Annotated in this window: 49 protein-coding genes and 1 tRNA gene (1 of these 50 only partly in view); 27 read left to right on the top strand and 23 right to left on the bottom strand. The window is 67.2% G+C overall.

Annotated features, from left to right (window positions below):
* On the bottom strand, positions 1-599 hold the 5' portion of the coding sequence (locus ACVMK0_RS06865) for a D-2-hydroxyacid dehydrogenase family protein (protein ID WP_250960191.1). It extends 409 nt beyond the left edge of the window; 599 of the gene's 1,008 nt are visible here — the first part of the coding sequence; the start codon lies at positions 597-599; its stop codon lies beyond the left edge, outside the window.
* A 103-nt stretch (positions 600-702) separates the two neighbouring features.
* Between ACVMK0_RS06865 and ACVMK0_RS06860 the strand changes: the two genes are divergently transcribed.
* Positions 703-1,932, top strand: a complete 1,230-nt coding sequence (locus ACVMK0_RS06860) for an MFS transporter (protein WP_250960192.1) — start codon at positions 703-705, stop codon at positions 1,930-1,932.
* Here the strand turns inward: ACVMK0_RS06860 and miaA are convergent.
* The 8 genes from miaA to ACVMK0_RS06820 all read right to left on the bottom strand — a co-directional run bounded on the left by miaA (position 1,929) and on the right by ACVMK0_RS06820 (position 9,614).
* Positions 1,929-2,969 (bottom strand): tRNA (adenosine(37)-N6)-dimethylallyltransferase MiaA, encoded by a 1,041-nt coding sequence (gene miaA / locus ACVMK0_RS06855; protein WP_476463352.1) that lies wholly within the window; start codon positions 2,967-2,969, stop codon positions 1,929-1,931. The genes ACVMK0_RS06860 and miaA overlap by 4 nt on opposite strands.
* A complete protein-coding gene (locus tag ACVMK0_RS06850; protein ID WP_476463351.1) occupies positions 2,966-4,195 on the bottom strand; it encodes a multidrug effflux MFS transporter in 1,230 nt (409 codons plus the stop codon). Before ACVMK0_RS06850 ends, miaA begins: the two co-directional genes overlap by 4 nt.
* Before the next feature lie 29 nt (positions 4,196-4,224).
* Positions 4,225-5,568, bottom strand: coding sequence for an NADP-specific glutamate dehydrogenase (gene gdhA, locus ACVMK0_RS06845; RefSeq protein ID WP_476463350.1), 1,344 nt, complete (start codon positions 5,566-5,568; stop codon positions 4,225-4,227).
* A gap of 160 nt (positions 5,569-5,728) precedes the next feature.
* Positions 5,729-7,945: a DNA mismatch repair endonuclease MutL gene (mutL, locus tag ACVMK0_RS06840; RefSeq protein ID WP_476463349.1), complete on the bottom strand. Its 2,217-nt coding sequence runs from the start codon at positions 7,943-7,945 to the stop codon at positions 5,729-5,731.
* Between the two features lie 22 nt (positions 7,946-7,967).
* Positions 7,968-8,261: a type II toxin-antitoxin system RelE/ParE family toxin gene (locus ACVMK0_RS06835; RefSeq protein ID WP_250960197.1), complete on the bottom strand. Its 294-nt coding sequence runs from the start codon at positions 8,259-8,261 to the stop codon at positions 7,968-7,970.
* Complete coding sequence (locus ACVMK0_RS06830) at positions 8,254-8,499, bottom strand: type II toxin-antitoxin system ParD family antitoxin (protein WP_045535885.1); 246 nt, start codon at positions 8,497-8,499, stop codon at positions 8,254-8,256. Before ACVMK0_RS06830 ends, ACVMK0_RS06835 begins: the two co-directional genes overlap by 8 nt.
* Before the next feature lie 255 nt (positions 8,500-8,754).
* Complete coding sequence (locus ACVMK0_RS06825; RefSeq protein WP_250960198.1) at positions 8,755-9,210, bottom strand: methyltransferase family protein; 456 nt, start codon at positions 9,208-9,210, stop codon at positions 8,755-8,757.
* A 77-nt stretch (positions 9,211-9,287) separates the two neighbouring features.
* The gene (locus ACVMK0_RS06820; protein WP_045535883.1) at positions 9,288-9,614 is read right to left on the bottom strand and encodes a heavy metal-binding domain-containing protein; all 327 of its coding nucleotides are present in this window, start codon (positions 9,612-9,614) and stop codon (positions 9,288-9,290) included.
* Positions 9,615-9,724: 110 nt separating this feature from the next.
* Between ACVMK0_RS06820 and ACVMK0_RS06815 the strand changes: the two genes are divergently transcribed.
* The 3 genes from ACVMK0_RS06815 to ACVMK0_RS06805 all read left to right on the top strand — a co-directional run bounded on the left by ACVMK0_RS06815 (position 9,725) and on the right by ACVMK0_RS06805 (position 13,840).
* Complete coding sequence (locus ACVMK0_RS06815) at positions 9,725-10,981, top strand: ATP phosphoribosyltransferase regulatory subunit (RefSeq protein WP_476463348.1); 1,257 nt, start codon at positions 9,725-9,727, stop codon at positions 10,979-10,981.
* A 46-nt stretch (positions 10,982-11,027) separates the two neighbouring features.
* Positions 11,028-12,443: an adenylosuccinate synthase gene (locus ACVMK0_RS06810; RefSeq protein WP_250960200.1), complete on the top strand. Its 1,416-nt coding sequence runs from the start codon at positions 11,028-11,030 to the stop codon at positions 12,441-12,443.
* 71 nt (positions 12,444-12,514) lie between these two features.
* Complete coding sequence (locus ACVMK0_RS06805) at positions 12,515-13,840, top strand: PLP-dependent transferase (protein WP_045537781.1); 1,326 nt, start codon at positions 12,515-12,517, stop codon at positions 13,838-13,840.
* A 96-nt stretch (positions 13,841-13,936) separates the two neighbouring features.
* Here ACVMK0_RS06805 and ACVMK0_RS06800 read toward each other — a convergent pair whose 3' ends face one another.
* Complete coding sequence (locus ACVMK0_RS06800; protein WP_476463347.1) at positions 13,937-14,773, bottom strand: arylesterase; 837 nt, start codon at positions 14,771-14,773, stop codon at positions 13,937-13,939.
* Here ACVMK0_RS06800 and ACVMK0_RS06795 point away from each other — a divergent pair.
* Positions 14,772-15,461, top strand: coding sequence for an ABC transporter ATP-binding protein (locus tag ACVMK0_RS06795; protein ID WP_045537777.1), 690 nt, complete (start codon positions 14,772-14,774; stop codon positions 15,459-15,461). The two genes, ACVMK0_RS06800 and ACVMK0_RS06795, sit on opposite strands and share 2 nt — an antisense overlap.
* A 104-nt stretch (positions 15,462-15,565) precedes the next feature.
* A complete protein-coding gene (rlmB, locus tag ACVMK0_RS06790; protein WP_476463346.1) occupies positions 15,566-16,528 on the top strand; it encodes a 23S rRNA (guanosine(2251)-2'-O)-methyltransferase RlmB in 963 nt (320 codons plus the stop codon).
* Positions 16,529-16,634: 106 nt separating this feature from the next.
* Here rlmB and pyrD read toward each other — a convergent pair whose 3' ends face one another.
* On the bottom strand, positions 16,635-17,819 hold the full coding sequence (gene pyrD / locus ACVMK0_RS06785; protein ID WP_045535879.1) for a dihydroorotate dehydrogenase (quinone): 1,185 nt from the start codon (positions 17,817-17,819) through the stop codon (positions 16,635-16,637).
* Positions 17,820-18,008: 189 nt separating this feature from the next.
* Between pyrD and rpiA the strand changes: the two genes are divergently transcribed.
* Positions 18,009-18,683: a ribose-5-phosphate isomerase RpiA gene (gene rpiA, locus ACVMK0_RS06780; protein WP_476463345.1), complete on the top strand. Its 675-nt coding sequence runs from the start codon at positions 18,009-18,011 to the stop codon at positions 18,681-18,683.
* 4 nt (positions 18,684-18,687) lie between these two features.
* Here the strand turns inward: rpiA and ACVMK0_RS06775 are convergent, their stop codons facing one another.
* Both ACVMK0_RS06775 and ACVMK0_RS06770 read right to left on the bottom strand, forming a co-directional pair.
* On the bottom strand, positions 18,688-20,823 hold the full coding sequence (locus ACVMK0_RS06775; protein WP_476463344.1) for a M3 family metallopeptidase: 2,136 nt from the start codon (positions 20,821-20,823) through the stop codon (positions 18,688-18,690).
* Positions 20,824-20,890: 67 nt separating this feature from the next.
* Entirely contained in the window at positions 20,891-21,379 is a 489-nt protein-coding gene (locus ACVMK0_RS06770; protein ID WP_476463343.1) for a YhbY family RNA-binding protein, read from the bottom strand.
* Positions 21,380-21,396: 17 nt separating this feature from the next.
* Here ACVMK0_RS06770 and ACVMK0_RS06765 point away from each other — a divergent pair, with 17 nt between their 5' ends.
* The 6 genes from ACVMK0_RS06765 (at position 21,397) to ACVMK0_RS06740 (ending at position 29,143) form a co-directional block, all read left to right on the top strand.
* Positions 21,397-22,107 carry an RlmE family RNA methyltransferase gene (locus ACVMK0_RS06765; RefSeq protein ID WP_476463342.1) on the top strand — a complete coding sequence of 237 codons (711 nt, stop codon included), beginning with the start codon at positions 21,397-21,399 and terminating at the stop codon, positions 22,105-22,107.
* Between the two features lie 124 nt (positions 22,108-22,231).
* Positions 22,232-24,148 carry an ATP-dependent zinc metalloprotease FtsH gene (gene ftsH, locus ACVMK0_RS06760; RefSeq protein WP_476463341.1) on the top strand — a complete coding sequence of 639 codons (1,917 nt, stop codon included), beginning with the start codon at positions 22,232-22,234 and terminating at the stop codon, positions 24,146-24,148.
* A gap of 128 nt (positions 24,149-24,276) precedes the next feature.
* Positions 24,277-25,098, top strand: coding sequence for a dihydropteroate synthase (gene folP, locus ACVMK0_RS06755; protein ID WP_476464657.1), 822 nt, complete (start codon positions 24,277-24,279; stop codon positions 25,096-25,098).
* Positions 25,099-25,129: 31 nt separating this feature from the next.
* Complete coding sequence (gene glmM / locus ACVMK0_RS06750) at positions 25,130-26,476, top strand: phosphoglucosamine mutase (protein WP_476463340.1); 1,347 nt, start codon at positions 25,130-25,132, stop codon at positions 26,474-26,476.
* Positions 26,477-26,591: 115 nt separating this feature from the next.
* Entirely contained in the window at positions 26,592-28,667 is a 2,076-nt protein-coding gene (gene ppk1, locus ACVMK0_RS06745) for a polyphosphate kinase 1 (protein ID WP_476463339.1), read from the top strand.
* 2 nt (positions 28,668-28,669) lie between these two features.
* Positions 28,670-29,143 carry a SixA phosphatase family protein gene (locus tag ACVMK0_RS06740; RefSeq protein WP_476464656.1) on the top strand — a complete coding sequence of 158 codons (474 nt, stop codon included), beginning with the start codon at positions 28,670-28,672 and terminating at the stop codon, positions 29,141-29,143.
* 19 nt (positions 29,144-29,162) lie between these two features.
* Here the strand turns inward: ACVMK0_RS06740 and ACVMK0_RS06735 are convergent, their stop codons facing one another.
* Positions 29,163-30,647, bottom strand: coding sequence for a Ppx/GppA phosphatase family protein (locus ACVMK0_RS06735; RefSeq protein WP_476463338.1), 1,485 nt, complete (start codon positions 30,645-30,647; stop codon positions 29,163-29,165).
* 254 nt (positions 30,648-30,901) lie between these two features.
* Here ACVMK0_RS06735 and ACVMK0_RS06730 point away from each other — a divergent pair, with 254 nt between their 5' ends.
* Positions 30,902-31,114 carry a TA system antitoxin ParD family protein gene (locus ACVMK0_RS06730; RefSeq protein WP_045535869.1) on the top strand — a complete coding sequence of 71 codons (213 nt, stop codon included), beginning with the start codon at positions 30,902-30,904 and terminating at the stop codon, positions 31,112-31,114.
* Between the two features lie 146 nt (positions 31,115-31,260).
* Here ACVMK0_RS06730 and ACVMK0_RS06725 read toward each other — a convergent pair whose 3' ends face one another.
* Positions 31,261-31,581, bottom strand: coding sequence for a type II toxin-antitoxin system RelE/ParE family toxin (locus ACVMK0_RS06725; RefSeq protein ID WP_045535868.1), 321 nt, complete (start codon positions 31,579-31,581; stop codon positions 31,261-31,263).
* A gap of 3 nt (positions 31,582-31,584) precedes the next feature.
* Positions 31,585-31,845 carry a ribbon-helix-helix domain-containing protein gene (locus ACVMK0_RS06720; RefSeq protein WP_045535867.1) on the bottom strand — a complete coding sequence of 87 codons (261 nt, stop codon included), beginning with the start codon at positions 31,843-31,845 and terminating at the stop codon, positions 31,585-31,587.
* Positions 31,846-31,998: 153 nt separating this feature from the next.
* On the opposite strand from ACVMK0_RS06720, the gene dusA reads away from it, so the two are divergent.
* Together dusA and ACVMK0_RS06710 are read left to right on the top strand one after the other, a co-directional pair.
* Positions 31,999-33,132, top strand: a complete 1,134-nt coding sequence (gene dusA / locus ACVMK0_RS06715) for a tRNA dihydrouridine(20/20a) synthase DusA (RefSeq protein WP_476463337.1) — start codon at positions 31,999-32,001, stop codon at positions 33,130-33,132.
* 171 nt (positions 33,133-33,303) lie between these two features.
* Complete coding sequence (locus ACVMK0_RS06710) at positions 33,304-35,541, top strand: YgiQ family radical SAM protein (RefSeq protein WP_476463336.1); 2,238 nt, start codon at positions 33,304-33,306, stop codon at positions 35,539-35,541.
* 45 nt (positions 35,542-35,586) lie between these two features.
* Here ACVMK0_RS06710 and ACVMK0_RS06705 read toward each other — a convergent pair whose 3' ends face one another.
* The 5 genes from ACVMK0_RS06705 to ACVMK0_RS06685 all read right to left on the bottom strand — a co-directional run bounded on the left by ACVMK0_RS06705 (position 35,587) and on the right by ACVMK0_RS06685 (position 42,370).
* Complete coding sequence (locus ACVMK0_RS06705) at positions 35,587-38,406, bottom strand: cation-translocating P-type ATPase (RefSeq protein ID WP_476463335.1); 2,820 nt, start codon at positions 38,404-38,406, stop codon at positions 35,587-35,589.
* Between the two features lie 127 nt (positions 38,407-38,533).
* The gene (gene fabG, locus ACVMK0_RS06700) at positions 38,534-39,277 is read right to left on the bottom strand and encodes a 3-oxoacyl-ACP reductase FabG (protein WP_250960209.1); all 744 of its coding nucleotides are present in this window, start codon (positions 39,275-39,277) and stop codon (positions 38,534-38,536) included.
* Positions 39,278-39,401: 124 nt separating this feature from the next.
* On the bottom strand, positions 39,402-40,433 hold the full coding sequence (locus ACVMK0_RS06695) for a cytochrome d ubiquinol oxidase subunit II (protein ID WP_476463334.1): 1,032 nt from the start codon (positions 40,431-40,433) through the stop codon (positions 39,402-39,404).
* Positions 40,426-41,829, bottom strand: coding sequence for a cytochrome ubiquinol oxidase subunit I (locus ACVMK0_RS06690; RefSeq protein ID WP_476463333.1), 1,404 nt, complete (start codon positions 41,827-41,829; stop codon positions 40,426-40,428). Before ACVMK0_RS06690 ends, ACVMK0_RS06695 begins: the two co-directional genes overlap by 8 nt.
* A complete protein-coding gene (locus tag ACVMK0_RS06685) occupies positions 41,822-42,370 on the bottom strand; it encodes a GbsR/MarR family transcriptional regulator (protein WP_476463332.1) in 549 nt (182 codons plus the stop codon). The genes ACVMK0_RS06690 and ACVMK0_RS06685 overlap by 8 nt, the downstream gene beginning before the upstream one ends.
* A gap of 239 nt (positions 42,371-42,609) precedes the next feature.
* Between ACVMK0_RS06685 and phaR the strand changes: the two genes are divergently transcribed.
* Together phaR and rimO are read left to right on the top strand one after the other, a co-directional pair.
* Positions 42,610-43,122: a polyhydroxyalkanoate synthesis repressor PhaR gene (phaR, locus tag ACVMK0_RS06680; RefSeq protein WP_476463331.1), complete on the top strand. Its 513-nt coding sequence runs from the start codon at positions 42,610-42,612 to the stop codon at positions 43,120-43,122.
* Between the two features lie 58 nt (positions 43,123-43,180).
* Positions 43,181-44,608: a 30S ribosomal protein S12 methylthiotransferase RimO gene (gene rimO, locus ACVMK0_RS06675; protein ID WP_250960211.1), complete on the top strand. Its 1,428-nt coding sequence runs from the start codon at positions 43,181-43,183 to the stop codon at positions 44,606-44,608.
* An 87-nt stretch (positions 44,609-44,695) separates the two neighbouring features.
* Here rimO and ACVMK0_RS06670 read toward each other — a convergent pair.
* Positions 44,696-44,780: transfer RNA gene (locus ACVMK0_RS06670), tRNA-Leu, on the bottom strand.
* 50 nt (positions 44,781-44,830) lie between these two features.
* On the opposite strand from ACVMK0_RS06670, the gene rnr reads away from it, so the two are divergent.
* Together rnr and ACVMK0_RS06660 are read left to right on the top strand one after the other, a co-directional pair.
* Positions 44,831-47,098, top strand: coding sequence for a ribonuclease R (gene rnr, locus ACVMK0_RS06665; RefSeq protein ID WP_476463330.1), 2,268 nt, complete (start codon positions 44,831-44,833; stop codon positions 47,096-47,098).
* Positions 47,099-47,147: 49 nt separating this feature from the next.
* Positions 47,148-47,705: a YggT family protein gene (locus tag ACVMK0_RS06660; RefSeq protein WP_045535860.1), complete on the top strand. Its 558-nt coding sequence runs from the start codon at positions 47,148-47,150 to the stop codon at positions 47,703-47,705.
* Between the two features lie 12 nt (positions 47,706-47,717).
* Here the strand turns inward: ACVMK0_RS06660 and ACVMK0_RS06655 are convergent, their stop codons facing one another.
* Positions 47,718-49,442 (bottom strand): NAD(P)H-hydrate dehydratase, encoded by a 1,725-nt coding sequence (locus tag ACVMK0_RS06655; protein ID WP_476463329.1) that lies wholly within the window; start codon positions 49,440-49,442, stop codon positions 47,718-47,720.
* 244 nt (positions 49,443-49,686) lie between these two features.
* Here ACVMK0_RS06655 and rpsB point away from each other — a divergent pair, with 244 nt between their 5' ends.
* The 7 genes from rpsB (at position 49,687) to ACVMK0_RS06620 (ending at position 55,835) form a co-directional block, all read left to right on the top strand.
* Complete coding sequence (rpsB, locus tag ACVMK0_RS06650; RefSeq protein ID WP_045537764.1) at positions 49,687-50,436, top strand: 30S ribosomal protein S2; 750 nt, start codon at positions 49,687-49,689, stop codon at positions 50,434-50,436.
* Positions 50,437-50,545: 109 nt separating this feature from the next.
* Positions 50,546-51,469: a translation elongation factor Ts gene (gene tsf / locus ACVMK0_RS06645; protein ID WP_045535858.1), complete on the top strand. Its 924-nt coding sequence runs from the start codon at positions 50,546-50,548 to the stop codon at positions 51,467-51,469.
* Positions 51,470-51,636: 167 nt separating this feature from the next.
* The gene (gene pyrH / locus ACVMK0_RS06640; RefSeq protein ID WP_045535857.1) at positions 51,637-52,347 is read left to right on the top strand and encodes a UMP kinase; all 711 of its coding nucleotides are present in this window, start codon (positions 51,637-51,639) and stop codon (positions 52,345-52,347) included.
* A 106-nt stretch (positions 52,348-52,453) separates the two neighbouring features.
* Entirely contained in the window at positions 52,454-53,014 is a 561-nt protein-coding gene (gene frr / locus ACVMK0_RS06635) for a ribosome recycling factor (protein WP_476463328.1), read from the top strand.
* A gap of 14 nt (positions 53,015-53,028) precedes the next feature.
* Positions 53,029-53,784: a polyprenyl diphosphate synthase gene (gene uppS, locus ACVMK0_RS06630; protein ID WP_476463327.1), complete on the top strand. Its 756-nt coding sequence runs from the start codon at positions 53,029-53,031 to the stop codon at positions 53,782-53,784.
* Positions 53,785-53,793: 9 nt separating this feature from the next.
* Positions 53,794-54,621, top strand: coding sequence for a phosphatidate cytidylyltransferase (locus ACVMK0_RS06625; protein WP_250960217.1), 828 nt, complete (start codon positions 53,794-53,796; stop codon positions 54,619-54,621).
* A gap of 38 nt (positions 54,622-54,659) precedes the next feature.
* Entirely contained in the window at positions 54,660-55,835 is a 1,176-nt protein-coding gene (locus ACVMK0_RS06620; RefSeq protein ID WP_250960218.1) for a 1-deoxy-D-xylulose-5-phosphate reductoisomerase, read from the top strand.
* The last annotated feature ends 52 nt before the right edge of the window (positions 55,836-55,887 follow it).

Raw genomic sequence — 55,887 nt, 5'->3', positions numbered from 1 at the left:
GCGGCCTCGTAGCCGTCGGCGCTGGCCTGCGCGCGCGCGGCTTCGCTGCCCCAGACCAGAACCCGCATCCCAAAGGCGCGGCCGTAGCCAGCCACCATGCGCCCAATGCGGCCGTAGCTCCACACCCCCAGCGTTTTGCCGTGCAGCACCATGCCGATGCCAAAATTGGCCGGCATGGAGGCGGTTTTGAGGCCCGACTGCTGCCAGACCCCGTGCTTGAGGTGCGCCACGTAATGCGGCAGGCGGCGCATGGCGGCCAGAATCAGCGCCCAAGTGAGCTCCGCCGGGGCCACCGGCGAGCCTTTGCCTTCGGCCACCGCCACCCCGTGTTCGGTGCAGGCATCGAGGTCGATGTGCGGCCCCACGGCCCCGGTTTGGGCGATCAGGCGCAGCTTGGGCAGCTTGTCGAGCAGCTGGCGCGTGATCTGGGTGCGCTCGCGGATCAGTACCAGCACCTGGGCGTCGCGCAGCCGCACCGAGAGCTGGCCCACGCCCTTGATGGTGTTGGTGAACACCTTGGCCGGGTAGGGTTCGAGCTTGGCGGCGCAGGGCAGCTTGCGCACGGCGTCTTGGTAGTCGTCGAGGATCACGATGTTCATGGTGGCTATTGTGCCCGGCTGGCGCGGTGGCTGCGGCTGCGGCTGCGGCTGCAATAGTGGCACACGGCGCGCGGTTGGGCATTTGGGCTTAACATGGCCGCCCATGTCCAGCCTACAACTTTCTGCAGCCGCTGCCCCAGCCCTTGCCGTGCCGTGGCGCGCCGACGCGCGCGTGATGGGCTTGGTCGGGCTGGCGCACGGCAGCTCGCATTTTGGCCATCTGCTGCTGCCGCCGCTGTTTCCGCTGCTGATGCTCGAGTTTGGCCTGTCGTTCACCGACGTCGGCCTGCTGATGACGCTGTTTTTTGCCGTCTCCGGGCTCGGGCAGGCGGCCTCGGGCTTTGTGGTCGATCGCGTGGGCGCGCGTCCGGTGCTGTTTGCCTCGCTGCTGCTGTTCATGGGGGCAGCCTTACTGGCCTCGCAGGCCGATGGCTACACGACGCTTCTGCTGGTGGCCGCACTCGCCGGCTTGGGCAACGCATCCTTTCATCCGGTCGATTTTTCTATCCTCAACCAGCGCGTGTCGGCCTCTAGGCTGGGCCATGCCTACAGCGTGCACGGCATCAGCGGCAACCTGGGGTGGGCGCTGGCGCCGGTGTTTTTGGTGGGTTGGTCGATGCTGCTGGACTGGCGCAGCGCCTACCTCGCCGCCGCTGGGTTGTACCTGTTGGTGTTCTTGCTGTTGCTCTGGCAGCGCGAGCACCTGCAATCCGAGGTGCTGCGCCGCCCGGCGGGTGCAGCGGCGGGCAGCGACCTGGCTTTCATGCGCCAGAGCGTGGTCTGGTGGTGTTTTGCCTTCTTTTTGCTCACCACCCTGACGCTGGGTGTGGTGCAAAACTACTCGGCCTCGATCCTGAAGGCGCTGCACGGCGTGAGCCTGCAGGCCGCCACGCTGACGCTGAGCGCCTACATGGTGTGCGGGGCGCTGGGCATGTTGGCGGGCGGTTTTGTGGCGGCGCAGGCGCGGCGCAGCGATTGGGTGGTGGGCGCTTCGATGGCCGCTGGTGCGCTGCTGCTGCTGCTGGCCGCCACCGGCTGGCTGGGCGGCACGGGCACCATGCTGCTGCTGGCGGCCACGGGTTTTGCGGTCGGTATTGCCGCGCCCAGCCGCGACCTGCTGATCAAGCAGGTCACGCCCAAGGGAGCCACCGGGCGCGTCTATGGCACCGTGTACTCGGGGCTGGACGTGGGCTTTGCCATCGCGCCGCTGATTTTCGGCGTGTTTATGGACCGCGGCTGGTACGCCGCCACCTTGGCCGGTGCGGGGGTGGTGCTGCTGCTGTCGATTGGCGTGGCGCTGGGGGTGGGGCGGCGCAGCCCACTGCGGCGCTAACTGCCCTGCAACGCCGCGCAGGCGGCCTCGAGCAGCCCCGTGCTTTCGCACGCCAGCACCCGGCGCTGCGGCAGGCTGCGCAGCCAGGTGAGCTGGCGCTTGGCCAGTTGGCGCGTGGCGGCTGCACCTTGTTCGGCCAAGGTGGCGAGCTCGGCCGCTGTGAACTGGCTGCGCCCGCTGGCCTCGAGCGCATCCAGCGCCTGCCAGACCTGGCGGTAGCCGACGCTGCGCAGGGCCGGCAGGCCCGGGTGCAGGTCGGGGCGCTGGCGCAGGGCACGCACCTCGTCGATCAGCCCGTGCTCGAGCATGGCGGCAAAGCGCTGCCCGATGCGCTGGTGCAGCCAGGCGCGTTCGAGCGGCTCCAGCGCCAGCAGCAGGCCCGGCTGGCCATTGATGTGCAGCGGCTGCGATCCGGCCGGGTTGGGAGCGCGCTGTGCGCGGGTGTGAAACGACGACAGCGGCCGCCCGCTGGCGCGCCAGACTTCGAGCGCGCGCCCGATGCGCTGCGCGTCGTTGGGGCTCAGCCGCGCCGCCGTGGCGGCATCGACCGCCGCCAGTTGCGCGTGCAGCGCCGGCCAGCCCAGTTGCGCCGCTTGGGCCTCCAGCGCAGCGCGCAGCGCCGGGTGCGCCGCCGGCATGTCGTCGAGGCCCTCGAACAGGGCCTTGAAGTAGAGCAGGGTGCCGCCCACCAGCAGCGGCAGGTGGCCGCGCGCGGCGATCTGCGGCAGCAGGCGCTGCACATCGGCCACGCAGGCGGCGGCGCTGTAGCTCTGGCTCGGGTCGAGGATATCGATCAGGTGGTGCGGCACGGCGGCGCGCTCGGCCGCGCTGGGTTTGGCGCTGCCGATGTCGAGCCCACGATAGACCAGCGCCGAGTCGATGCTGATGATCTCGAGCGGGTACTGGCGCGCCAGCGCCAGCGCCAGCGCCAGCGCCAGCGCGGTCTTGCCGCTGGCGGTGGGGCCGGCGATGGCCAGCCAGGCTGGTGGCGCGCTGCTGGGGCTGGTGGGGCTGGGGCCTGAGGCGCTGGGGTTCATCGCGCTCGCTCGGGCTGGTGTGGGGCCGGTGCCGGGTCGCCAAAGCGCTGCACCAGCGTCCAGGCCACGGCGGCGATCAGCACGCTCCAGAACCACAGCCCGTCGGTGAGCGGGCGCACGCTGGCGCCTTCGGTGCCGGTGGGCATCTGCGCCGCCAGATAGGTGCCCATGGCAAAAGCCACCATCATCATCAAAAAGCCGCTCAGCGCCGAGGCCGTGCCGGCAGCGTGCGGAAACGGCCCCACGGCCCCGCTCTGACCGCAAGGCTGGTGCATGCCGTGCGCCAAGATGAACAAATAGTAAGGCAGCATGATCGCCCAGACGCTGTGCCAGCCCAGCCAGCCCAAGGCGCCGATCAGGCTGCCGCCGCACAGCGACAGGGCACCAGCCACGGCCACGGTGCGGCGCAGCCCCAGGCGCACGATCAGGCGCCGGCACAGCACCGTGCCCGCAATGTACACCGCCGACATTGAAAACATCAGCAAGCCGTATTCGGTTTTGCTCAAGCCCAGCGCGTTGATGAACACGAACGACGAGCTGGCCAAAAACGTGAACAAACCGGCATACGAGGCGCTAAGCAGCAGCGCCCAAGCCCAAAAAGTGGGGTGGCGCAAAATCACGCCCCAGGTGCGCAGCAGCACCGCTGGGCGCAGCGCTTGCGGGTTGGGCTGGCGCAGGCTTTCCTCGAAGCGCCACAACACCAGCGCCAGCACGGCGGCCCCAAACAGGGCCAGCACGCCCAAGGCGGCGCGCCAACCCATCCAGTCCGACAACAAACCGCCCAGCGGCGCGCTGATGCAGGCCAGCACGCCCAAGCCAGTCAGGCCCTTGGACATCATGCGTGCGCCCTCGACCGGGGCGTAGAGGTCGCGCACAATGGCGCGCGCGCCCATCACGGCCGCACCCAGCGCGGCGCCTTGCACGATGCGCCACAGCACCAGCTGCTCGACGTTGGCGGCAAACACGCTGCCCACCGAGGCCAGCGCGTACAGCGCCAAGCCCGCCAGCAAGATCGGGCGCCGGCCATAGCGGTCTGACAGTGGGCCCCAAAACAGTTGCGAGAACCCAAACGCCAGCAGCAGCGCCGACAGCGTGAGCTGCGCCTGGTGCATGGTGGCACCTAGGTCGAGCGTCAGCGCCGGCAGCGCCGGCAGGTACAGGTCGGTGGTGAGCGGCTGCAGCCCCAGCAGCAGCGCCAGCAACAGCACCACCAGCCCAGCGGGCATGGGGGCTGGTGGCGGCTGCCGGGCCGGGGTCAAATCACTCCTTGGGCCAGCATGGCGTCGGCCACCTTGACAAAGCCGGCGACGTTGGCGCCGTCGGTGTAGCTCACCGAGCCGTCGGCGCGCTTGCCGTGGCGCACGCAAGCCTCGTGGATGCCGACCATGATGCCGTGCAGGCGCGCATCGATTTCGTCGCGGTCCCAGTTCAGGCGCATGGCGTTTTGGCTCATCTCGAGGCCCGAGGTGGCCACGCCGCCGGCGTTGCTGGCTTTGCCCGGCGCGTAGAGCACGCGTTCGGCTTCGAGCAGGCGGATGGCGTCCATGGTGGTGGGCATGTTAGCACCCTCGGCCACGCACTTGACGCCGTTTTTCAGCAGGGTGCGCGCGTCGTCGGCGTCGAGCTCGTTTTGGGTGGCGCAGGGCAGGGCGATGTCCACCGGAACCGCCCAGGGCTTGACGCCGGCCTCGAAGCGCGAGCCGGTGCGCTGCGCGTAGTCGCTGACGCGGCCGTAGAGGTGGTTTTTGACCTCCATCAGCTCGGCCAGCTTCTCGGTGTTGAAGCCGTCTTCGTCGATCACGGTGCCGCTGGAGTCGGATACGGTGACCACTTTGGCCCCCAACGCCATGGCTTTTTCGACCGCGTACTGGGCCACGTTGCCCGAGCCAGAGACGCTCACGCGCAGGCCGTCGAAGCTCATGCCCTGGCGCTTGAGCATTTCTTGGGCGAAATAGACCGTGCCGTAGCCGGTGGCCTCGGGGCGGATGAGCGAGCCGCCAAAGCTCAGGCCCTTGCCGGTAAAGACGCAGTCGGCGCGGTTGCTGAGCTTTTTCATCATCCCGGCCATGTAGCCGACTTCGCGCCCGCCCACGCCGATGTCGCCCGCGGGCACGTCGGTGTCAGAGCCGATGTGGCGAAACAACTCACTCATCAGCGCCTGGCAAAAGCGCATCACCTCGCCCGGGCTCTTGCCCTTGGGGTCGAAGTCCGAGCCGCCCTTGCCGCCGCCCATGGGCAGGGTGGTGAGGGCGTTTTTGAAGGTCTGCTCAAAGGCCAGAAACTTGAGGATCGACAGGTTGACCGAGGGGTGAAAGCGCATCCCGCCCTTGTAGGGGCCGATGGCCGAGCTGTGCTGGATGCGGTAGCCGCGGTTGACCTGCACGTCGCCGTGGTCGTTGACCCACGAGACGCGAAACATGAGCACGCGCTCGGGCTCGACCAGCCGATCGAGCAACCCCTGTTCGGCGTACTTGGAGTGTTGCTGGATGAAGGGCCACAGGCTCTCGACGACCTCGGTGACGGCTTGCAAAAACTCGGGCTGACCGGGGTTGCGCTGGCTGACTTGAGCCAGAAAATCGTGCGCGCTGGCGTATTTCATGACGGGATGGTGGTTGTATGGGGGTGGGATGGACTAGAAAAGCGCACCGATTTTGCACCAATTTTGCGCCTAATTTGGCCTCAATTTGCCCCATGGTGGTGCGAGCAGCCCAATTCGGCCTAGATACCGCCCTAGACTGCTTGAGAATGGTGCGCAACCCCTAGCGCCCGCGCAAAAACAGGGCGTCGAGTTCTTTGAGGCTTAGCTGGCGCCAGGTCGGGCGGCCGTGGTTGCACTGGTCGCTGCGCTCGGTGGCTTCCATCTGGCGCAGCAGGGCGTTCATCTCGGGCAGGCTCAGGCGCCGGTTGGCGCGCACGGCGCCGTGGCAGGCCAGGGTGGCGAGCAGATCGTCGCGGGCGCGTTGCAGCAGTTGGGTGCCGCCGTGTTGCTCGAGTTCGGCCAGCACGCCGCGCGCCAGCGCCACAGCGTCGCCTAGTGCCAAGGCAGCGGGCACGGCGCGCACCGCCAGCGTCAGGCGCGACAGAGGCTCGATCTGCAGCCCGAGCCGTTGCAGCGCCTCTTGCTGCACCTCGGCCGTGGCCAGCTCCAGCGCGGTGGCGGCAAAGGTGGCCGGAATCAGCAGCGGCTGGCTGGGCAAGGTGGCGGCGGCGGCGTTCCACTGGCGCTTCAGGCCTTCATAGACGATGCGCTCGTGCGCGGCGTGCATGTCCACCAGCACCAACCCGTGGCGGTTTTGCGCGAGGATGTACACCCCGTGCAACTGGGCCAGCGCGTGGCCTAGGGGCCAGTCGGTGTCGGGGGCGGGCTCGGGTTGCGGCTGGCCTAGATCGGGGGTTGTTGCTCCTGCTCCTGCTCCTTGCGTGGCTTGTGTTGCCTCGGTGCTGCCTTGGGCTGCGCTCTGCGGCCACGACCCGTAGGCCGGTGCGGCGGCGGGTGCCAGAGCGGACGCGGCTGGGCGCGGCCACAGCGCCGCGACATCGCTCACCTGCCGCCCAGCTAGGCCGCTTGTTGCCGCGCGCTCGGGCCACGCTTGGGCGTTGGGCCAATTGCTGGCGCTGGGCCAATTGCTGGCGCTGGGCCACGAGGCCAGCCCCAGCCCGGTTTGCGCCGCCGTCGCCAGGGCGGGTGGCGCGGCGGGGTGCAACGGGGCGCTGGCGTGCGCCGCAGGGGTTGGGGCCAGTTGCGGCGCGCGCGGGGCCGCCAGCACCTGCTCCAGCGCCTGGCGCACCGCCTGGTGCACGGCGCGGCCGTCGCGAAAGCGCACCTCGATCTTGCTCGGGTGCACGTTCACATCGACCCGCGCCGGGTCCAGCTCCAGCAGCAGCACATACACCGGCTGGCGCTGGCCGTGCAGCACGTCCTCGTAGGCGCTGCGCACGGCATGGCCGATCACCTTGTCGCGCACGAAACGGCCGTTGACGTAGCTGTACTGCTGGTCGGCGCGCGCGCGTGCCACCTGCGCCAGCCCGGCGCGGCCCCAGACGCGCAAGCCGCCGCCGCGCCAGTCAAAGGGCAGGCTGTGCGCCAAAAAATCCTCGCCCAGCACGGCCGCCATGCGCGGCGCCAGTGCCTCGGTGCTGCCGGGCAGGGGGGCGCTGGGCTGGGTGGCGCTGGGCAGGGGGGCGCTGGGCAGGGGGGCGCTGGGCTGGGTGGCGCTGGGCTGGGTGGTGCTGGGCTCGATGGTGCCGGGTTGGTAGCCGCTAGGCTCGAGGGCGCCGGGTTGGGTGGCACCGGGTTGCTGGGCATGGTGGGCGCGCCACTGCTCGATCAGCTTGCCCTCGTGCCAGATGGCAAAGCCGACGTCGGGCCGGGCCAGCGCGTGGCGGCGCACCGCCTCGACGCAGTGCGCGAGTTCGGTGGCGTCGCTCTTGAGGAACTTGCGCCGCGCCGGGGTGGCGTAAAACAGCTCGCGCACCTCGACCGTGGTGCCCACGCTGCGCGCCGCCGGCTGCAATTCGCCCGTGCGCCCGTGCAGCAGCCAGCCGTGGGCCTCGGGGGCCTCGGCGCTGCGCGAGCACAGGCTGAGTTCGGCGATCGAGTCGATGGCGGCCAGCGCCTCGCCCCTGAAACCCATGGTGGCCACGGTTTCGAGCTCAGCCAGATCGCGCACCTTGCTGGTGGCGTGGCGCTTGAGCGCCAGCGCGAGCTCGTCGCGCGCGATGCCGCTGCCGTCGTCCTCGACCACGATCAGGCGCACGCCACCGGCTTGCAGCCGCAGCGTGAGCTGGCGCGCCCCGGCGTCGAGCGCGTTGTCGATCAGCTCGCGCAGCACCGAAGCCGGGCGCTCGATCACCTCACCGGCGGCGATCTGGCTGATGAGCGCGTCGGGCAACTCGCGGATCGGCCGCTGCGGCTGGGTGCGGGCGCTGGCAGCGGGCGCTGCGGCGGCGGGGCTGTCGAAGGGGGCGGTGCTCACGCCGGGGATTGTAGGGGCGGGCTTAATTGAAGTGGCGCGGTGCGTCCATGCGGTCGTGCAGCACCCGAACGACGGCGATGCCGTAATCGGTCACACGCAAGTAGATCACGTGCCGCTCAACGAGCCAGCGGCGATGGTCTGGCCGGATGTGCGCGCAACTTGGCGCTTTTTTGGGTGATTCAGCCAGTTCGGCAAAAGCTGCCGTCATGCGCTCAATGTAGCGATGCGCCTGCTCGATTCCCCATTGTCGCGCCGTATAAGTCCAGATCGATTCCAGGTCACGCTCTGCCGCTGGGGTCAGGCGGTACTCAGCCATGGGCGGCCAGCATTCTGTGTTTGAACGCGGCCAGGTTGAAGGGGCGTGGTTCGCCGCTGGCCTCGCCCTCGTCTAGGGCGGCACGCAGCGCTTCGATCTCGGCGCTGCGCTCCTGCTCGCGCCGGATCAGGTCGCGGATGCAATCGCTGTCGTTGGAGTAGTGCCCAGCGTCGATCTGGGCTTTGACCCAGTTGTCTTGCTGATCGGTCAGGGTGATGGTTTTGCGCACAGTGCTCATGGTGGTGCCTCTAAGGGTCGAGTGTAAGCTGCGCCAGAGGGCTGATCAAGTGCAAGTTTTTAGCAATTGCACGCTGCTGTGCACAACTTTGCACTCCTGCGCCGTGTGCACTTAGCTGTTGCTCGCGCACGATGCGCCCTTCCAGCGCCAGCACCGCCGTTGCCTAGGCGCCGGCGCGCTGCTCGTTGCGACAGTTGCCGGTCTGGCTGGCCGCGCCGAAACCAAGAGCCGGGCCGGGTTGGGCGGTGGCTTGGCTTACAGCCAGCGCCTGACTGTACTCTTATAGGCCGCGTAGCGCGCGCCAAACAGCGCCGCCAGAGCGCGCTCCTCGGGTGCGATCTGAAAGCGGTTCAGATACAGCACGAACAGCGGTGCCAAAGCCAAGGCCAGCGGGTTCGACAGGTAGGCCGCCCACGCCAGCAGGCACAGCAGTTGGCACAGGTACATCGGGTTGCGCGAGAAGCGAAACACGCCCCCGGTGACCAGTGCCGTGGTGCGCATGGGGTGGCTGGGGTGGATGGTGGTGCGGGCGCGCCAGCAGGCAACCACGGCCACCAGGCCGATGGCCAGACCCAAGCCGAGCAGGGCCGCGGCCAGAGCGATGCGCCAAGCCCAAGGCAGCGGCGCCACCCACATGGGCGCGAGCCACATCAGCAGCGCCAGCAGCAGCACCAGCGCCGGGGGCGGGAGCTTGAGTTCGAGCCAGTGCATGGCGTCAAAGGGCTGCTGCGCAGCACGCCCTAGGCGTTGTTGGGCTGGATGGGCGGCGGGCTTGGCCTCTCAGCCTCTCAAGCCGCCGCAGTCACGACGGCCGTGCCGCTGGCCGACACCATGAGCATGCCGTTGCCTTGGCCCATGACCTCGTAGTCCAGATCGACGCCCACCACGGCGTTGGCCCCCAGCTCGCGGGCGCGCTGTTGCAGCTCGGCCAAGGCGATGTCGCGGGCTTTTTGCAGCTCGCGCTCGTAGGTGGCGGAGCGGCCACCCACCAAATCGCGGATGCCGGCAAACAGGTCTTTGAACACATTGGCGCCCAAGATCGCTTCGCCCGTGACCACGCCGCAGTAGCGGGTGATGCGCTGGCCTTCGATGTTGGGGGTGGTGGTGACGATCATGCAAATGCTCCTTGGGGTGCGCCCAGTCTGGGACCACGACATTATGGCCCGGTAGGTGCAAACCCGCCTTGCCGGTAAAATTCCGATCTTTGACTGTCCGAATTCCACCCATGTCCGCTTGGCTGCTGCCGGATCACATCGCCGACGTTTTGCCCTCCGAGGCCCGGCACATCGAAGAGCTGCGGCGCGCCCTGCTCGATGCGGCGCGCGCGCACGGCTACGAGCTGGTGATGCCGCCGCTGCTCGAACACCTCGACTCGCTGCTCACCGGCACCGGCGAGGCGCTCGATTTGCAGACCTTCAAGCTGGTCGATCAGCTCTCGGGGCGCACGCTGGGCCTGCGCGCCGACACCACGGCGCAGGTGGCGCGCATCGACGCGCACCTGCTCAACCGCAGCGGCCTGACGCGGCTGTGCTACTGCGGCCCGGTGCTGCACACGCGTTCCGAGCGGCCGCTGGCCAGTCGCGAGCCCTTGCAGTTTGGCGCTGAGCTCTACGGGCACGCCGGGCCCGAGGCCGACCTCGAGGTGATCGAGTTGGCGCTGGCCTGCTTGCGGGCCGCGGGCATGCGGCGCATGGTGCTCGACTGCGGCGACGTGCGCATCGTCGATGCCCTGCTCGATGGGCTGCAACTGCCCGCTGCGCTGGTGCTGCGCCTGCACGCCGCGCTGGCGGCCAAAGACGTGGCCACACTGCGCGAGGCCGGGGCCGCTCTGCCCGCTGCCACGCTGCGCGCCTTGTTGGCCCTGACCGAGCTGCATGGCGACGCCAGCGTGCTGGAGCAGGCCGAGCGCGTGCTCCCGCCGTCGGCGGCGCTGCAGCGCGCGCTAGCCGATTTGCGCCGCTTGGCGCAGTCGGTGCAGCAGGCGCTGGCCACGTCACTAGACGGGAGCCATGCCTCTGGCGGTGCTCGGGCACCGGACAGTGCAGCAACCAAGGCCGCCATTGACATCGAAATCGGCTTCGACCTAGCCGACCTGCGCGGCTATGCCTACTACACCGGTTTGCGTTTCTCGATTTTTGCTGCCGCCCACCCCGGGCAGGTGCCGCAGGAACTGGTGCGCGGCGGCCGCTACGACGAGGTGGGGGCCGTGTTTGGCCGCTGCCGCCCGGCGGCGGGCTTCAGCCTCGATTTGAAAGAGCTGGTTGCGGTGCTGCCGCGCCCGGCGCCGCAAAAAGCCATTTGCGCCCCTTGGGGCCACGACGCCGCGCTGCGCCGCGCCATCGCGGACTTGCGTGCCCAAGGCGAGGTGGTGCTGTGCGCATTGCCCGGCCACGAGCACGAAGTCGAAGAATTCGAGTGCGATCGCGCCCTCGTGCCCCATGATGGGGCTTGGGTGCTGCAAGCGCTGCCTCCCTCTCCATGAACCCGTCCACCTCCACCTCCACCTGCCAGGCTTGGAACCAAACCCTATGAGCGCATCCCCCTTTCAGGCCCGTCCCGGCCGCAACGTGGTCGTCGTCGGCACCCAGTGGGGCGACGAAGGCAAGGGCAAACTGGTTGACTGGCTCACCGAAACCGCGCGCGGCGTGGTGCGCTTTCAGGGCGGGCACAACGCCGGCCACACGCTGGTGATCAACGGCGTGAAAACGGCGCTGCACCTGATTCCCAGCGGCATCATGCGCGCCGGCGTGGTCTGCTACGTGGGCAACGGCGTGGTGCTGTCGGCGGGCAAGCTGCTCGAAGAAATCGTGGGCCTCGAGCGCGCCGGGGTCGAGGTGCGCTCGCGCCTGCGCGTGAGCGAGATCTGCCCGCTGATTCTGCCCTTTCACGCCGCGCTCGACGTGGCGCGCGAGCTGGCCAAAGAGCGCGCCGGCACGGCCAAGATCGGCACCACCGGGCGCGGCATCGGCCCGGCCTACGAAGACAAAGTGGGGCGGCGTGCGCTGCGCGTGCAAGACCTGCGCCACCCCGAGCGCTTTGCCGCCAAGCTGCGCGAGCTGTTGGCCTACTACAACCAGCAACTGGCGGTGCTGGGCAGCGCTGAGGTCGATTGGTCGGCCTATGCTTGGTTGCAAGGCCAGTCGCTGGCCGCCTTCATGCAGGGCGGGCAGATGCAGTTTGAGCCGGTGCTGGCCCAAGCGCAACAACACGCGGCGCTGCTGGCGCCCATGGTGGCCGACGTGTCGCGCGAGCTCAACGAGGCGCACCGGCGCGGCGTGAACCTGCTGTTCGAAGGCGCCCAAGGCACCTTGCTCGACGTCGATCACGGCACCTATCCGTTCGTGACTTCCAGCAACTGCGTGGCCGGCACCGCTGCGGCGGGCGCTGGCGTCGGGCCGGGGCTGTTGCACTACGTGCTGGGCATCACCAAGGCCTATTGCACCCGCGTCGGCGGTGGCCCGTTCCCGACCGAACTCGACTGGGAAACCCCCGGCACCCCGGGCTGGCACATGGCCACCGTGGGCGCCGAAAAGGGCACCACCACCGGGCGCGCGCGCCGCTGCGGCTGGTTCGACGCGGCGCTGCTCAAGCGCTCGGCCCAGGTCAACGGCCTCAGCGGCCTGTGCATCACCAAGCTCGATGTGCTCGACGGCCTGAGCGAGCTGCAGCTGTGCGTGGGCTATCGGCTCGACGGCGAACTGATCGACCTGCTGCCGCTGGGCGCCGACGAGATCGCGCGCTGCGAGCCGATCTACGAAACCCTGCCCGGCTGGAGCCAGCCCTCGGCCGGCGTCACGCGCTACGAAGACCTGCCGCCCAACGCCCAGCACTACCTCAACCGCATCGAGACCGTGACCGGGGTGCCGATCCACGTGGTGTCAACCAGCCCCGACCGCGACCACACCATCTTGCTGCACCACCCCTACCACGGCGCGGTGGCGTGAAACCAGGGCAGATTGTGGAGCAGGTGCGAGTGGAAGATCCGGCTGAGGAGCTGCCCCAAAGCGGCGTTGGTTTGCAAGCAGCGACCGCGCTCATCCACCACCCCTACCAGCCGCCGGCGGGCTTTGATGCCCTGCCACCGGGCGTGTTTAAGGCCTCGACGGTGTTTTTCCCCAACGTGGCGGCGTTGCGCGCGCGTCAGTGGAAAGACAAATCGGGCTACACCTACGGCCTGCACGGCACCCCCACCACCTTCACGCTCGAGGAGCGCCTCGCCAGCCTCGAGGGCGGCGCGCACTGCCTGCTGTGCCCCAGCGGGCTGTCGGCGCTGGCGCTGGTCAATTTGGCCTTCTTGCAAGCCGGTGACGAGGTGCTGCTGCCCGACAACGCCTACGGCCCCAGCAAAGAGCTGGCTCTGGCCGAATTGCGCGCCTATGGCATCAGCCACCGCGTCTATGACCCGATGCAGCCGGCCGATCTGGCGGCGCAGATCGGCCCGGCCACGCGCCTGGTCTGGCTCGAGGTGCCGGGATCGGTCACGCTCGAATACCCCGACCTGCCGGCGCTGATGCAGGTGCTGCAAGCCGCGAACGCTGCGCGCGCTGGGCAGGGTAGCGGGCAGGGCTGCGGGGGGAGCAGTGGGCTGGCCGGTGGGCGGGGCGGCGATCAAGCCACAGCAGCCACCCAGCACAGCCTCGCCGCCGCCCCACCGCGCCCGATCCTGAGCGCGCTCGACCACACTTGGGGCGCGGGCATCGCCTTTTGCGGCTTCGACTTTGGCGTCGATGTGGTGCTGCAGGCCCTGACCAAATACCCCAGCGGCGGCGCCGACGTGCTCATGGGCTCGGTGGTCACGCGCGCGGCGGCGCTGCACCGCCAGCTGCTGCACACCCACATGCGCCTCGGGCTGGGGGTGGGCGCCAACGACGCCGAACTGGTGCTGCGCGGCTTGCACACCCTGCACCTGCGCTATCGGGCGCAGGACGCCACCACGCGCACGCTGGCGCACTGGTTGCAGGGCCAGCGCGGCGTGGCGCAGGTGCTGCACCCGGCGCTGCCCGGATCGCCCGGCCACGCGCACTGGCAGCGCGACGCGCACGGCGCCGCCTGTTTGCTCAGCCTGCTCTGGCAGCCGCACATTCGGCCCGAGCAGATCGACGCCTTTTGCGACCGGCTGCGCCTGTTTCGCATCGGCTACAGCTGGGGCGGCCCCGTCAGCCTGTGCGTGCCCTACGACCTGCCCGCCATGCGCAGCCGCACTTGGCCGCCGCGGCCCAGCCCGGCCGGGCCGCAGCCACCCGCACACGGCCCGCGCTTGGTGCGCCTAGCCATTGGGCTCGAAGACGTGGCCGACTTGCAGGCCGACTTGGCGCAGGCGCTGGCGGCGCTGGACTGGTGAGCGCAGAGCGTCCTTGCCAGTTTTGGGCGTTTGGGCTGGCGGCATCAAGGGCCGCAATAGCCTTGCGCAGCCCACCAGCCTTTGCTCGCGCGCCGCTCAGCCCCGCGCCAGCAGCGGGCGCAAGTGCGGCCAGACCTGCTCGAGGATGATCGGCTGCGCGGCCTCGTTGGGGTGGATGCCGTCGCTCTGGAACAGCGCCAGCGGATCGGCGGCATCGGCCACGCCGGCGAGCATGAAGGGCATGAGCGCCGCCTGCTCGGCCCGCGCCACATCGGCATAGATCTGACGAAACTCCTGCCGGAAGCGGGCGCCAAAATTGGGCGGCATGTCCATGCCCAGCAGCAGCACGCGCGCCCGCACCGCACGGCTGGCGCTGGCCATGGCGCGCAGGTTGGCGCGGGTTTGCGCCATGGGCAGGCCGCGCAGGGCGTCGTTGGCGCCTAGGGCGATCACAACTAGGGCTGGCTGATGCGCTCGCAGCAGCGCCGGCAGGCGGGCACGCCCCCCGGCGGTGGTCTCGCCGCTGATGCTGGCGTTGAACACCTGCACCCCGGCTGGCCCCTGGCGCTCGAGCCGCTGTTGCAGCAGCGCCACCCAGCCGGTGCCCCGGCGCAGGCCGTATTCGGCGCTGAGCGAGTCGCCCAATATCAGCACGCGCCGGTTGCCGCTAGGGCTGGCGGGCCTTGCTGGGGCGGCTGGGGTGGCAGGGGTGGCTGGGGTGGCAGGGGTGGCAGGGGTGGCAGGGGTGGCAGGGGTGGCCGGCCTTGCCGGGCTGGGCGGGGTCGCTGGAGCGGCTGGCGTGGCCGGGGTGGCTGGGTTTGCTGGGCTGGCGCGGGCCATGCCGGTGGCCGCGCAAAGCCCCAGCAGCGCGGTGGCGGCAGCACAAGCGTTAAAGTGGCGGCGTGTGGTTCCCAAAGCAAAAGGCGGTTTCATGGCAGAGGTGGTGATAGCGGTGCGCAAGCTGCGCAAGTCGGTGGCGGATGCCGCAGGCGAGTTGGAGATTTTGCGCGACATCGAGTTCGAGCTGTTGCGCGGCCAGAGTGTGGCCATTGTGGGCGCATCGGGTTCGGGCAAAAGCACTTTGCTGGCTTTAATCGCTGGCTTGGATACTCCCAGCAGCGGCACGGTGGTGCTCGATGGGCAGGATCTGTTTGCCCTCGACGAAGACCAGCGTGCCGCCTTGCGCGCACTCAAGGTGGGGTTTGTGTTCCAGAGCTTTCAGTTGCTCGCCAACCTCACGGCGCTGGAAAACGTCATGCTGCCGCTCGAATTGGCCGGGCGCCGCGACGCGCGCGCGGCGGCCACGCACATGATGCAGCGCGTGGGCTTGGGTCAGCGCTTGGGCCACTACCCCAAGCTGCTCTCGGGTGGCGAGCAGCAGCGCGTGGCGCTGGCGCGCGCCTTTGTGGTGCGGCCGGCGGTGCTGTTGGCCGACGAGCCCACCGGTAGCCTCGACTTTGCCACCGGCGAGCGCGTGATGGAGCTGATGTTTGAGCTCAACCGCGAGCACGGCACCACGCTGGTGCTGGTGACGCACGACCGCGCCATCGCGCAACGCTGCCAGCGCCTGATCACGGTTGAGGCCGGGCGGGCGCTCGAGGTCGCTGACGCACCGGCTTGAGCGGCTGGCTCGGGCTGGCTTGGTTGGCCCCCTCGTTTGGGTTTGTCAGTGCGACAGCCAGTGCGACATCTGGCGCCGCAGGGCTGGCGGATAATCGGCCCCCTATGTCTGCAAACAAAGTGCTGTTCGGCTTCCATGCCGTCGGGGTGCGCCTGAAAATCGCTCCGGCCTCGGTGATCGAGGTTTTATACGACCCCACGCGCCGCGATGCGCGAATGAAGGCCTTTTTGGAGCGTGCGCGCGAGGCCCATGTGCGCCTGATCGAGGCCGATTCTTTGCGCATCGCCAAACTGGCGGGCAGCCACGGCCACCAAGGGGTGGCGGCACGGGTGCTGGCGGTGCCCAGCGCGCGCTCGCTCGACGAGCTGCTCGAGCGCCTAGAGGCGGCGGGTAGCGCGGGAATCGCGGGAAGCGCGGGAAGCGCGGGAAGCGCGGGAAGCGCGGTCAACCCAAGCAGCCTGAGCAACCCAAGCATCTCAAGCAGCTCAAGCAGCTCAAGCAGCTCAAGCAGTCTGTCTGCCGCACTTGCTGGTGGCGGTTCAGACCTAGCCGATCCAGCCCCAACTACGCCGCCACACCCAAGCCCAGCCCCCGAAGGCAGCAGCGCCTCTACACAGCCGCTGCTGCTGGTGCTCGACGGCGTGACCGACCCGCACAACCTCGGGGCCTGCCTGCGCGTGGCCGACGGGGCCGGGGTGCACGCCGTGATCGCGCCCAAAGACCACGCCGCCGGCATCAACGCCACCGTAGCCAAGGTGGCCAGCGGCGCCGCCGACACCGTGCCCTATTTCATGGTCACCAACCTCGCCCGCACCTTGGGCGAGCTCAAAGAGCGCAACATCTGGGTGGTGGGTGCCAGCGATCAGGCCAGCAAAACGCTCTATCAGACCGATCTGCGCGGCCCGTTGGCCTTGGTTCTGGGCGCCGAGGGGCAGGGCATGCGCCAGCTCACGAGCAAGAGCTGCGACGCGCTGGTGCGCATCCCCATGCACGGCGCGGTCGAGAGCCTCAACGTCTCGGTGGCCAGCGCGATCTGCCTCTACGAGGCGTTGCGCCAGCGCGGTTAAACTATTTTCAATGGGGCGAGCTTTTGGGGCCAGCCTTAGCCGAGCCCAGCCTGCGCTAGGCCTTGCGCCGACGACCCAAACGCTGCGCCGCTCTGGGTGAGTGCGCTCAAGGCCGGCGGCTGCGCTGCAGCGCCTGCGCCACCTCGAGCACCAGCGCCGGCCCGCGGTAGATCAGGCCGCTGTAGAGCTGCACCAGGTCGGCGCCGGCTTCGATTTTGCTGATCGCGTCGGCGCCGCTCAAGATGCCACCCACGCCGATGATCGGAAAGTGCGGCCCCAAGCGCTGGCGCAGCGCGCGCACGACGGCGTTGCTGGCGTGCAGCAGCGGCGCACCCGAGAGGCCGCCGGCCTCGTCGGCGTGCGCTTGGCCCTGCACGGCGCTGCGGCTCAGGGTGGTGTTGGTGGCGATGACGCCGTCCATGCCGTGGCGCAGCAGGGCGGCGGCGATGGCCTCGATCTGCTCGGCCTCTAGGTCGGGCGCGATCTTGATGAACAGCGGCCGGCGCACGCCGCTGGCCGCGCTGAGTTCGGCACGGCGCTGGGCCAAGGCGGCCAGCAGTTGTTCCAGCGCGGCGTCGCTTTGCAGGGCGCGCAGGTTTTGCGTGTTGGGGCTGGAGATGTTCACCGCCACGTAGTCGGCATGGGGGTAAACGGCCTCCAGCGCGGTGAGGTAGTCGTCGCTGGCGCGCTCGATCGGTGTCGCGGCGTTTTTGCCGATGTTGAGCCCCAGCACCAAGGCAGGCGCGGCGCCATTCGCGCCATTTATACCCGGCGAGTCTGGTGAGCCGGATATGGCGGATGCAGTAGAAATTGCAGAAGTAGCGGATGTGCCAGAAGTGGCGGGGCCGCCAGAAGCGCCAGCGGCGCCGCTGGAGCGCTGGGCGCGCAGGTGGCTGCGGCGCACGTTGGCCACGAAGGCCGCCAGCCCGTCGTTGTTGAAGCCGAGCCGGTTGATCAATGCTTGGCTCTGGGGCAGGCGAAAGATGCGCGGTTTGGGGTTGCCGGCTTGCGCCAGCGGCGTCACGGTGCCGACTTCGACCAAGCCAAAGCCCAGCGCCCCCCAAGCGTCGATGCAGCGCGCGTTTTTGTCCAGCCCAGCGGCCAAGCCGACGCGGTTGGGAAAGCGCAGCCCGGCCAGCGTGATCGGGTCGGCCACGCGCGGCTGCTGGAGCAAGGCGCGCAGTGGGCTGTGTTGCAGGCGCTCGAGCTGCGCCAGCGCGAGGTCGTGCGCTTTCTCGGCGTCGAGGCAGAACAAAAAGGGACGCAGGAGCGGGTAGGGCAGCAGTGACATGGGGATAATGCGGTTTTTGTAAAAGTGTGCGGGGCAGTCGGGCCGGCGCTATTGTCCCAAATGCCGGTCAGGCTTGGGCCCGGCCCCGAAGGCTCCAAGCTCGAATCCTTTTTGCCCTCCGACAGCCCTTTGCACACTCGCCCCTCCAAGCGAGCACATTCAACCCGCGACCGAGCAAACCCAAGCACCATGAACCAAGACCAACTCAAAACCCTCGTCGGCCAAGCCGCCTTGCAGTACGTGTTGCCGGGGGAATACGTGGGCGTAGGTACCGGCTCGACCGTGAACAAGTTCATCGACGCGCTGGCCAGCCTCAGGGGCCAGATCCGCGGCGCGGTTTCCAGTTCCGAGGCCTCGTCGGAGCGCCTGCGCGCGCTCGGCATCGAGGTGATCGACGCCAATGCGGTGGATTCGTTGGCGCTGTACGTCGATGGCGCCGACGAGATCGACCCCAGCGGCTGCATGATCAAGGGCGGCGGCGCAGCGCTGACGCGCGAAAAGATCGTGGCCGCGCTGGCCCAGCGCTTTGTCTGCATCGCCGACCAGAGCAAGTACGTGCCGGTGCTGGGGCGCTTTGCGCTGCCGGTCGAGGTGATCCCGATGGCGGCGCAGCAGATCGTGCGCCGCTTTGCCGCCCTGGGCGGTGTGGCCACGCTGCGCCTGCAAGCCGACGGCAGCGCGCTGCGCACCGACAACGGCCAGCACATCCTCGACGTGACCGGGCTGCGCATCCCAGACCCGCTGGCCTTCGAGAGCGCAGTGAACAACTGGCCAGGCGTGGTCTGCGTGGGCGTGTTCGCACACCAAAAGGCCAGCGTGTGCCTGCTGGGCACGCCCGAGGGCGTGAAAACGCTGACGTTTTGAACGCTTAAGCGGTTGCCGGTTCCAAGGCATCCGCAGCCAAGTCCGCATCCGCCATGCCCTGATGGCGCAGCAACGCGTCGATGCGCGGCTCGCGGCCCCTGAAGGCTTGGAACGACTCCAGCGCCGGGCGGCTGCCACCCACTTCGAGGATGGTCTGGCGCAGGTGGCGGCCGGTGGCTGGGTCGAGCACGTTGCCGCCATTGTGAGCGGCGGCTTCCTCGAAGGCGGCGTAGGCGTCGGCGCTCAGCACCTCGGCCCATTTGTAGCTGTAATAACCAGCCGCGTAGCCACCGGCAAACACGTGGCTGAAGCTGTGCGGCATGCGCTGCCACGGCGGCGCCTCGAGCACCGCCACTTCGGCGCGCACCTGTGCCAGCAGCGCCATGGTGTCGGCGCTGCCGTCGGCGGCCAGCGGCGCGCCGCCGCTGTGCAGCAGCAGGTCGAACAGGGCGAACTCGACCTGGCGCAGCGTTTGCAGCCCGCTCTGAAAGTTTTTCGCGGCCAGCATCTTGTCGTAGAGCGCGCGCGGCAGCGCGGCGCCGCTGTCCACGTGCGCGCTCAGGTGGCGCAGCACCTCCCACTCCCAGCAGAAGTTTTCCATGAACTGGCTCGGCAGCTCGACTGCGTCCCACTCCACACCGCTGATGCCGGCGACGTCGCGCTCTTGCACCTGCGTCAGCAGGTGGTGCAGGCCGTGGCCGAACTCGTGGAACAGGGTGATCACGTCGTCGTGCGTGAGCAGGGCCGGGCGGCCGTCTAGGCCCTCGGCAAAGTTGCACACCAAATGGGCCACCGGGGTTTGCAGGCCGGCGCCGTCGGGGCGCAGCCAGCGGCAGCGGGCGCCGTCCATCCAGGCGCCGCCGCGTTTGCCGTTGCGCGCGCCGGGGTCGAGGTAAAAGTGGGCGATCGGGGTGGGCGCGGCGGCGCTGCCCGCTGGTGCTGGGCGCTCGATGCAAAAAAACTGCACGCCGGGGTGCCAGCTGGGGGCGTGGTCGGGCCGGATGCGGACTTCAAACAAGGTTTCGATGAGGCCAAACAGCCCTTCGAGCACCTTGGGCGCGGTGAAGTAGGGTTTCACTTCCTGCTCGCTGTAGGCGTAGCGCGCCAGCCGCAGTTGCTCGCCGATGTAGGTCCAGTCCCAGGCTTGGGGGTCGGGCAAGTCGAGCTGTTCGGCGGCAAAGGCGCGCAGGTCGGCCAGGTCGCGTTGCGCCCAAGGGCGTGCGCGCGCCGCCAGTTGGCGCAAAAAGGCGCTCACTTGTTCGGCGCTGTCGGCCATTTTGGGCGCCAGCGACACCGCCGCGTAGTGCGGGTAGCCCAGCAGCTGCGCCTCTTCGTGGCGCAGCGCCAAGATCTGGCTGATCAGGGCGCTGTTGTCGTGCTGCGGCGTGCTGCCGAGCTCGCTGGCGCGGGTGGCGTAGGCGCGGTAGAGGCGCTGGCGCAGCTCGCGGTGGCGGGCAAACTGCATCAAGGGCAGGTAGCAGGGCAGCTTGAGCGTGAGCAGGTGGCCTTCGGCGTGGCCGGCGGCCTGTGCCGCAGCGCGGGTGGCGGCCAGCACGTCGGGCGGCACGCCGTCGAGCTCGTCGGCGCCGGCGAGGTGGTGCCAAGCGTCGGTGGCGTCGAGCAGGTTTTCGCTGAACTTTTGCTGCAGCTCGGCCAGTTGCTCTTGGATGGCGGCAAAGCGCTCTTTGGCCGCGCCTTGCAGCTCGGCGCCGCCGAGCACGAAGCCGCGCAGCGCCAGCGTGCGCGCGCGCGCCTGTTCGGGCGTCAGGCGCGCTGGGTCTAGGGCTTTGTAGCGCGCGTACAAGCGCTCGTCGCAGCCTAGGCCGGTCCAAAAGGCGGTGACGGGGGCCAGCATGGCGTTGTAGGCGGCGCGCAACTCGGGCGTGTCGGCCACGGCGTTGAGGTGGCTCACGGCGCTCCAAGCGCGCTCCAAGCGCTCGGTGGCCACGTCGAGCACCGCCGACATGCGCTGCCAGTCGGTCGGAAAGTCGGGGGTCGTGACCTGTGCCAGTGCTGCCTCGGCCTGTTGCAGCAGCTGCTCGATGGCCGGTTGCACGTGCTCGGGCCGGATGGCGTCGAAGCGCGGCAGGCCGGCGCCGTCGAGCAGCGGGTTGGGGACGGTGGGCGAAGCGTGGGGCATGTGCAGTCGAACCTCTGGCGAGGAAGTCTAATGGGTTGGGGGGTGAAAGCGCTTGCCTGTAAGCCGATTAGCGCGACTGGCTGGCTTTTTTCACGCTCACCGGCCCTGTGGGGCGCGCGCGCTTGACCAAGCCGCCGGGCGTGAGGCGCTGGTTGCCCAGCACGCGCACGGTTTTCACTTCCGGGCGCTGGCCGCCCTTTTTGCTGTATTTGAGCACCTTGTATTCGCGCGGGCCGGGTTTGCGCTCTTCGTCGGGGGCGGCGCTGGCTTTTTCCTTGGGCGGTAGCGGGCGCCAGAGCACCAGCAGCTTGCCGATGTGCTGGATGGGGGCGGCGTTGAGCTCGGCCGCCAGCGTGTGCAGGTAGGCGTCGCGCTGGTTGCGGTCGTCGTTGAACACGCGCACCTTGATCAGGCCGTGGGCTTGCAGGGCGGCCTCGACGGCTTGCGTCACGGCGGGGGTCAGGCCTTCGTGGCCGATCAGCACCACCGGTTCGAGGTGGTGCGCGTTGGCGCGGTGGATTTTTCGGGCGGCGGGGTTGAGTTCGATTTGAGGCATGGGACAATTATCCCCGCATGAAGGTCAAAACACAAAGCAAGAAGGTCAATAAGGCCTGGCTCAATCAACACGCCAACGATCCCTGGGTCAAGCTGGCCCTAAAGGAGGGCTACCGCGCGCGCGCCGCCTTCAAGCTGCAAGAGATCGATCAAACCCTGCAGCTGGTGCGCCCCGGCCAGTGCATCGTCGATCTGGGGTGCGCGCCGGGGGCTTGGTGTCAATACCTGCGCCGCCGCTTGGCGCCTAGCGGTGCTGCGTCGGGCGCGCTCAAGGGCCGCATCATCGGCATCGACCTGCTGCCCATGGAGCCGATCGAGGGCGTGCAGTTCATCCAAGGCGATTTTGGTGACGCGCCGTTGCTGACGCAGCTGCTCCAAGCGCTGGGTTTGCCGGATGCGGCTGCACTGGCGGCGGCTCCAGCGGCCGCCGCTGCGCCGCGCGTGGTCGATCTGGTGCTGTCGGACATGGCGCCCAACCTGTCGGGCATCGAGGGCGTGGATGCCGCGCGCATCGTGCATCTGGTCGAGCTGGCGCTGGATTTTGCCCAAGCCCAGCTCAAGCCCGAGGGCGCGCTGGTGGCCAAGGTCTTTCATGGCAGCGGCTACGAAGGCCTGGTGCAGGCCTTTAGGGCGGCGTTCAGGCAGGTCAAGGTGATCAAACCCAAGGCCTCGCGCGACAAATCGTCTGAAACCTTTTTGATCGGGCTTGGTCTTAAAACCACAGCATAAAGTTGTGTGCTATCCGCGTCATGCAGATGGATTTCATGCAGCGCCGTGCGCGGGGGCTTGAAAGCCCTAAAATCGTGCCCATGTGCAGCGCAGTGTCAGAGTCGGAATTAAGCAGGAGTTTGCCTTGAACAACCAGTGGTTTGCCAAAGTGGCGGTGTGGATGGTGGTGGCCATGGTGCTGTTCACCGTCTTCAACCAATTCCAGGGGGCGCCCACGGCCGGGGCTGCCGCCGTCCCTTACTCCGACTTTTTGGAGAAAGTGCGTGCCAACCGCATTCAGAGCGCCACCATCCAAGAGGGTCCGAACGGCACCGAGATCACCGCCGTGACCACCGACGGGCAGCGCGTGCGCACCCAAGCCACCTTCCTCGACCGGGGCCTGATCGGCGACCTGATCGCCCACAACGTGCGCTTCGACGTGCAGCCGCGCCAAGAGGCCTCGCTGCTCATGACCATTCTGGTCAGCTGGGGCCCGATGCTGCTGCTCATCGGCGTCTGGATCTACTTCATGCGCCAGATGCAAGGCGGCGGCCGCGGCGGCGCCTTCAGCTTTGGCAAGAGCAAGGCGCGCATGCTCGACGACAGCGCCAACACCGTCACCTTTGCCGACGTGGCCGGTTGCGACGAGGCCAAAGAGGAAGTCAAGGAAGTGGTCGATTTCCTCAAAGACCCGGCGCGCTTCCAAAAACTGGGCGGGCGCATTCCGCGTGGGCTGCTGCTGGTCGGGCCGCCGGGCACCGGCAAGACGCTGCTGGCCAAGTCCATCGCTGGCGAGGCCAAGGTGCCGTTTTTCAGCATCTCGGGCTCCGACTTCGTCGAGATGTTCGTCGGCGTGGGCGCGGCGCGGGTGCGCGACATGTTCGATCAGGCCAAGAAAAACTCGCCTTGCATCATCTTCATCGACGAGATCGATGCCGTCGGGCGCCAGCGCGGTGCCGGCTTGGGCGGTGGCAACGACGAGCGCGAGCAAACCCTGAACCAGATGCTGGTCGAGATGGACGGCTTCGAGACCAACTTGGGCGTGATCGTGATCGCCGCCACCAACCGACCTGATATTTTGGATGCCGCGCTGCTGCGCCCGGGTCGTTTTGACCGCCAAGTTTATGTCACGCTGCCCGACATTCGCGGCCGCGAGCAAATCCTGAACGTGCACATGCGCAAAGTGCCCTTGGGCCCCGACGTGAGCGCGTCTGTCATCGCCCGCGGCACCCCTGGCATGAGCGGCGCCGATCTGGCCAACCTGTGCAACGAGGCCGCCCTGATGGCGGCGCGGCGCAACGCGCGCTTGGTCGATATGCAAGATTTCGAGAAGGCCAAGGACAAAATCCTCATGGGCCCCGAGCGCAAGAGCATGGTCATGCCCGAAGAAGAGCGGCGCAACACGGCTTACCACGAGTCTGGCCACGCCCTGATCGGCAAGCTGCTGCCCAAGTGCGACCCGGTGCACAAGGTCACCATCATCCCGCGTGGCCGCGCCTTGGGCGTGACCATGAGTCTGCCCGAAAAAGACCGCTACAGCTTCGACAAGCAATACATGCTGAACCAGATCAGCATGCTGTTCGGTGGCCGCATCGCCGAAGAGGTGTTCATGAACCAGATGACCACCGGGGCCAGCAACGACTTCGAGCGCGCCACCCACATCGCGCGCGACATGGTGATGCGCTACGGCATGAGCGACGAACTCGGGCCCATGGTCTATGCCGAAAACGAGGGTGAAGTGTTCTTGGGCCGCTCGATCACCAAGACCACCCACATCAGCGAAGAGACCATGCGCCGCGTCGATACCGAGGTGCGCCGCATCATCGACGAGCAGTACGCGCTGGCGCGCAAGTTGATCGAAGAAAACGCCGACAAAATGCACGCCATGGCCAAGGCGCTGCTGGAGTGGGAAACCATCGACAGCGAGCAGATCGACGACATCATGGCCGGCAAACCGCCGCGTGCGCCAAAAGACTGGACGCCGCGCAACCCCAGCGTGGGCGGTGGCGGCGGTGGCGGCTCGACAGCGGTCAAACCCGAGGCGGCACCCACCGCAGCGTGAGCGCGCCCAGCCCGGGCTTAGCAGAAAGCGCCGTTGGCAGCGGCGGCGCTTCCGACACAGTGGCCGCGGCTGTTCGCTGCGTCTGGCAGACCAGCCGCTTTGCGCTCGACTTGGCGCAGCCGCGCGTGATGGGCATCCTCAACCTCACGCCCGATTCCTTCTCCGACGGCGGCTTGTACCTAAGCCCCAGCGCCGCCCTGCGCCACGCCGAGCGCCTGCTCTCCGATGGGGCCGATGTGCTCGACCTCGGGGCCGAATCGACCCGTCCCGGCGCCGCGCCGCTGCCGCTGGAAGCCGAGTTGCAGCGCCTGCTGCCGCTGCTGCGCGAGCTGCGCGGCTGGCAGGTGCCGCTGTCAATCGACACCTACAAACCCGAAGCCATGCAAGCCTGCCTCGACGAGGGGGCCGACATCATCAACGACGTCTGGGCGCTGCGCCGCACGGCCAGCCCCGGCCCGGCTGGAGGCCTGAGCGGCCCGAGCGCTGAGGCGGTGCTGGCGCAGCACCCCACCTGCGGCGTCTGCCTGATGCACATGCACCTCGAGCCGCAAACCATGCAAAGCGCGCCCATGAGCGGCGACGTGCTGCCCCAGGTGCGCGATTTTCTGGCCCAACGCGCGCTCGATCTGCAGGCGCGCGGGGTGGCGCGCGCGCGCATCGTGCTCGACCCTGGCATCGGCTTTGGCAAAACGGTGGCGCAAAACTTTGCCCTGCTGGCGCGCCAGAGCGAGCTGCTGGCGCTGGGCTACCCGCTGCTGCTGGGGTGGTCGCGCAAATCGTCGCTGGGCGCCGTCACGGGCTGCGCTCAAGCGGCCGAGCGTGTGCCCGCCAGCGTGGCGGCGGCGCTGCTGGCGGTGGAGCGCGGGGCGCGCATCGTGCGCGTGCACGATGTGGCGCCCACGGTGCAGGCCATCAAGGTCTGGCAGGCCATGCGCGAGCAGGCGCGATAATTCAAATCTTTTAGGGCAGGACAGCACCGGCATGAGCAGCAGACAGTACTTTGGCACCGACGGCATTCGCGGCACGGTCGGCCAGCCGCCCATCACCCCCGACTTTGTGTTGCGGCTGGCCCATGCCGTGGGGCGCGTGCTCAAGCGCAACCAGTCGCACCCCAAGGTGCTGATCGGCAAAGACACGCGCATCTCGGGCTACATGCTCGAGTCGGCGCTGGAGTCGGGGTTCAACTCGGCCGGGGTCGATGTGGTGTTGCTCGGGCCCTTGCCTACCCCGGCGGTGGCCTACCTCACGCGGGCGCAGCGCGCCAGCCTCGGCGTGGTGATTTCGGCCAGCCACAACCCCTTTGCCGACAACGGCATCAAGTTTTTTAGCGCCCAAGGCAGCAAGCTCAGCGACGAGTGGGAGCTCGAGGTCGAGGCCGCGCTCAGCCAGCCGCCGCACTGGGCCGCTTCGGCGCAACTGGGCCGCACGCAGCGCCTCAACGACGCCGCCGGGCGCTACATCGAGTTTTGCAAGAGCACCTTTGGCACCGATCTGACGCTGCGCGGGCTCAAAATCGTCGTCGATGCCGCGCACGGCGCCGCCTACCACATCGCGCCCAAGGTCTTTCACGAGCTCGGGGCCGAGGTGATCGAGATCGGCTGCCAGCCCGACGGCTTCAACATCAACCACGAGGTCGGGGCCACGCACCCGAAGGCGCTGGTGGCGGCGGTGGCGCAGCACCGCGCCGACCTCGGCATCGCCCTCGATGGCGACGCCGATCGCCTGCTGCTGGTCGATGCCCAAGGCCGGCTCTACAACGGCGACGAGCTGCTGTATCTGCTGGCCGACGACCGCCTTGGGCGCGACGAGGTGGTGCCGGGCGTGGTGGGCACGCTCATGACCAACATGGCGGTGGAGCTGGCCTTGCAAGCCAAGGGCGTGCCGCTGCGCCGCGCCGCGGTGGGCGACCGCTACGTGCTCGAAGAGCTGCAACGCCAGCGCTGGCAGCTCGGCGGCGAGGGCTCGGGGCACTTGCTGATTCTGGACAAGCAGACCACGGGCGATGGCATCGTGGCCGCCTTGCAGGTGTTGCAGGTGTGCGTGCGCAGTGGCCAGTCGCTGGCGCAACTGCTGCAGGGCCTGACGCTGTTTCCGCAAACCCTGCTCAACGTGCGCCTGCAACCCGGGCAAGACTGGCAAACCCATGCCGCCCTAGCGCGCACGCTGGCGCAGGCCGAAGCGGCGCTGCAGGGGCAGGGGCGGGTGCTGATACGCGCCAGCGGCACCGAGCCGCTGCTGCGCGTGATGGTCGAGGCGCGCGAAGCCGCGCTGGCGCAAGGCTGGGCCGAGCGCTTGGTGGCCAGCCTGAGCGAGCGCAGCGCCGCCTAAACGCTGGGGAGCGCGGCCCTGGGCATGCGGGTTTACGCGGAGTTGTCACATTTTGGGGTGCGGGCCGTTCCATAATTGAACGTTATGGCCTTTCAGGGAATCGTAAACCAGACGCATGAGCACCACACCGCCCCCTAAGCACGGTTTTCTGGACCGCGACCAAAGCATACTTGCCTTCAACGAACGCGTGCTCGACTTGGCCCGCCGGCCTGCCGTGCCCATGCTGGAGCGGCTGCGCTACCTGACCATCGTGTCATCCAACCTCGACGAGTTTTTCGAGGTTCGTTTTGCGCCGCAGCTGGCGGCTTTTATGGCCAACGAACAGCGTGGCGCCATCACGGCGCAGAGCTTTCGCGAAGTGGCGGCCAAAATCCACTCCTTGGTCGATCTGCAATACCTGATCCTCAACGAGGAATTGCACCCGATCCTGGAAAAGCGCGGCGTAAAAATCGTGCCGCACAGCGAACGCACGCCGGTGCAGCGGCGCTGGGTGAGGGAATACTTCGCCACCGAGGTGCAGCCACTGCTGCTGCCGGTGGGGCTCGACCCCTCGCACCCTTTCCCGCAGGTGGCCAACAAGTCGCTCAATTTCATCGTGCGTCTGGCTGGGCGCGACGCCTTCGGGCGCGAAAACGAAGTGGCCATCGTCAAGGTGCCGCGTTCGCTGCCGCGCTATCTGCGCATCCCCGGCATGCGCATGAGCAAAACCGCTTGCTTCATCTCGATTTCGAGCCTGATCCGCTCGCATCTGGGCGACCTGTTCCCAGGCCGCACGGTGACCGAGTTCTCGCAGTTTCGCGTCACGCGCCACTCCGATCTGGCGGTCGATGAAGAAGAGGTCAAAAACCTGCGCACGGCGATGCGGCTTGGGCTGCAGCACCGCCACTACGGTCAGGCACTGCGGCTCGAAGTCTCGGCCGGCTGCTCCGAATTTTTGTCTGATTTTCTGCTGCAGCAGTTCAACTTGCCACCCGAGTGCCTGTTTCGCGTCGCTGGGCCGGTGAATCTGGTGCGCATGACGCAGCTGATCGACCTGCTCGATTTGCCCGCCCTGCGCTTCGAGCCCTACTTGCCCGGCTGGCCCTCGCAACTGGTGCCGGGGCAGTCGTTTTTTGAGCGCCTCAAAAAGGGCGACGTGCTCATCCACCAGCCCTACGAGAGCTTCGATGCCGTGCTGGCGTTTTTGCGCGAGGCGGTCGAAGACCCGCAGGTGCTGGCGATCAAACAGACCATCTACCGCACCGGCAGCAAGGGCGAAATGGCCGATTTGCTGCGCGAAGCGGTGCGCCGCGGCAAAGAGGTCACGGCGGTGGTCGAGCTCAAGGCGCGCTTCGACGAAGAGGCCAACATCAACCACGCCGAGCGGCTCGAGTCGGTCGGGGCGCAGGTGGTGTATGGCATCGTCGGGCTCAAAACGCATGCCAAGATGCTGCTCATCACGCGGCGCGAAGAGGGGCGGCTGGTGCGCTACGCCCATCTGTCCACCGGCAACTACAACCCCGGCACGGCGCGGCTGTACACCGATTTCAGCTACCTCACGGCCGACGAGGCCCTCACCAGCGACCTCGATCAGGTGTTTTTGCATCTGGCTAGCCAGAGCCGTCTGCCCAAGCTGCACAAGGTGCTGGCGGCGCCGTTTTACCTGCACAAAGGCATGCTCGAGCGCATCGAGGCCTGTGTGGCGGCCGCCAAACAGGGGCTAGAGGCGCCGCGCATCATTCTCAAAACCAACGCCCTCACCGACGAGCCGCTGGCGCGCGCGCTGGCGCACGCTTCGCAGGCCGGGGTGCAGATCGACGCCATCGTGCGCGGGGCCTGCATTTTGCCGGCTGGGGTGCCGGGCTACACCGACAACGTGCGCATCCGCTCCGTCATCGGCCGCCTGCTCGAGCACTCGCGCGTGTTTTATTTCCGCTACGGCGAGCACGAGGAGCTGTGGCTATCCAGCGCCGACTGGATGAACCGCAACATGTTGCGCCGCGTCGAGTTGGCTTGGCCGGTGACCGACCCGGCGCTGCGCCAGCGCGTGATGGAAGAGGGCATCCACCAGTACCTGCACGACAGCCGCGACGCCTGGCTGCTGCAACCCGACGGCAGCTACGCGCGCGCTGGGGTGCACCAAGGGCGCGGCCGCAATCCGCTGCACTCGGCCCAAACCAGCCTCATGACCCGCCACGGAAGCAAAGGATGAACATGGACTTGATCCTCTGGCGCCACGCCGAAGCCGAAGATTTGGAAGAAACCGAAGAGGGCTGCGGCGCCGACCTGTCGCGGCGCCTCACGCCCAAGGGTGAGCGCCAGGCGCTGCGCATGGCGGCCTGGCTCGATCGCCAGCTGCCCGAAGGGGTGCGCGTGTATTGCAGCCCCGCCGTGCGCACCGAACAGACCGTAATCGCGCTCGGGCGCAAATACAAGGCCCGCGACGAACTGCGCCCCGATGGCACGGTCGAAGAGCTGCTGCAGCTGGTGCAGTGGCCCGACGCGCGCCAGCCTGCTTTGGTCGTTGGCCACCAGCCTACTTTGGGCCGCACCGTGGCCCGGCTGCTCGACTGGCGCGAGGAAGACTGCTCGATCCGCAAGGGTTCGGTGTGGTGGCTGCGCCAGCGCGAGCGCGACGGCTGCGCGCAAACCGTGATCGTGACCGTGCAAACGCCGGAGCTGCTCTAAACCGATAGGGCTCTGTAGATCAGCGCAAATCCAAGTCCAGCGCCCAGTGCGTTTTTTGCCAGGCCAGCGCTTCTTCCTCCAGCAGCCAGGCCGATTGCGGATAGCGCTTGGACCAACCCGGCACCGAGCTGAACTTGAAGCGGTTGGCCTTGTAGCCCAGCCGCAGGGCGCCGGTGTCGGGGTCTTTGCGGGCGTGGCACAGCAGCACCGCCAGCCGCAGGCACAGCAGCTGCTTGGCAAACAGCTCTTCTTGCAGCTCGGGTTCGACCTTGCGCAGCTTGCCGCGCTGGCCCAGCACCAAGCGGCTCATGCGGTGCAGTTCGGGCAGCGAAAAGCCCGGTGCATCGACATGGTCGAGGATGTAGGCCCCGTGGCGGTAAGATTGCTCGTGCGAGATGTGGGTGCCGATCTCGTGCAGGCGCGCTGCCCAGTCGAGCTTGCGTGAGTAGCGGCCGTTGAGCGGGTCTTCGTCGGCCACTTGCGCAAACAGCCGCACCGCCAAAGCGGCCACGCGCTCGGCTTGGGCCTGGTCCACCGTGTAGCGCGCACCCAGCCAGCGCACCGTGCGCTCACGGATGTCGGTCTGGTCGCTGCCGCGGTCGATCAGGTCAAACAGCGCGCCTTGGCGCAACGCCCCATAGGAGCGGTGCAGCGCCTGCAGATCAAAGAGCTCAAACAGCGTGTGCAGCACGCTCAAACCGCCGCACAGCACCGGGCGCCGGTCGTCGCGCAGGCCCTCGAGGCGCAGCTCGCTCACGTTGCCGGCGCGCAGTAGCCGCTCGGTGATCCAGTCCAGCCCGGGGCGGGTGATCACGTCCGGATCAAAACCGTTGAGCGCCAGTATTTCGCACACCGCGCCGGCGCTGCCCGACGAGCCATAAGCCAGCTTCCATTCGGCAGCGGGAAAGGTGTCCAGGGCTTCGTCGAGCACCGCCTTGGCCGCGATCACGGCGGTGCGCAGCATGGGGGTGGTGAACTGGCCGCGGGCAAAATAGCGCTGCGTCCACGACACCGAACCCAAGCGGTAGGATTCCAGCCGCAGCGGCTCGTAGCCTAGGCCCAGGATGATTTCGGTCGAGCGCCCACCGATGTCGATCACCAAGCGCCGCTCGTCCGACTGCGGCAGCAGGTGCGAGGCGCCCTGATAGATCAGCCGCGCCTCCTCGTGGCCAGAAATCACGTCGATCGCAAAACCCAGCACCGCCTGCGCCTTGCGCATGAAGTCGTCGCGGTTGCGGGCCTCGCGCAGGGTTTGGGTGGCCACGGCGCGCACTTGGGTTTTCTTGAAGCCTTGCAGGCGCTCGCCAAAGCGCGCCAAGCACTCCCAGCCGCGCTCCATGGCGGCCAAGCTCAGGTTTTTGTACTCGTCGAGCCCGGCCCCCAAGCGCACCGGTTCCTTGATGTAATCGACCCGGGCCACATGCCCCGAGTCGTAGCGGCCGACCTCGAGCCTGAAGCTGTTCGAGCCCAAATCCACTGCCGCTAAAAGGGTTCCGTTGTCCATAATGGTATGTACCTATTCCGGCCAAGCATACCACTGGCTGGGCGGGCTCCTGACGCTCAGGACCGACTGCACCGACTCACTTGAACGGCGGCATGCCGCAAGCGACAGCGATCCCGTGCTGCTGATAGCAGCACCCACCGCGCCCCAGCCTTGGTGCGTACTATAGAGGGTTGGCGCGTGCAGATCGGCCTTTCGCTTGATTCCAAGGTCGCGTTTTGCTACATTTGCAGCGGCATGCCACAGGAGAAGCTGTCATGAGTGTTTCGATTCGAATCGACCCTGCTTTGTACGAAAGCGCCAAGGTGCGCGCCAAGGCCGAAATGCGCTCGGTTCCGCAGCAAGTGGCTTATTGGGCCAAGGTGGGGCGGGCAGCGCTTGACAACCCATACTTGCCCATTGAGTTTGTGCGCGACACCCTGCAGGCGCTCGAAGAGGAATCAGAGCCCTTCGTCTTGCCTGAAGCATGAGCCTCGTGCTGCAGCAACGCCCCGCCTTCAAGCGGGCCTACAAAAAGCTGCACCCCAACCAACGCGATGCCGTCCACGCCGCCATGTTTGCTCAGCGCTCAGCGCGTGGCGGGCGTCAAGGCCAATGGTTCGGTCATGGGCGGGGCTCAAAATTGGCCGTAAAAGTCTTCCTTGAAGCGGCCGATTTGATGCATGCGCTCGTGCAGGATGGTTACGATGCCGATGTCACCGTTGGATAAGCGCCGCCAATACACGAAGTGCCGTTCGTGGCGGAAGAAGAAACCTTCAACCCCGAATGCAGCCGGCACTGGTCTAGAGGCCACCCCGTGCGTCTCGATGCGTTCAAACGCCTCGAACAGCCCGCAGATGTAGCGGTCGGCTTGCGCTTGGCCCCAGCGCTCACGCGTGTAACGGTAGATCTCGTCCAGCCGCCAAGACGCAGCCTCTTGAACGCGCACGGTGGGCATCGTTCAGGCACCTGCAGCATTGCGCGTGATCACATCCGCTGCCGTCAAAGGGCGGTAGGCCGACTCGGGTGCAGCAAAGGCCTGCGCCAACTCCGCCTTCAGCCGGTCAAAGGCCTGTTGTTCCTTGCGCTCCATGTCGCGCCGGATCAGATCGCGCACGTACTCGCTCACGTTCTCGTAGGCGCCGTCTTGCTGCACGTTGGTGGCTACAAACGCGCTGAGCGCGGGGTTCAGGCGCACGGTCATGGTGGTGGTTTGTGACATGGTGATCAGCGGGCATGCTAGGCTGTCTTCATTCTAATCATTATTGAAGACATTGATAGACAAGACTGCCGCTGCCGCTTTGCCTAAAATCTCGCGATGACCTCGGTTCCACACCTCGGTATCCGCGCACCCAGCACCAAACCAACCGCGCCCATGCCCGCACCCCAAGCCGATCAAGGCCAAGCCGCCCAACCCAGTCCTTCTGGCGGTTACAGCCCTTGGCGGGTGTGCGTGGCCCCGATGCTCGACTGGAGCGACCGTCACTGCCGCTACCTGCACCGCCTGCTCACGCGCCACACCCGGCTCTATACCGAGATGGTGACCACCGGCGCCTTGCTGCACGGCGATGTGGCGCGGCACTTGCGCTTCGATGCCGCCGAGCACCCGCTGGCCTTGCAGCTCGGGGGCAGCGAGCCCGACGAGCTGGCCCGGTGTGCGCGTTTGGGGCAGGAGTGGGGCTACGACGAGATCAACCTCAACTGCGGTTGCCCGAGCCCGCGGGTGCAGCGCGGCGCCTTTGGCGCTTGCCTGATGAGCGAGCCGCAGCGCGTGGCCGACTGTGTGCGCGCCATGCGCGCGGCTGTCGATGTGCCGGTGACGGTCAAGCACCGCATCGGCATCGACGAGGAGCAGAGCTATGGCTTTGTGCGCGATTTCGTGGGCACGGTGTCCGAATCGGGCTGCACGGTGTTCATCGTACATGCGCGCAACGCCTGGTTGCAGGGCCTGAGCCCCAAAGAAAACCGCGAAGTGCCGCCGCTGCGCTACGAGTGGGTACACCAGCTCAAGCGCGATTTTCCGGCCCTCACGCTGGTGCTCAATGGCGGCTTGCAAAGCGCGGCGCAGATGGCCGAGCAGCTGCAACACGTGGACGGCGTGATGGTGGGGCGCAGTGCCTACCACCAGCCGTGGCTGCTGCACGATTGGGACGCGCAGTTCTTTGGCCACAGCCACCCGGCGCCCAGCCGCGACGCGGTTGAGGCCGCCATGCTCGATTACATGGAGCGCCAAGCCGCACTCGAGGGCACGCCTTGGTACGCGGTGGCGCGCCACATGCTGGGCCTGCGCCACGGCCAGCCGGGGGCGCGGCGCTGGCGCCAAGTCTGGAGCGACCACCGGCTCAAACACCAGCCCGCGCGCCACGTGTGGCAACTGGCGCAGCAGGCTTTGCACGCGGGTGTGGGCGAGCAGGGCGCGGGCCCCGAGCCGGCCTTGTCTGGGTGCGCGCCGACCTCTGCCCCCGATCCCGCTCTCACCCCCGCTCCCGCCTACAGCACTGCCACCTAGCAGGGCATCGCCGCCGCGGCGTGCACGCCGGCGCGCCAGCGCCTATGATCGCTCACTTCAATCATGAGCATATCAAGCCCCTACGCCCCAGCCCAGGCCCCAGCCCAAGCGCCCAAGCCCCTGAGCAGCTACAAGCCCTATTAGGCCAAGCGCTTTGGCGTTGCACCTTTTTTGCCCACCAGCCGCGCCGAGATGGAGCGCTTGGGCTGGGACAGCTGCGACGTGGTGTTGGTCACGGGCGACGCCTATGTCGATCACCCCAGCTTTGGCATGGCCGTGATCGGGCGCGTGCTCGAGGCCCAAGGCTTTCGGGTGGGCATCATCGCCCAGCCCGATTGGCACAGCGCCGAGCCCTTCAAGGCGCTGGGGCAGCCCAATCTGTTTTGGGGCGTGACGGCGGGTAACATGGATTCGATGATCAACCGCTACACGGCCGATCGCAAAATCCGCTCCGACGACGCCTACACCCCCGGCAACGTGGGCGGCAAGCGCCCAGACCGCGCCGCCATCGTCTATAGCCAGCGCTGCCGCGAGGCCTACAAAGAGGTGCCCATCGTGCTGGGCGGCATCGAGGCCAGCTTGCGCCGCATCGCCCATTACGATTACTGGAGCGACCAGGTGCGGCGCTCGATCGTGGTCGATGCCAAGTGCGATGTGCTGCTCTACGGCAACGCCGAGCGCGCGCTGGTCGAGATCGCGCACCGGCTGGCGCGGCGCGAGCCGGTGGCACAGATCACCAATGTGCGCGGCACCGCCTTTGTGCGCCGCAGCAGCGCGCCGGGCTGGGTTGAGATCGATTCGACCGAGGTCGATCGGCCCGGCCGCGTCGAGGCAAACCTGAGCCCCTACCTGAGCACCAGCGAGCAGGCGCAGGCGCGCGGCGGCGCGTGCAGCCAAGCCGAAGCCGGATCAGAGCAGACTGATGCTGCCTCAGCCACCGCAGCCGCCTCAGCCACCGAATCAGCCGCAAACCCCGTTGCCGCCCAAGCCCCCACCAGCGCCGTGATCGCCTTTCATCCGCCGTTGGCCCAGCGCGCCAAGCTCTCAGCCCCCGAGCGCGCGCGCAGCGTGATCCGCCTGCCCAGCTACGAGCAGGTGCGCGCCGACCCGGTGCTCTACGCCCACGCCAGCCGCGTGCTGCACCTCGAGACCAACCCCGGCAACGCGCGCGCGCTGGTGCAGGCGCACGGCAGCGGCCCGGGACTGCGCGATGTCTGGATCAACCCGCCGCCCATTCCCTTGAGCAGCGCCGAAATGGACTGGGTCTTTGGCCTGCCCTATGCGCGCAGCCCGCACCCGAGTTATGCCGATGCGCAGGGCCGCCACGACGGGCCGACCAAAATCCCGGCTTGGGAGATGATCCGCTTCAGCGTCAACATCATGCGCGGCTGCTTTGGCGGTTGCAGCTTTTGCTCCATCACCGAGCACGAGGGCCGCATCATCCAGAGCCGCTCCGAAGACTCGATCGTGCGCGAAGTCGAGCAGATCCGCGACCAAGTGGCCGGCTTCACCGGCGTCATTTCCGACCTCGGCGGCCCCACCGCCAACATGTACCGGCTCGGCTGCAAAAGCCCCGCCATCGAGGCCGCCTGCCGCAAACCCAGCTGCGTCTATCCCGGCATCTGCCCCAACCTGCACACCGACCACCGGCCGCTGATCTCGATCTACCGGCGCACGCGCGCGCTGCCGGGCATCAAAAAAGTGCTGATCGGCTCGGGTCTGCGCTACGACCTGGCCGTGCTCAGCCCCGAATACGTGCAGGAACTGGTGCAGCACCACGTGGGCGGCTACCTGAAAATCGCGCCCGAGCACACCGAAGGCGGGCCGCTGTCGAAGATGATGAAGCCCGGCATCGGCAGCTACGAGCGCTTCAGAAAGATGTTCGAGCACTACAGCGCCGAGGCGGGCAAAAAACAGTACCTGATTCCGTACTTCATCGCCGCCCACCCCGGCACCAGCGACGCCGACATGATGCAGCTCGCCCTATGGCTCAAGCGCAACGGCTTTCGTGCCGACCAGGTGCAGACCTTCTACCCCAGCCCCATGGCCACCGCCACCGCCATGTACCACAGCGGCCTCAACCCGCTCAAGGGCATCCACCGCGACGCGCGCGCCGAACGCGTCGATGTGGTCAAGGGCGACAGACGGCGGCGCCTGCACAAAGCCTTTTTGCGCTACCACGACCCGGCCAACTGGCCGCTGCTGCGCGAGGCGCTCAAAGCCCTAGGCCGCGCCGACCTGATCGGCAACGGCCGCCAGCACCTGATCCCCAGCTTTCAACCCGCCGGCACCAGCACGTATCAGAGCCCACGGCGCAGCAACTCCACCCCCGTGCGCCCCGGCACCCTGCTGACGCAGCACACCGGGTTGCCACCGCGCGCTGGCACGGCGGGTAAGAAAAGGCCCTGAGCGGCTGGGAGGGCAGGGCGGCGTGGTGCTGGGCGTGGTGCAGGGTTAAGGGCGGTTTGAGGTCGGCGTTTCAGGCTGCACAGCCGCCGCCGGTTGCGGCGCACCGCGCCAGCGGCCCCACAGCCGCAGCAGCAGCTTGCGCGCCTCTTCGAGCACCAGCACGCTGGCGGCGGCGGCGGTGGCCAAGCCCCAGTCTTGCAGGCTCAAATCGGTGGTGTTGAAAAAGGCTTGCAGCGGCCCCCAGTGCACCACCAGAATCTTCAGCCCGATCACCGCCACCAGCGACAGCCACAGCCAACGGTTGCGAAACAGCTGCCGGTTGAAGGCGCTGCCGTGCTCGTTGCGGGCGTTGAACAGGTTGAAGAACTGGAACAGCACAAAGGTGGTGAAGGCCAGCGTGAGCGCGTAAGTCTCGCCCTTGGGCTGGGCGTACCAGAACAGCCCCAAGGTGCCGATCGTCATGCAAAAGCCAAAGAAAAACAGCTGCGCGATGCGGCTGCCGCTCAAAATGCGGGCATCGGAGCGCCGCGGCGGCTCGTCCATGACGCCGGTGCGCGGCGGCTCCACCCCTAGGCTCAGGGCTGGGGGGCCGTCCATGATGATGTTGACCCACAAAATCTGCACCGCCGTAAAGGGCGTGGGCAGGCCCAGCAGGCTGGCGCCGAGCACGGTCTGCATGGCGCCGATGTTGGTCGAAACCTGAAAGCGCACGAACTTGACGATGTTGTCGTAAATCGCGCGGCCCTCGCGCACCGCGCGCACGATGGTGGCAAAGTTGTCGTCGGTGAGCACCATCACCGCCGCCTCTTTGGTGACTTCGGTGCCGGTGATGCCCATGGCCACGCCGATGTCGGCGTTCTTGAGCGCCGGCGCGTCGTTGACGCCGTCGCCGGTCATGGCGGTGACGTGGCCGTCGGCCTTGAGCGCTTGCACGATGCGCACCTTGTGCTCGGGCGCGACGCGGGCGAACACCGCCACCCGGTCGATGCGCGCCGCCAGCGCCTCGACGCTGAGCGCATCGAGCTCGCGCCCTTCGATCACTTCGCCGTGCAGCCCGAGCTCGCGCGCGATCGCCGCCGCCGTGATGCGGTGGTCGCCGGTGATCATCTTGACCTGGATGCCGGCGTGCTGGCACAGGGCGATGGCGGCGCGCGCCTCGGGGCGCGGCGGGTCGATCAGGCCCACCAGGCCCACGAAGGTGAGCTCGTGCGTGTGCGGCATCAGCTCGCCGGCGGGGTCGAAGTCGCGCGCCGGGATGGTTTTGCTGGCCACCGCCAGCACGCGCATGGCTTGGCTGGCCAAGCGCTCATTCTCGCTTTGCCAGTAGGCGGGGTCGAGCGCGGTCTCGCCCTCGTCCTCGGCATCGAGCTGGCGGCTGGCGCGGGTGAGCAGCACGTCGGGCGCGCCCTTGACGCACAGGCGCACCCACTCGCCGTCGTGGTGAAAGGTGGCCTGAAACTTGTGCGCCGAGTCGAAGGGGATTTCGGCGATGCGCGGGTTGTGCTCGGCCAGCGCCTCGGCATCGACACCGCCCTTGGCCGCCAGCGCCAGCAGCGCGCCCTCGGTCGGGTCGCCGATCAGGCGGCCATCGCGGATGCGGCTGTCGTTGGCCAGCGCCGCCGGGTGCAGCAAGGGCTTGAAGTCGGGCAGGGTGGCGGTGTCGGCAGGGTCGGCAGCTCCGATCTGGCCCGCAGCGCCGTAGCCTTCGCCCGACACCGTGTAGCGGCGGCGCCGGTAAACCAGGCTGCGCGCGCTCATCTGGTTCATGGTCAGGGTGCCGGTTTTGTCGGAGCAGATTACGGTGGTGCAGCCCAGCGTCTCGACCGCCGTCATGCGCTTGACGATGGCGCGGTGCTGCGCCATGGCGTACATGCCCAGCGCCAGCGTGACCGTGAGCACGGCCGGCAGGCCGTCGGGGGTGGCGGCCACCGCCAGCGCCAGCGAGGTGAGCAGCATCTGCGCCCACGGGTCACCGCGCCACAGACCGAGCGCAAAGATGATCGTGACCACGATGGCGGCGATCAGCACCAGCTTGTGCGCCAGCCCGTCGATCTGCTTTTGCAGCGGGGTGGCGCCGGTTTCGGCTTGCGCCAACATGGTGGCCAGCCGCCCCATTTCGGTTTGCATGCCGGTGCCGGTGACCAGCAGCTCGGCGCGCCCGCGCGTGACGCCGGTGTTCATGAACGCCATGTTGATGCGGTCGCCCAGCGCCGCCGCCGGCGGTGCCACAAAGGCCGCATCCTTGCCCACGGCGTGCGACTCGCCGGTGAGCGCAGATTCGTCGATCTCCACGTTGTGCGCCGCCAGCAGGCGGCCATCGGCCGGCACCCGGTCGCCGGCTTCGAGCAGCACCACGTCGCCGGGCACGATCTGGCTGGCGTCGATCTCTTCCACGCGCCCGGCGCGGCGCACACGCGCCACCGGGGCCAGCATGTTCTTGAGCGCGGCCAGCGTTTTTTCGGCCCGGTACTCTTGCCAAAAACCGAGCACGGCGTTGAACATCACCACCACCAGAATCACGGTCACGCTTTTCATGTCGCCGATGAAGGCCGCGATCACCGCCGCCACCAGCAATATGAGGATCAGCATGCTCTTGAACTGATCGAGCAACCCACGCCACAGCGGCCGCGGCGGCGGCTCGGCCAAGCGGTTGGCGCCGTGGCGCTGCAGGCGCAGCGCGGCTTGTTCGCTATTCAAGCCCTGCGCTGGCTCTACCTCGAGCGTGCGGGCGCAGTCGGCGCTGCTGCAGGTGTGCCAGAGCGGCCCGTCCGCCTCGGGGGTTGGGCTGGCGGGCGCGGCGCTGCCGACTAGGTCGGGTGGCGCAGGCGGTGTGGGATGCGTGGGGCTGGCGTTGGGAGATGGCATGGGGCAGGGTCTGGTCACAAGTCGGGCGGCCGCTGCCGCCATGGCGTGCAACCATGATAGGCGACAAATCAGCGCCCCATATGACCAACCCCGCGCCGCACTCGGGTGCCCGCACCCGGTCAGCCCCTTAGATCGTCAGGCCGCCGCAGACCTCGAGCACCGCGCCGTTGACGTAGCTCGCCTCGTCGCTGGCCAAAAAGGCGTAGACGTTGGCGATTTCTTCGGGTTGCGCCAAGCGGCGCAGGGGCACGCGCTGCTCCATGTCTTTGAGCACCTTGTCGGGGATGGTGTGGAGGATCGGGGTGGCCACAAAGCCCGGCGCTATGGCGTTCACGCGCACACCCTTGGGGCCGAGCTCGCGGCTCCAGGTCTTGGTGAAGCCGATCACGCCCGCCTTGGTGGCGGCATAGTTGGTCTGGCCAAAGTTGCCGTACAGCCCGACCACGCTCGAGGCATTCAAAATCACGCCCGAACCTTGCGCCACCATGGCATCGGCCACCGCTTGGCTGCAATGGAACACGCCGCGCAGATTCACGTCGATGACGCGGTCAAACTGCTCGAGGCTCATCTTTTGCAGCCGTGCGTCTTGGGTGATGCCGGCGTTGTTGACGAGCACGTCGATGCGGCCAAAATGCTGCAACACCTCGGCCACCAGCGCATCGACTTGGGCGCGCTGCGTCACGTCGAGCACGCGCCCCAGCCCCTCGGCGCCTAGGGCTTGGCACTGCGCCAGCACCTCATCGACGGCGCTTTGGCGCAGGTCGCAGACCACCACGCGCGCGCCTTCGGCGGCGAACTTGAGCGCGGTGGCGGCCCCGATGCCTTGGGCGGCACCGGTGATGAGGCAGACTTTGTTTTGCAGGCGTTTCATGGCTGAGTGCGGATGGTAAAAAGAAACAAAGGCAGAAAAATAGCATACCGCGCTTGCGCCCAGCTGATGCCACATGCCCCAACCGCCCCAACCGCACGCTACCGATGGTGCGCCGCCTGCGCCTTCAGGTGTAGTCCATCACATGCGCCTTGCCCCCAAACACCCGGTACACAAACAGCGACGAGCCGGCGATGATCGGCAGCATCACGCAGGCGCCGATGAATATCAGCCACAAGGCGTCGGGGGACGCGGCGGCCTGCCACAGGGTCATCTGGTCCATCACCAAATATGGAAACAGGCTGTAGGCCAAGCCGTAAAAGGCGAGCAGGAAAATGCCGATCGCGCAAGCGAAGGGCACCGAGGTGCCGTATTCGTTGCCTTGTAGCAGGCGCGTGGGTAGCCGTTGCAGGCTGCGCGCAGCCAAAACGAACAACAGCGCTGTCATCAGGGGGATGGGCGCCAGCAGCACGACCCAAGGCAGGCTAAACCACTTGTCGAAAATGCGTTCCGAAGCAAAAGGCGTGGCCAGCGACACCGCCGCAATCCCCAGAGCCGTCCACCACAAGCTGGCTTTGGCCCAGCGCAGCGCTTGTTGCTGCAGTTCGCCGCTGGTCTTGAAAATCAGCCAACCGGCCCCAAGCAGGCAGTAGCCAGCCACCAAGCACACGGCAATCAGGCAGGCAAACACAAAGGCGGCCCAGCCAGAGGCAAAGCCAAGCACCATCGAGCCCAGCATGAACCCTTGGGCCAGCGTGGCGATCAGCGAGCCGGCCCAAAAAGCTTGGTTCCAGGCTGCCTTGTGTTCTGGCGCGGCCTTGGAGCGAAACTTGAAAGCCACCCCGCGCAGGCACAAGCCCAGCAGCATCAGCGCCACCGGCAGGTACAGCGCAGTCAAAATCACCCCGTGCGCCAGTGGAAACGCGGTCATCAGCAAGCCCACGCCCAGCACCAGCCATGTCTCGTTGGCGTCCCAAAAGGGGCCGATCGAGGCCACCATCACATCCTTGTGCGCATCGGGCGCCCGGCGCAGCAAGATGCCGACACCGAGGTCGTAGCCGTCAAGGATCACGTAGGCCAACATGCTCAAGCCGAGCAGGATGTAAAAGGCCAGCGGCAACCAGCCGGCGGGCGTCATCAGGTCGGGCATCTCAAGCATTTTTGGTCGCCTGTGCTGGATGGGGAAGGATCAGGTCAGGGCTGACTGGAATGGGCGTGGCGGGCGGTGCATCGGTGGGGCTCGAATCTGTCAGTCCGGCCTTCTTTGCCATCCGGAACAGCGCCGCGATGTAGGCCGTCAGCAAGACGGCGTAGAGCAGCAGATAGCCCACGAGCGTGAGGGCGATCAGCGGGCCGGGCACCGGGCCCGCGGAGTCGGCCACCAGTTTCACCCCCTGCACCATCCACGGTTGGCGCCCGATTTCGGTGGTGTACCAGCCCGCCAGCGTCGCCACCCAGCCCGAAAAGGTCATGAGTAGCAGCGCCTGTGCGAGCCGCACCGAGGGCTCCCGGCCTTTGCGCAGCTGCCACGCGGCCCAAAAGCCCACCACCAGCATCGCTACGCCTATGCCCACCATCACCCTGAAGGACCAGAACACCCAAGCGACCGGTGGATGCTTGTTTTCGAACTCGTTCAGGCCCTTGAGCTTGCCGTCCGGGTCGTGCTTGAGGATGATGGATGCCAGATAGGGGATCTCGATGGCAAAGTGGGTGGTGCGCGCTTCCTCGTCTGGAAAGCCAAACAGCACCAGCGGCACGCCACGATCGGTTTCCCAGATGGCTTCGATGGCAGCGATTTTAGCCGGCTGGTACTTGACGGCGTTCAGGCCGTGCAGGTCGCCGATGAAGATTTGCAACGGGATCAGCAGCGCCCCCAAGTAAGCGCCGGTGCGCATGGTAGCCAGCACCGCGGCACTGCGGTCGCCGCGCAGCCAGCGCCAAGCCGACACGCCGGCGATGAGGAAGGCCACAGTCAGGAACGAGGCCACTATCATGTGCCAGAAGCTGTAGGGGAAGGAGGGGTTGAAAATGATGGCCCACCAGTCGGTGGCGTGGGCCACGCCGTCGCGCATCTCAAAACCGGCCGGGGTTTGCATCCACGAGTTCAGCACCAAAATCCAGAATGCCGACACGGTGGTGGCCAGCGCCACAGTCAGCGTGGCCAGCGTGTGCACCCGGTTGCTGACGCGGTTGAAGCCAAACAGCATGATGCCAACAAAGATCGCTTCGATGAAGAAGGCCGTGAGCACCTCGAAAGCCAGCAGCGGGCCGGCGATGTTGCCAAAGGTGTTCATGAAACCCGGCCAGTTGGTGCCAAACTGGAAGCTCATGATGATGCCGCTGACCACACCGAGCGCAAAACTGAGCGCAAACACCTTCACCCACAGGGCGTAGGCGTCCATCCACTTCAGGTCGCCGCTGCGGTGGTAGCGCCACTTGAAGAACAGCAGCACCCACGTCAAACCGATGGTGATGGTGGGGAACAGGATGTGAAAACTGATGTTGGCGGCAAACTGAATGCGCGCCAGCAGCAGCGGGTCGAGGAAGTCAAGCACTTTTAGCTCCAATAAAACGGTCTCTGGCATCGAGCAGCTTGCCCACTTTGCGGCCAAGCTTCATCAGTTCCACCACGCGATCCCGATCCATATCGCGCACCTCCTCAAACCAGCTGGTAGCCAATTCGATTAAATCGTGCATTTCTCGCATTCGATCTTGGGCGTGTTTGTCCACCGGGTCGGTCACCGGTTCGAGCAGAGCGTCGCGCAGCATCGACAGGGTGGGGTCGACTTCGCGCTTGCGCCGCTGCTCGGCCAGGGTTTGAAAGATCGCCCACACGTCGTCGGGGGCCGAAAAATACTCGCGCCGGTCGCCCGACAGGTGCTGCAGCCGCACCAGACCCCAGCTTTGCAGCTCCTTGAGGCCCATACTCACGTTGGAGCGCGAAAAGCCCAGCGCCTCGGAAATGTCTTCGGCGTTGAGGGGCTGCGCCGACACAAACAACAGGGCATAAATCTGCCCCACGGTGCGGTTGATGCCCCAGCGGCTGCCCATTTCGCCAAAATGAAGCACGAAGCGTTGGGTCAGGGGTGTATTCATGGAGTCCAGTCATTTCAGAAATTTGTGAAATCTTAGGTTTTATTGATTAACCTCAAATTTGACCGGCCCATGGGGTTATCAGCCGTGGGTGGCACGCGCAGCGCAGCGTGCGGGTTGGCTGCAAGCCCGATCCATTTCAGCCCTGCCTCTACAATGGGGCATGGTGGGTGCAGCCGCACTTGCCATTTGCCCCGTGTCAGGCATTCGTCACCCTTCCCACTGCCCAGAAAGCCCGCAACGTGCAAGACCCCCAGGCTACAGAAACGAGCGCGCCCGGCCAGTCGCCGCGCGTGATCAAGAAGTACCCCAACCGCCGCCTCTACGACACCGAGGCGTCGGCCTACATCACGCTGGCCGAAGTCAAAGAGCTGGTGATGCGGGTGCAGCCCTTTGTGGTGCGCGACGCCAAGAGCGGCGCCGACCTGACGCGCAGCATCTTGTTGCAGATCATCCTAGAAGAAGAAAGCGCCGGCGCGCCGCTGTTTTCTGAAAAGCTGCTGGCCAACCTGATTCGCTTTTACGGCCACTCGATGCAGGCCAATATGGGCCACTACCTCGAAAAAAACCTGCAGATTTTTATGGATGTGCAGCAAAAAATGGCCGAGCAGGCCAAAGACCTCACGCCCGAGCTGTGGCAGCAGTTCGTCAAGGCGCAAGCGCCGCTGATGCTGGGCAACTACTTCAACCAGTCGCAGCACGCGCTGGCGCAGATGCAAGAGCAGATGCTGGCGGCTTTTGGGCTCAAGCGCTGAGCGTGCCCACGCGCACGCACAGCCCATTCAGGCGGTGCGAAGCTGAGACAATCCGGGGATGACTGCAACCCTAGATGTATCGACCCCGCCGGCCGCCCGGCCCGCGCCCAAGGTGGGCTTTGTCAGCCTCGGCTGCCCCAAGGCCTTGACGGATTCCGAACTGATCCTCACCCGCCTTCACGCCGAGGGCTACCAGACCAGCAAGAGCTACCAGGGCGCCGATCTGGTGATCGTCAACACCTGCGGCTTTATCGACGAAGCGGTGCAAGAGAGCCTAGACGCCATCGGCGAGGCGCTGGCCGCCAACGGCCGCGTGCTGGTCACCGGTTGCTTGGGCGCGCGCCAAGGCGAGGGCGGCGCCAATCTGGTGCGCCAGATGCACCCCGCGGTGCTGGCCGTGACCGGGCCACACGCCACCGACGAAGTGATGCAAGCCGTGCACCAGCACCTGCCGCCGCCGCCCCACGACCCGTTTCTGGATTTGCTGCCGGCGCGGCCCGCTGCGGCGCTGGTCGAGGGCGTAGGCGTCAAGCTCACGCCGCGCCACTACGCCTACCTCAAAATCAGCGAAGGCTGCAACCACCGCTGCACCTTTTGCATCATCCCTTCGCTGCGCGGCGATCTGCAAAGCCGCCCGGTGGGCGAAGTGCTGGGCGAGGCGCGCAAGCTGTTTGAAGCTGGGGTCAAAGAGCTGCTGGTGGTGAGCCAAGACACCTCGGCCTATGGCGTCGATGTGCAGTACCGCACCGGCTTTTGGGACGGGCGGCCGATCAAGAGCAAGCTGTTTGACTTGGTGCGCGCCCTGGGCGAACTGGCGCGGCCGCACGGGGCCTGGGTGCGCCTGCACTACGTCTATCCGTATCCGCACGTGGACGACATTTTGCCGCTGATGGCCGATGGCTTGGTGCTGCCCTACCTCGACGTGCCGCTGCAACACAGCCACCCGGATGTGCTCAAGCGCATGAAGCGCCCGGCCAGCGGCGAGCGCAACCTCGAGCGCATCCAGCGCTGGCGCGAGCTCTGCCCCGAGCTGGTGCTGCGCAGCACCTTCATCGCCGGTTTTCCGGGCGAGACCGAGGCCGAGTTCGAGCACTTGCTGGGCTTCGTGGCGCAGGCCCAGATCGACCGCGCCGGCTGCTTTGCCTACTCGCCGGTGCAAGGGGCAGCGGCCAACGAACTGCCCGGCGCGCTGCCCGACGCCGTGCGCCACGAGCGCCGGGCGCGCTTCATGGCAGCGGCCGAAGGCGTATCCACGGCGCGGCTCCAGCGCCGCGTGGGCGCCACCATGCAGGTGCTGGTGGACCAGGCGCACAGTCTAGGCAAAAAAGGCGGAGTGGGGCGCACCTATGCCGACGCGCCCGAGATCGACGGCGTGGTGCGCCTGCTGCCCACGCAAAAAGCCAGCCAGAGCTACCGGGTGGGGGAATTGGTGCGCGCGCGCATCGTGGCCGCCGAGGGCCACGATCTGGTGGGGCAGCTGGTTTGAAGTCTGTGCTGGCGCTCGCGCAAGGCGAGCAGGCGCAAAAAAACCTGCACTTGAAAAGGATTCAAAGTGCAGGTTTTATGCAATGCTTGGTGCCCAGGAGAGGACTCGAACCTCCACGCCTCTCAGCGCTAGTACCTGAAACTAGTGCGTCTACCAATTCCGCCACCTGGGCTTTCAGATAAGCCGTTAGTATAGCATGACCCAAACGAGTGTAAAAACCGAGTGAAAGAAAAAATCCAAAACCCGCTCCTGACCGAATTCGACGGCGTGGTGCATGGCCACCGCGACGGCCACGGCTTCGTGCAGCGCGACGACGGCCAGCCCGACCTCTACCTCTCGCCCAACGAGATGCGCGCCGTGCTGCACCGCGACCGCGTGAAAGTGCGCATCATCGGCTACGACCGGCGCGGCCGCCCCGAGGGGCGCGTGACCGAAATCATCGAGCGCTCCAGCGCGCCCCTGATCGGCCGCCTGCTGCATGAAAACGGGGTCTGGCTGCTGGCGCCAGAAGACAAACGCTACGGCCAAGACGTGCTCATCCCCAAGGGCGCGACCGGGGCGGCGCAGCCGGGGCAGGTGGTGGTGGTCGAGCTCACCGAGCCGCCGGCGCTGTTTGGCCAACCGGTGGGGCGCGTCAAAGAAGTGCTGGGCGAGATCGACGACCCAGGCATGGAAATCGAGATCGCGGTGCGCAAATACGGCGTGCCGCACCAGTTTAGCGAGGCCGCACTGGCTCAGGCGCGCGCCTTGCCCGAGCAGGTGCGCGCCGCCGACCGCAAGGGCCGCATCGACCTCACCGACGTGGCGCTGGTGACGATCGACGGCGAAGATGCGCGCGACTTCGATGACGCGGTGTACTGCGAACCCGCCCGAGTGGGCCGCAGCAAGGGCTGGCGGCTGCTGGTGGCGATTGCCGACGTGAGCCACTACGTGGAAAACGGCAACGCGCTCGACGCCGACGCCTACGACCGCGCGACCTCGGTCTATTTTCCGCGCCGCGTGATTCCGATGCTGCCGGAAAAGCTCTCCAACGGCCTGTGCTCGCTCAACCCGCAGGTCGAGCGCCTGTGTTTGGTGTGCGACATGCTCATCACCGCCCAAGGCGAGGTGCACGCCTACCAGTTCTACCCGGCGGTGATGTACAGCCACGCCCGGCTCACCTACACCGAAGTGGCAGCGATTTTGCAAAACACCCGCGGCCCGCAGGCGCAGCAGCGCGCCGCCTTGGTGCCGCACCTGCTGCACCTGCACGAGGTTTACCGGGCGCTGCTGAGCGCACGCCAGCGCCGGGGCGCGGTGGACTTCGAGACCGTCGAGACGCAGATCGTTTGCGACGAAAGCGGGCGCATCGAAAAAATCGTGCCCCGCGTGCGCAACGAGGCGCACAAGCTGATCGAGGAGAGCATGCTGGTGGCCAACGTCTGCGCCGCCGAGTTCATCGCCCAAGGCAAGCAGTGGGGGCTGTACCGGGTGCACGAGGGCCCCACGCCCGAGAAGCTCGAAACCCTGCGCCAGTACCTCAAGGCCTTGGGGGTGGCGCAAACGCTGTCCGACGAGCCGCAGCCCAAGGATTTTCAGCAAATCGCCGCCGCCACCCAAGAGCGCCCTGACGCCGCGCAAATCCACCAGATGCTGCTGCGCTCGATGCAGCAGGCCATCTACACGCCGCACAACAGCGGCCACTTCGGGCTGGCTTTTGAGGCCTACACCCACTTCACCAGCCCGATTCGGCGCTACCCCGACCTGCTGGTGCACCGCCTCATCAAAGCCATTTTGGCCGAGCGCAGATACCGCTTGCCGACGCTGCCCACACCCGGTGAGGCGCAGGCCAAGCTGGCCAAGCGGTTGTCGGCGCGCGAGACTGCAGTCAGCGCCGCCAACGCCGAAGCGGCCAAAGCGCGCAGCGCCGAGGCCTTGGGCTGGCAGGCTGCCGGGCTGCACTGCAGCGCCAACGAGCGCCGCGCCGACGAAGCCAGCCGCGACGTGGAGGCTTGGCTGAAGTGCAAATACATGCGCGAGCACCTAGGCGAGGTGTTCAGCGGCGTGATCAGCTCCGTCACCAGCTTTGGCTTGTTCGTCACGCTCGAAAACCTCTACGTCGAAGGGCTGGTGCACATCACCGAGCTGGGCGGCGACTACTTCCGCCACGACGAATTGCGCCAAGAGCTGCGCGGCGAACGCACCGGCATCCGCTATGCCTTGGGTTCGCGCCTGAATGTGCAGGTCAGCCGGGTCGATCTGGACGGGCGCCGGATCGATTTCAGGCTCGTCAACCCGGACGCCGACGGCACCCGATCGGTGCGCGAAAAAACCGCCGACCCGGGCACGGCGCGCAAGGGCAAGCAGGCGCGCGATGCCGCATCGGCTGAGGCACAATATGCTCCCAAGCGCACGCGCAGCAAGGCGGTGCGCGAGGTGCCCCGAGCGGCGCCTGCGCCAGCGGCGCCGGCATCCCGGGGCACGGGCAAAACAAAAAAGGGCAAACGATGAAAATCAGGCCTCCGGGTCTGCCTCTGGGCCTTTCAGGGCTGCGCTAACCATGTCCGCTTTGCTTTTTTTGCTCGACACGCTGTTCTTTTTCCTGGTCGCGGCGGCCTTGCTGCGGGCCTGGATGAACACCCGGCGCATGCGCATGGTGCAGCAGCCGGGGCCGTTCGTGATGGCGCTCACCAACTGGATCGTGCAGCCGCTGCGCAAGTCCTTGCCGCAGGTCTGGGTGCAGGCGCGCTTCGACGTCGCCAGTTTCATCGCCGCGGTGTTGCTGGCGCTGGCCTATGCGGCGGCGTGGCACGCCCTGCTCGGTGCTGGCTTGCTCGGGCCGCAGGGCGTGGGGCAGGCAGGGCAGCTCTTTAGCATCCCCTGGGTGGCGCTCAACTTCATGCTGCGCACCGTGTTGCAGGGCCTGATGGTGCTGGCGCTGGTCTATGTGGTGCTGTCGTGGGTGCAGCCGCAGGCGCCGATTCAGTACACGCTGGGGCAGCTGCTGCAGCCCCTGCTGGCACCCATCCGGCGCGTGCTGCCCACGGTGGGCGGGGTCGATTTGTCGGTGCTGCTGCTGATCGTGCTACTGCAAGTGGCCCTGATCTTGATCGGTTGAAGGCTTAAAGGCTTAAAGGCTGGTGACGATGTCGCTGGCACACAGCAGCGGTCGCTCGGCCGGCCAGCGGTCGGCGCAGCGGCCGTGGCGGTGTACGGCAGTGGCGCTGGCCTGCACCGCGCCGGCCAAGCCAGGTGCGGCGCTGGCCAGCAGGGCCCCGATCAGGCCCGCCAGCACGTCGCCGGTGCCGGCGCTGGCCAGCAGCGCGTTGCCGCTGCCGTTGAGGCGTGGGACCATGCCCGGCGCGGCCACCACGCTGCCCGATCCCTTGAGCACCACCACGCAGCGCGTGCGCTCGGCCAGTTGCTGCGCGGCGCCCAAGCGGTCTGCTTGCACCTGGGCGCTGCTGCACCCCAGCAGGCGCGCGGCTTCCAGCGGGTGCGGCGTGAGCACCGTCTGCCTGCCCCGATCCAGCCGCGCCGCGAGCTGGGCCTGCAGCGCCGGGTCGGCGGCGATGGCGTTGAGGGCGTCGGCGTCGAGCACCAGGCGCGGGCTGCTCGCCAGCAAGGGCGCGACCAAGGCCACCACGGCGCTGCCGCCACCGCAGCCGCACACCGTGACCGCCTCTTGCAACAGCAGCGGGTCGTGCAGCAGGGCGGCGGCCGGGCGCAGCATCAGCTCGGGTTGCAGTGGGTCGAAGGGCGGTGGCGCGGCCGTTGGGGTCGCTGCCGCTGTTTCTGGGTGGGAAGCACTGGGCGCGCAAGCGGTGGCCGCGGCTGCGTCGGGCGCTGCCGCCGGCCCCAGCAGGCCCAGATAGACCCGGCCAGCGCCGGCGCGCAAGGCCGCGCGTGCGGCCAGCACGGCAGCGCCGGTCATGCCGGTGCCGTGCGCGCCGGGTTGCTGGCCGCCGATCACCACCACGCTGCCGTGCGTGCCCTTGTGTGGGCTGTGCAGGCGCTGGCGGGCGGCCGTGGGGGTGGTAGCGCAGAGGGGCGCGGCCCAGCCCGTGTGCTGGGCCTGCACTTGCTCGGCGCCGCTGCACCCATGCAGCCAAGCGCTCGGCGCTGGCGCTTGCAGGCCCAAGGCGCTCCAACCCAGGTCGTCGAACCAAATCTGGCCGCTGGCCTCGCGGCCGTGGTGCGTAAACAGGCCGGGCTTGAGGGTGAGCAGGCTCAGGGTGTGGCGCAGTGGGCTGGCGCTGGGCGCGGCTTGGGCGTGCCAGTTGCCGCTGTCGGCGCACAGCCCGCTGGGCAGATCGACGCACAGCAGCGGGCAGGGCAGGTGTTGCAGGCGCTCGATGCAGGCGTTGGCCGCCGCGCCGCGCACGGCCTGTGCCAGCCCGATGCCAAACACGGCGTCGATGGCCAGATCGGGGGCATCAGGCGGCTGCTCGGCCCAGCGCAGGCCGGCTTGTTGCGCCAGCGCCAGCGCGTGGCGGGCGTCGTCGGGCAGGCGGCTGGCATCGCCCAGCCAGGTGACGTAAACCTCGCCCCCCAGCGCTTGCAAACGTTGCTGCCAAGCCAGCGCGGCCAGCAGGCCGTCGCCGCCGTTGTTGCCGCCGCCGCAAACCACCCACACCCGGCGCGCGTGCGGGGCCAGCGCCGCGCTCAAGCGAAACACGGCCGCGCCGGCGCGCTCCATCAGGGTGTGAGCAGGCAGTTGCTGCCGGGCCAGTTCTTGCTTGGCCAGTTGTTCGATGGCGCGGCTGGCGTGGCTGCCGTATAGCGGCAGCGCAGCGGGCAAATCGGGCAGGGGCAGGCGGTAGGGCAGGCGGTGAGGGGGTGGCTGGAGGTGCATGGGTGGGCGATCGCAGATCGGTCGTGCTAGAATGCCGGAGTTTTGTGGTTGCTATGGCTCAGTGCGCTGCGGTGCGCGGGGCTGGCGTGGCAGCAAAATCAACAATCCAATCGAAACCCAATCGAAACCAAATCGCAAACAGGCCCAATCGGGTGTTGCGTCCATTTTTGCACAGGCCAAAGGCTGGTGCGCGGTGGCCGCAATGCGGGCCCAGTTTAAGACCCAACCTGAAGGAAACGCAATCATGACCATTTCCATGCGCGAAATGCTGGAAGCCGGTGTCCACTTTGGCCACCAAACCCGCTTCTGGAACCCCAAGATGGCCCCCTACATCTTTGGCCATCGCAACAAGATTCACATCGTCAACCTCGACAAAACCCTGCCGCTGTTCGAGGAGGCGGCCAAGTTTGTGCGCCAAGTCAGCGCCCGCGGCGGCAGCGTGCTGATGGTGGGCACCAAGCGCCAAGCGCGCGACATCGTGGCGCTCGAGGCGCAGCGCGCTGGCGTGCCCTACGTCGAGCAACGCTGGCTCGGCGGCATGCTGACCAACTTCAAGACCGTCAAAACCTCGATCAAGCGCCTCAAAGAAATGCTGGCGCAAAAAGAGGCCGGGCTCGACCACCTGTCGAAAAAAGAGCAGCTCACCTTTAACCGCCAGATCGAGAAGCTGCAAAACGACATCGGCGGCATCCAAGACATGAACACGCTGCCCGAAGCGATTTTTGTCATCGACGTGGGCTACCACAAGATCGCCGTGGCCGAGGCGCAAAAGCTGGGCATCCCGCTGATCGCCGTGGTGGACACCAACCACTCCCCAATCGGCATCGACTACGTTATCCCCGGCAACGACGACTCGGCCAAGGCCGTGGCCCTGTATGCGCGCGGCATTGCCGACGCGATCATCGAAGGCCGGGCCAACGCCGTCAGCAACGTGGTGCAAGCGGTGCAGTCGAACACCGAAGACGAGTTCGTCGAGGTGCAAGGCGAGGCCTGATCCACTGGTGCCAGCCACCAAAGGGGCGGCTGCGCCCCTTTTTTGTAAGCATTTTTTCACACTGACAGAGCAAGCTCGGGCCTTTTAAGCCCGCAACGGAGTACACACAATGGCTGCAATCACCGCAAGCATGGTCGCCCAACTGCGCGCCAAGACCGACGCGCCGATGATGGAGTGCAAAAAAGCTCTCACCGAAGCCGATGGCAATATGGACAAGGCCGAAGAGCTGCTGCGCGTCAAGCTCGGCAGCAAGGCCGGCAAGGCCGCCAGCCGCGTCACCGCCGAAGGCGTGGTGGTCGCCAGCCTCGGGGGCCACACCGGCGCCTTGCTCGAAGTCAACTGCGAGACCGATTTCGTCTCCAAAAACGAGCTGTTCCTGAACTTTTGCAACCAAGTCGCCAACCTGATCGCGCGGCACAACCCGGCCGACGTGGCTGCGGTGGGCGCGTTGCCCCTGAGCCTCGAGGGCTTTGGCCCCACGGTCGAAGACGTGCGCAAGGGCCTGATCGGCAAGATCGGTGAGAACATCGCGCTGCGCCGCTTCAAGCGCTACGCCGGCGGCGGCCAGTTGGCGGCCTACCTGCACGGCGTGCGCATCGGGGTGATGGTGGAGTTCGAGGGCGACGCCACCGCCGCCAAAGACGCCGCCATGCACATCGCCGCCATGAAGCCGGTGGCGCTCACCGCCGCCGAGGTGCCCGCCGAGCTGATCGAGAAAGAGCGCGCCGTGGCCGCAGGCAAGGCCGAAGAAGACCGCAAGGTCGCCGAAGCCGCCGGCAAGCCGGTGCAAGCGGCCGAAATCGTGGCCAAGCGCATCGAGGGAGGGGTGCAGAAGTTCCTCAAAGAGGTCTCGCTCTTCAACCAGCCCTTCGTGAAAAACGACAAGCAGACGGTGGAGCAGATGCTCAAGGCCGCGGGCACCACGGTCAAGGGCTTTACGCTGTACGTGGTCGGCGAAGGCATCGAGAAAAAGCAAGACGACTTCGCCGCCGAAGTGGCGGCGCAGGTGGCGGCCGCCCAAGCGGGGGCCTGATTCCAAGCCAGCAGCGGCCGCATGCTGGTGCAGCTGTGGCCGTGGGGCCACGGCGGCCATAACCGCAGCAGCCGCAGCACATATTTCAACGGCCAGCTCTGCAAAGGGTTGGCCGTTGTTGCGCCGCAAGCCCTAAAATCGCTCGACTTCATCATTCAGACTGTCATATGCCCGCCCACCAGCGCATCCTGCTCAAGCTCTCCGGCGAAGCCCTGATGGGCGACGACTCCTTTGGCATCAACCCCGCCACCATCGGGCGCATCGTCGAGGAAATCGCCGAGGTGGTGCGGCTCGGGGTGCAGGTGGCGGTGGTGATCGGTGGCGGCAACATCTTTCGCGGTGTGGCGGGCGGCGCGGTCGGCATGGAGCGCGCCACCGCCGACTACATGGGCATGCTGGCCACCGTCATGAACGCGCTGGCGCTGGGCGATGCCTTGGGTCGCAGCGGGCTCAAGGCGCGAGTGATGTCGGCCATCAACATCGACCAGGTGGTGGAGCCCTACGTACGGCCCAAGGCCTTGCAGTACCTAGAAGAGGGCAAGGTGGTGGTGTTTGCCGCCGGCACCGGCAACCCGTTTTTCACCACCGACACCGCCGCCGCGCTGCGCGGGGCCGAGATCGGGGCCGAAATCGTCCTCAAGGCGACCAAGGTCGATGGCGTCTACAGCGCCGACCCCAAAAAAGACCCGCACGCGGTGCGCTACCAGTCCATCAGTTTCGACGAAGCCATGGCGCGCCAGTTGCAGGTCATGGACGCCACCGCTTTTGCCCTGTGCCGCGACCAAAACCTGCCGGTGCGCGTGTTCAGCATTTTCAAGCCGGGCGCGTTGCGTCGGGTGGTTCAAGGTGAGGATGAAGGCACGCTGGTGCACGTCTGAGCGTCCTTCGAATCCCGCCCCAAGCCTCTGAGTCGGTGTATGCTACGCGGTTAGCCCCCAGCGGCGCTACACACCAGCCTATCGAGTAGCCAAGCGAGTCACGACCATGCAGATTTCCGACATCAAGAAAAACGCCGACCTCAAAATGCACGCCTCGATCGAGGCGCTCAAGGGCAGCTTGGGCAAGGTGCGCACCGGGCGCGCCAACCCGGCGCTGCTCGACACCGTGCACGTGGATTACTACGGCGCCATGCTGCCGCTGTCGCAGGTGGCCAACCTGAGCCTGCTCGACTCGCGCACCATCGGCGTGGCGCCGTGGGAAAAGGGCATGGGGGCGAAGATCGAGAAAGCCATCCGCGAATCCGACCTCGGGCTCAACCCGGCCTCGCAGGGCGACCTGATCCGGGTGCCGATCCCGGCCATGACCGAGGAGCGGCGCAAAGAGCTCACCAAGGTTGTCAAAGGCGAGGGCGAGCACGCCAAGGTGGCTATTCGCAACCTGCGCCGCGACGCCAACGAGCAGCTCAAGAAACTGGTCAAAGACAAGCTGGCCTCCGAAGATGACGACCGCCGCGCCCAAGACGAAGTGCAAAAACTCACCGACCGAATGATCGCCGAGGTGGACAAGATCGTGGCCGCCAAAGAACAAGAGCTGATGGCTTTTTGAGGCTGCGCGCTCCCATGCCCCCTATCGAGCGCCGCGCGGGCGCACCGCGCCATTTGGCCGTTGTCATGGACGGCAACGGCCGCTGGGCCAAACAACGCTATCTGCCGCGCTTGGCCGGCCACCGGCAGGGCCTGGAAAAACTGCGCGAGCTGGTGCGCTGGTGCCACCATGACGGCGTGCAGGCGCTCACGGTGTTTGCTTTTTCGTCCGAAAACTGGAGCCGGCCGGCCGACGAGGTGAGCGGCCTGATGGGGCTGCTGGCGCGGGCGCTGGAGCGCGAAGTGGGCGAGCTCGACCGCGCTGGGGTGCGGTTGCATTTTCCCGGCGATCGCCTGGCCTTGAGCGGCGAGCTGCAGCAGCAGCTGGCGCAGGCCGAGCAGAGCACGGCCGCCAACCAAGGCCTGGTGCTCAACGTCTGCTTCAGCTACGGCGGCCGCTGGGACGTGGTGCAGGCGGCGCAGCAGCTGGCCGCACGCGGCGAGCCCATCACCGAAGCGTCGCTGTCGGGGGCGCTGGCGCTGGCGCACGTGCCGCCACCCGACCTCATCATCCGCACCGGCGGTGAGCAGCGCCTGAGCAACTTCCTGCTCTGGCAGGCGGCCTACAGCGAGCTCTATTTCTCCGCGGCCCTTTGGCCAGCCTTTGACCGCGCCGAGTTTGATGCTGCGCTGGCCGCTTACGCGCAGCGCGAGCGGCGTTTCGGGCGGGTCTCGGAGCAGCTCAGCGACGCCCCTGCGGAACCGGTGCAGCCCTTGCGGGCTGTCGCCTGATTGCCGCCCATGTTGTGGCAGCGGGTGCTTACAGCGTTGGGGCTTCTGGGGCTGTTGCTGGCTTCGCTCTGGCACTCCGCCGATTGGCCCTTCGGCTTGCTGATCTTGGTGTTGGTGTGTGTGGCCGCTTGGGAGTGGGCGCGCCTGTGCGCTTGCTCGCCCGCTGTGGCCGTGGCGGCTGCAGTCGGGCTGGGGCTGGCCCTGTTGGGTTTGTGGGCCTTGGTGGGCGTGGGTTACGACGGCAGCTGGTTCTGGCCGCTGGCCACCGTGGCGTGTTTGTTGCTGCTGCCCCTGCTGTTGCACCGGGGCGTGCAGGGCTGGCATGGGCTGGCCAACGGGCCGCGCGTGGCACTGGGTTTGCTGTTGCTGGGGCAGGCGTGGTGGGCCTTGTTGCACGCCAAGACCATCGGTCTGGGTATGTTGCTGAGCATTTTTATGTTGGTCTGGGTGGCCGACATCGCCGCCTATTTTGGTGGCAAACGCTTTGGGCGGCGCAAGCTCGCCCCCTCCATCAGCCCTGGCAAAACCTGGGAAGGGGTGTGGAGTGCTGCGTTGGCGCTGCTGTTGTTCGGTGTGCTGTGGCTGCAGTGGTGGCCCGCCCACTGGGGGCCCAGTTTGTACACCCACCTGTGGCAGCTCGGGCCCTTGCCGGCCTTGGCTTTGCTGCTGCTGCTGCTGGCCTTGAGCGTGATGGGCGATTTGCTCGAATCCCTGGTCAAGCGCAATGCTGGGCGCAAAGACTCGAGCCGCATCCTGCCCGGCCACGGCGGGCTGCTGGACCGCTTCGATGCGCTGTTGCCGGTGTTGCCGCTGGCGCTCTGGATCGTGACCGCCTAGGCACGCCCGCTCCCTTTTTGCGCCTTTGCCCCCCAACCATGCAGACGCTGACCGTGCTTGGATCGACCGGATCGATCGGAACCCAGACGCTGGACGTGGTGGCGCGCCATCCGCAGCGCTATCGCATTTATGCGCTCACGGCCCAAGAGCGGGTGCAAGAATTGGCGCAGCAGTGCCAGCAGTTTGTGCCGCGCTATGCCGTGATTGCGCCCGAACACGCGCCTGCTCTGCGCTGGGCGCTGCAGGCGCGCGGGCTGACGCAGATCGAGGTGCTCAGTGGGCCACAGGCGCTGTGCGAGGTGGCGTGCGCGCCCGAGGTCGATACCGTCATGGCGGCCATCGTCGGCGCGGCCGGCTTGGCGCCTTGTGCGGCGGCGGCGCGCAGTGGCAAAAAGCTGCTGCTGGCCAACAAAGAGGCGCTGGTGCTGGGCGGCGAGTGGTTCATGCAGACGGTGCGCACCGGTGGCGCCACCTTGCTGCCCATCGACAGCGAACACTCGGCGCTGTTCCAGTGCCTGCCCGAGTCGCCCGCCCTGTGGGCGCAGCGGGTGGAAAAAATCGTGCTCACGGCCTCGGGCGGGCCGTTTCGCCAGCGCGACCCGGCCAGCCTAGCCAGCGTCACGCCCGAGCAGGCGTGCGCGCACCCCAATTGGGTCATGGGGCGCAAAATCTCGGTCGATTCCGCCACCATGATGAACAAGGCGCTCGAAGTGATCGAGGCCCACCACCTGTTCGGCGTGGCACCCGATTGCATCGAGGTGGTGATCCACCCGCAAAGCGTGATCCATTCGATGGTGCAGATGCGCGACCGCTCGGTGCTGGCGCAGCTGGGCACACCCGATATGCGGGTGCCGATCGCCTACGGCCTGAGCTGGCCCGAGCGCATCGAATCGGGGGCCGAGGCGCTGGACTTTGCCCGCTTGGGCGCGCTGACCTTCGAGCCGCCCACGCGCGAGCGCTTTCCGGCTTTGTTTTTGGCTTGGGAGGCCTTGGCCGGCCCGCGCGGCAGCACCGGGGTGCTCAACGCCGCCAACGAGGTGGCGGTGCAGGCCTTTTTGGAGCGCCGCCTGCGCTTTGACCGCATCCACGCCGTGAACGCGGGAACGCTGCAGGCCTGGACGCCCTCCAACGCCGATGGAATCGACGACCTGCTGGCGCTCGACGCCCACGCGCGCGCCTTGGCGCGGGCGCAGTTGCAGCGCTGGCAAGATTGAGCCAGCGCAGCCCACCACCCCGCCCATCCGTCCTGCCACGCTCTTGAATCAT

The sequence above is a fragment of the Serpentinimonas sp. SSL01 genome (assembly GCF_056323735.1).
Note: the sequence above shows the minus strand (reverse complement) of the source record. Positions and strands in the feature narration are given on the sequence as shown.

Excerpts from the sequence above, each read along its gene's own strand:
- ACVMK0_RS06685 (WP_476463332.1), bottom strand. The coding sequence starts at position 42,370 with ATGAATACACCCCTGACCCAACGCTTCGTGCTTCATTTTGGCGAAATG.
- uppS (WP_476463327.1), top strand. The coding sequence starts at position 53,029 with ATGCCCCCTATCGAGCGCCGCGCGGGCGCACCGCGCCATTTGGCCGTT.
- ACVMK0_RS06695 (WP_476463334.1), bottom strand. The coding sequence starts at position 40,433 with ATGCTTGAGATGCCCGACCTGATGACGCCCGCCGGCTGGTTGCCGCTG.
- rpsB (WP_045537764.1), top strand. The coding sequence starts at position 49,687 with ATGACCATTTCCATGCGCGAAATGCTGGAAGCCGGTGTCCACTTTGGC.
- rlmB (WP_476463346.1), top strand. The coding sequence starts at position 15,566 with ATGTCTGCAAACAAAGTGCTGTTCGGCTTCCATGCCGTCGGGGTGCGC.
- ACVMK0_RS06720 (WP_045535867.1), bottom strand. The coding sequence starts at position 31,845 with ATGTCACAAACCACCACCATGACCGTGCGCCTGAACCCCGCGCTCAGC.
- ACVMK0_RS06825 (WP_250960198.1), bottom strand. The coding sequence starts at position 9,210 with ATGCACTGGCTCGAACTCAAGCTCCCGCCCCCGGCGCTGGTGCTGCTG.
- ACVMK0_RS06730 (WP_045535869.1), top strand. The coding sequence starts at position 30,902 with ATGAGTGTTTCGATTCGAATCGACCCTGCTTTGTACGAAAGCGCCAAG.
- pyrH (WP_045535857.1), top strand. The coding sequence starts at position 51,637 with ATGCCCGCCCACCAGCGCATCCTGCTCAAGCTCTCCGGCGAAGCCCTG.
- ACVMK0_RS06850 (WP_476463351.1), bottom strand. The coding sequence starts at position 4,195 with ATGCCCGCTGGGCTGGTGGTGCTGTTGCTGGCGCTGCTGCTGGGGCTG.
- ACVMK0_RS06765 (WP_476463342.1), top strand. The coding sequence starts at position 21,397 with ATGAAGGTCAAAACACAAAGCAAGAAGGTCAATAAGGCCTGGCTCAAT.
- ACVMK0_RS06815 (WP_476463348.1), top strand. The coding sequence starts at position 9,725 with ATGTCCGCTTGGCTGCTGCCGGATCACATCGCCGACGTTTTGCCCTCC.
- ACVMK0_RS06625 (WP_250960217.1), top strand. The coding sequence starts at position 53,794 with ATGTTGTGGCAGCGGGTGCTTACAGCGTTGGGGCTTCTGGGGCTGTTG.
- ACVMK0_RS06655 (WP_476463329.1), bottom strand. The coding sequence starts at position 49,442 with ATGCACCTCCAGCCACCCCCTCACCGCCTGCCCTACCGCCTGCCCCTG.
- folP (WP_476464657.1), top strand. The coding sequence starts at position 24,277 with ATGGGCATCCTCAACCTCACGCCCGATTCCTTCTCCGACGGCGGCTTG.
- ACVMK0_RS06660 (WP_045535860.1), top strand. The coding sequence starts at position 47,148 with ATGTCCGCTTTGCTTTTTTTGCTCGACACGCTGTTCTTTTTCCTGGTC.
- ACVMK0_RS06860 (WP_250960192.1), top strand. The coding sequence starts at position 703 with ATGTCCAGCCTACAACTTTCTGCAGCCGCTGCCCCAGCCCTTGCCGTG.
- ACVMK0_RS06770 (WP_476463343.1), bottom strand. The coding sequence starts at position 21,379 with ATGCCTCAAATCGAACTCAACCCCGCCGCCCGAAAAATCCACCGCGCC.
- rimO (WP_250960211.1), top strand. The coding sequence starts at position 43,181 with ATGACTGCAACCCTAGATGTATCGACCCCGCCGGCCGCCCGGCCCGCG.
- frr (WP_476463328.1), top strand. The coding sequence starts at position 52,454 with ATGCAGATTTCCGACATCAAGAAAAACGCCGACCTCAAAATGCACGCC.
- ACVMK0_RS06620 (WP_250960218.1), top strand. The coding sequence starts at position 54,660 with ATGCAGACGCTGACCGTGCTTGGATCGACCGGATCGATCGGAACCCAG.
- ACVMK0_RS06835 (WP_250960197.1), bottom strand. The coding sequence starts at position 8,261 with ATGGCTGAGTACCGCCTGACCCCAGCGGCAGAGCGTGACCTGGAATCG.
- pyrD (WP_045535879.1), bottom strand. The coding sequence starts at position 17,819 with ATGTCACTGCTGCCCTACCCGCTCCTGCGTCCCTTTTTGTTCTGCCTC.
- gdhA (WP_476463350.1), bottom strand. The coding sequence starts at position 5,568 with ATGAAATACGCCAGCGCGCACGATTTTCTGGCTCAAGTCAGCCAGCGC.
- tsf (WP_045535858.1), top strand. The coding sequence starts at position 50,546 with ATGGCTGCAATCACCGCAAGCATGGTCGCCCAACTGCGCGCCAAGACC.
- ACVMK0_RS06775 (WP_476463344.1), bottom strand. The coding sequence starts at position 20,823 with ATGCCCCACGCTTCGCCCACCGTCCCCAACCCGCTGCTCGACGGCGCC.
- ACVMK0_RS06725 (WP_045535868.1), bottom strand. The coding sequence starts at position 31,581 with ATGCCCACCGTGCGCGTTCAAGAGGCTGCGTCTTGGCGGCTGGACGAG.
- glmM (WP_476463340.1), top strand. The coding sequence starts at position 25,130 with ATGAGCAGCAGACAGTACTTTGGCACCGACGGCATTCGCGGCACGGTC.
- ACVMK0_RS06830 (WP_045535885.1), bottom strand. The coding sequence starts at position 8,499 with ATGAGCACTGTGCGCAAAACCATCACCCTGACCGATCAGCAAGACAAC.
- rpiA (WP_476463345.1), top strand. The coding sequence starts at position 18,009 with ATGAACCAAGACCAACTCAAAACCCTCGTCGGCCAAGCCGCCTTGCAG.
- ACVMK0_RS06705 (WP_476463335.1), bottom strand. The coding sequence starts at position 38,406 with ATGCCATCTCCCAACGCCAGCCCCACGCATCCCACACCGCCTGCGCCA.
- miaA (WP_476463352.1), bottom strand. The coding sequence starts at position 2,969 with ATGAACCCCAGCGCCTCAGGCCCCAGCCCCACCAGCCCCAGCAGCGCG.
- ACVMK0_RS06810 (WP_250960200.1), top strand. The coding sequence starts at position 11,028 with ATGAGCGCATCCCCCTTTCAGGCCCGTCCCGGCCGCAACGTGGTCGTC.
- ACVMK0_RS06795 (WP_045537777.1), top strand. The coding sequence starts at position 14,772 with ATGGCAGAGGTGGTGATAGCGGTGCGCAAGCTGCGCAAGTCGGTGGCG.
- ppk1 (WP_476463339.1), top strand. The coding sequence starts at position 26,592 with ATGAGCACCACACCGCCCCCTAAGCACGGTTTTCTGGACCGCGACCAA.
- dusA (WP_476463337.1), top strand. The coding sequence starts at position 31,999 with ATGCCCGCACCCCAAGCCGATCAAGGCCAAGCCGCCCAACCCAGTCCT.
- ACVMK0_RS06735 (WP_476463338.1), bottom strand. The coding sequence starts at position 30,647 with ATGGACAACGGAACCCTTTTAGCGGCAGTGGATTTGGGCTCGAACAGC.
- ACVMK0_RS06740 (WP_476464656.1), top strand. The coding sequence starts at position 28,670 with ATGGACTTGATCCTCTGGCGCCACGCCGAAGCCGAAGATTTGGAAGAA.
- fabG (WP_250960209.1), bottom strand. The coding sequence starts at position 39,277 with ATGAAACGCCTGCAAAACAAAGTCTGCCTCATCACCGGTGCCGCCCAA.
- ACVMK0_RS06800 (WP_476463347.1), bottom strand. The coding sequence starts at position 14,773 with ATGAAACCGCCTTTTGCTTTGGGAACCACACGCCGCCACTTTAACGCT.
- ACVMK0_RS06820 (WP_045535883.1), bottom strand. The coding sequence starts at position 9,614 with ATGATCGTCACCACCACCCCCAACATCGAAGGCCAGCGCATCACCCGC.